Below are 57,024 nucleotides of genomic sequence, written 5' to 3' on the forward strand. Positions count from 1 at the left end.
TGTCCTGCGTGACCGAAGGCCTTGCAACCGATCCCGGTGCCATCCGCGACTTCATGAGCGGCAACATCTGTCGCTGCGGCGCCTATGTCGGGATTCTGGCCGCGATCGAGCAGGCCGCCGGCGTCATGAGGGGCTGAGACATGCATGGCTTGAGCTATACCGTCGCCGACACCGCAGAGGCGGCCGTTGCGCGATTTGCCGAGGCCGGCGGCGCCGCCCGATACATCGCCGGCGGCACGACGCTATACGACCTCATGAAGCTCGGCATCGAGCGCCCGGTTCATCTGATCGATGTCAGCCGCATCGACGGCCTGGACACGATCAGCACCGATGGCGAGGTCCTGCGCTTCGGCAGCCGCGCCTTGATGGCCGACGTCGCTCGCTCGCCGGTCATTCGCAACGACTATCCCGTTCTCTCGGAAAGCCTGCTGAAGGCCGCCTCGCAGCAATTGCGCAATATGGCGACCGTCGGCGGCAATCTGCTGCAACGGACCCGCTGCCTGTATTTCCGCAACGGTGCCGGCTCATCCTCGATGGTGGGGGTCTATCCCTGCAACAAGCGGGATCCCGGCGCCGGTTGTGCGGCGGCAGGCGGGCTGGATCGTACACAGGCCGTTCTCGGCGTCAGCCAGGCCTGCAATGCGGTGGCGCCCGGCGACTGGCCGGTGGCCCTGACGGCAATGGATGCCAGCATCGAAGTGGTGGGACCGGATGGCGCCCGCAGCCTGCCGATCGACAGGTTCTACCGGCTGCCCGGCGAGACACCGCACCTGGAATTCAACATCGATCCCGGCGAGCTGGTGACGGCCATCACCGTGCCGAAAACCCCGGCCGGCCGCAGCTCGACCTATCACAAGATCCGTGACCGGGAGAGCTATGCCTTTGCGCTGGCATCCGCGGCGGTCGCCGTCGAGATGGACGGGTCCACCGTTCGCGCCGCCCGGATCGCCCTGGGCGGCGTCGCCACCACGCCGTGGCGCGCCCGCGCCGCCGAGGCTGTGATCGCGGGCTCATCCCTGACACCCGACCGCGCCCTCGACGCCGGCCGGGCCGCGTTCGCCGATGCCCGTCCCGGACGACACAATGGATTCAAGATCGAACTCGGCGCCCGGGTCATCGCGGATGCCCTGATGATCGCGGCGGAAAGGACAGCGTGATGCCCATAGACGTGTTCTCCGATATCGCCCGCGTCGATGCGCGCGACAAGGTTCGCGGCCACACCCGGTATGCGGCGGATGTCCGGCTGCCGGGCATGCTCTATGCGATGCTGGTGCCGGCGCGCATCGCCAAGGGGGTGTTGCGCATCCTCGACGTCACCCCCGCGCGGCAGACCGCCGGCGTGGTCGGCGTGCTGACCCCGGACGATGTCGCGTCGCTGACCACGACCATATCGTTCCGCGGCCAGCCCGTTGCCATGGTGATCGCCGAGTCGATCGAGGCTGCGGTGGACGGTGCCGAGGCGGTGACGGCCACCTATGACACGGTGCCCTTCATCCCGCTGATGGACAGCCCGGGGGCCACGCGGGTTCCTGCCAGCGGCCTGGATGTGGGCGACGCCGAAGCAGCGCTTCTGGATGCGGCGACGGTGGTCGAGGGCAGGTTCGAGACACCCACCCAGCACCACAATCCGATGGAATTGTTCGGGACGGTCGCCGAATGGACGGAGGGACGGCTGATCATTCACGAGGGCTGCCAGAACACCGAAGCCGTCAAGGCGGCACTCGCCCAGGCGTTCGACCTTCCGCCCGACCGGGTCGCGGTCAAATCGGGCTCGGTCGGTGGCGGGTTCGGGCAGAAATCGCCGCCCAAGCTTCAGACGGCACTGGTCGCCTATGCGGCCAGAATGACCGGGCGCCCCGTCAAGCTCGTCACCCCGCGTGGACAGATCTTCCACATCGCCCCCTACAGGCCCCGCAGCGTTCATCATATCCGGCTCGGGGCCGACGCGGCCGGGCGGATGACCGCGATATCCTATGATGTCGTGCAGGAGAATATTCCAGGGGGCGCGTTCCGCTCGTCGGGCTATCACGAAGACATCGCGCGCCTGTATGCCATCGGGAATTTCCGGGCCACCGCGGGCGATATTCATATCGATCGTCAGACGCCACGCCATACCCGGGGCACGCACCCGTTTCCGGCCGGCTTCGCGCTGGAAAGCGCGATCGACGACCTGGCCTATGCGCTCGGCAAGGATCCCGTGCAGATACGCCTCGATCACGCCGCCACCACCGACATCATCGCCGGCCAGCCGCTCGCGCCGCATTTCCTCAGCGAGTGTCTGACGGAAGGCGCCCGGCGCTTCGACTGGAGCCGGCGCAGCGCCGAACCGGGCTCGATGCGCCTGCCGGACGGCACCATGGTCGGACTTGGCGTCGCCTGCGGGATCTTCGGCGCGTCGGGCGCCGCCGCCGAAACGACGCTCCGGGTCCGGGCGGACGGCATCACCACGGTGATCGCCTCCGGGCACGAAATGGGCCAGGGCATCCAGACCGCCATCGCCAACACGATCCTTCAGGGGCTCGACATCAACCCGGACCGGCTGGACATCCAGATGGGCGACACCACGCTCGGTCCGCAGATGATGACGGTCGGCGAGCGCGGAACGGCAAGCATCATTCCGGTCGTGGCCAAGGCTGTTCGGGCATTGCGGGCCAAATTTGCGGAGCTTGCCGGATCGGCGCCTCCGGCCGGCAATCTGCACACGCAACTGGCGCGCCTGAAGCGTCCCTCTATCGAGGTCAGCGTCTCGGAACTGGCACCCGGACAAGATGCGTCGGCGCTCGATGGCTTTCGACATGGCGCCCGCAGCGGCGCCGGCCCCGAATATCCCGGCTTCACCTCCATGAGCTATATCGCGCAGTTCGTGGAGATCCATATCGAGCCGGGGACGCGCCGGATCCGCATGCCGCGCGCGGTCAGCATCGCCGATATCGGCCGGGTCGTCAGCCCCAGAACCGCACGCGGCCAGATGTATGGCGGCATGGTCTGGGGCTTCAGCACCGCGCTTCGGGAAGAGACCGAGATCGATCCGCGCTTCGCCGGTTATCTCAATGATGATCTGGCCGATTACGTGATGGCGGTGCATGCCGATATCGGCAATGTCGAGGTCGGACTGATCGACAAGCCGGACCCGATGATCAACGCGGTCGGCGTCAAGGGCATGGGCGAACTGGTCATGCTGGGCACCGCGCCGGCAATCGCCAATGCGATCTACCATGCGACAGGAAAACGCATCCGCAAACTGCCCATCCGCATCGAGGACGTGCTCTGAAACATCCGGCGCGGCGCGGTGGGGAGAAGCACTCCGCCCAGGATCGGGGCCAGGATCGGGGCCAGGATCGGGGCCAGGATCGGGGCCAGGATCGGGATCAGGATCGCGGCGGGGGCGGTGCGGCCGCCTCCGTCGCCCGCATGATCCGCGAGACGCGGACCGCCGTCTCCAGCCCCCGACCGCGCGATGTCCGCACCGGCGCCGCGTCCATGATGCCATCTCTCGGCAGCGAGATGACCGCCTGCATCCCGGCTTTGCCATTGGTGAACGCTATGTCGCCGCCATGCTGCCGGGCGACCGCGCGCGCGATCGACAGGCCGAGGCCGATACCGCCGGTCTGCCGGTTTCGCGACGTCTCCAGCCGGACGAAGGGCGCGAAAACCCGCTCGATCATGTCGTCCGGGATGCCCGGGCCGCGATCTTCCACGACGATATCGACCGTCGATGCGGTGTGCCGAAGCGATACCCGCGCCTCTCCGCCATAACGGACCGCGTTCTCGATGAGATTCCTGATCGCACGGCGCAGGCCGTCGGGCCGGCAGACATATTTCAGCGTCGCGCCCTGGATATGCGTGACCGGATGCCCCAGATCGGACTGATCGTCACAGATGGCCCCGACCAGCGCCTCCAGATCGATGACCCGGGTGTCCTCTCGGATCGATTCTCCACGGGCAAACGAAATCGCCGCTTCCGTCATCGACTGGAGTTCGTCGATGGTCGACAGCATCTTGCGCTGGACGTCTTCATCGGTGACGAATTCCGCGCGCAGCCGAAGCGAGGTCAGCGGCGTGCGCAGATCATGGCCGATCGCCGCCAGCATCTTCGTCCGGTCTTCGACGAAACGCTGCAGGCGGCTTTGCATCGTGTTGAAGGATTGCGCCGTCCGCCTGATCTCCTCGGGGCCGTCTTCCGACAGCGGCGGCAGGTTCTGCCCACGACCGAGGGCTTCGGCGGATGTCGCGAGATCCTGAAGCGGCCGCGCGATGCGGCGCGCGATGAAAACACCGATCAAGGCGAGCGTCAGCGCCGTCAGCCCAAGCGAGGTCAGCGACCTGGATGTCCACGAGCGCCCCTTGTCGTGCTGATAGAAGGCCGCGTTCAGCCAGCGTCCGTCGTCGAGCTGCGTCCGGAACCCATATCCCAGGCTCCCCGAAAAACGCAGAACCTTGGCCGGCTGCGGCAACATCCAGACATAGGAGACGGGTGTCACCCAGGGGTCGTCGGCGTTTGCGGCGGCCACCGCGGCGGCGTCGGGCAATTGCGGATGCGGCGACCCGGCCCAGCCGAGGGTTCCGCCCGGATCGACCGAGCTGTCCAGCGGCCGGGACAGGTGGTCGAGGGCCTGCAGCCTCCAGGCATTTGCCGCCACCGGCGCGCTTTCCTGGCCAGTCAGCCAATAGCGCAGATAGCTTCCCTCGCTCGCCCGCAGCGCCTGCTCCCGCGATTGAGGCGGAAGCGATCCCATCAGGCGGGTTACCGATGCCGCCCGGCTGATGAAATCGCCTTTCACCGCGGCGTCGAATTTCTTGGTGTATTCATCCCAAGAAATCAGGACGGTGAGCGCCTGCGAGACGATCAGCGCCGCGAGCGTCAGCCCGATGAACTGGGCGGCCAGGCTTCTTCGCCAAAGACGGGTCATTCGAACGCGACCTCCGCGCACAGGCTGTAGCCGCCGCCCCAATGAGTCCGGATGATCGACGGACTCTTCGGGTTCTCCTCAAGCTTCTTGCGAAGACGGCTGATCTGGTTGTCGATGCTGCGGTCAAAGATGTCGGCCGTCCGCCCGACCGTCAGATCAAGGAGCTGTTCCCGGCTGAGGATCAATCCGGGCCGCTCGATGAAGACTTTCAGAAGGCGGAACTCCGCCGTGCTGAGCGGAATGCCGGCGCCATCGTCGCCGAAGATTTCCTGACGACCCAGATCGACCTTCCAATGGCCGATACGGACGATCCTGCGGTCGAAAATGCTTCGTGCCGGCGCCGAACCTGTGGTGCGCCGGAGCACGGCTCTGATCCGGGCCAGAAGCTCACGCGGGTTGAACGGCTTCACCAGGTAATCGTCGGCGCCCAGTTCCAGCCCGACGATCCGATCGGTGTCTTCCGCCATCGCCGTCAGGAAGATGATGGGAACATCGCCCGACGCCCGAACCTGCCGGCACAGCGAGATGCCGTCCTCGCCGGGCATCATGACGTCGAGGATGATCAGATCGACCGACTGCCGCTCAAGAACCCGTCGCAGCGCCGGGCCACCCTCCGCGACGCTGACCTTGTAGCCTTGCCGTTCGAGATACTGTCGGACCAGATCCCGGATGTCGTTGTGATCGTCGACAACGACGACATGCGTGGCATCCTGCATTGCCCAAAACCTCTTTTGGGCATTCTACACCGGCGCCGGATTGTCTCCACCGAAACAATGCTCTCTGGGCTGGATATGCCCGACGTTCGCGCTCGTGCGTGCTCCGGCAGAAATGTCATCTGCCGGTGAAGACGGGTGTCCGTTTTTCCCTGAAGGCCGCTCTGAATTCAAGATGGTCGCTGGACATGATCGTCAGGCCCTCATGGGCCAGCGATGTCTCGAATATGGCCCGCCCGATGGCGTCCATATGGGCATTGATCGCCCTCTTGGTCCATTTGAGGGCGAGAGGCGCGTTGGCCCGCAGCATCGAGACGATGCGCGCGGTTTCGCGGTCGAGATCGTCTTTGGGGACGAGACGGGGGATCAGCCCCAGGCGTTCTGCCTCCGTGGCCTGCATCATGTCGCCGGTCAGCAGATAGTATTTCTGCCTTCATGACCCCGCAGATCAAAGGCCAGATCAACGCGCCGCCATCACCGGCGACCAGCCCTGCCCGGACATGTGGATCGGCCAGCCGGGCATCCTCAGCGGCGACCACGACATCGGACAGAAGGGCGATGGTGGCGCCCAGGCCGATGGCGTCGCCGTTCATCCGGCAGACGATCGGCCGGTCGCAATCCAGCATGCCAAACACGATCCGGCGGGCATCTTCGGCTTCGGCGGCGAAGTCCTCCGCATCCGGAGGAGCCGCCGACATGTCGCCGCCGGCGCTGAAGGCCCGGCCGGCGCCGGTGAGAACGATCACGCGGACACCGGCCGCGATGGCCGCATGATTGATCGCCTCACCCAGTTCGCGGTGCATGACCCGGTCGAACGCATTCAACCGGTCCGGACGGTTCAGGGTCGGGGTGAGGATCTCGTCGCGCAGATCGGCCTGAATGGTGGTCCAGGTTGGGGTGATCATGGTCGCTCTCCCGGCAGGCTGGTCCCGGTATCAGGCAGGGCCGTTCAATAGGATTTCGGCAGGTCCAGCACCTTCTCGGCGATGAACGACAGGATCAGTTGCTCGGTCACCGGCGCGATGCGCGGCAGGATCGATTCGCGGAACAGCCGCTCGACCTGATATTCCCGGGCATAGCCCATCCCGCCATGCGTGAGCACCGCCCGGGTCGAGGCGTCGAACGCGGCCCGCCCGCCCAGGAACTTGGCGGCATTGGCCTCGGCGCCGCAGGGCTTGCCGGCATCGTAGAGCGATGCCGCCCGCATGCAGGTCCACCACGCGGATTCAAGCTGGATCCAGCATTCGGCCAGCGGATGCTGGATGCCCTGGTTCTGTCCGATCGGCCGGCCGAAGACCACCCGCTCGCGCGCATAGCGGGCCGCCCGCGCCAGGGCATCGCGGCCAAGGCCGATGGATTCCGCCGCGACCAGGATGCGCTCGGGATTGAGACTGTCGAGCAGGTAGTGGAAGCCGCGCCCTTCCTCGCCGATCCGGTCTTCTTCCCGCACGAACAGGTCGTCGATGAAGACCGCGTTCGAATCGACCGCGTTCCGTCCCAGCTTGTGGATGCGCCGGACCTCGATCCGGGAGCGGTCAAGATCGGTGAAGAACAGCGACAGCCCGTCGGTTGGCCGGCGGCACGCGTCCTTGGGCGTGGTGCGGGCCAGGATCAGGATCTTCGAGGCGACCTGCGCGGTCGAGGTCCAGATCTTGCGGCCGGTGATGCGATAGCCACCGGGGGCCCGTTTCGCGAAGGTCGTGATGCTGGTCGTGTCGAGGCCGGCATCCGGTTCGGTGACGCCGAAACAGGCCTTTTCCTCGCCCCGGATCAGCGGCGTCAGAAAGCGCTGCTTCTGCTCGGGCGTGCCGTGGACGACGATGGCATGAGGTCCGAACAGGTTGATGTGGATGGCGGAGGCCGCCGAATATCCGCCGCCGCTCGACGATGCCGCCTGCATCATGATCGCCGCCTCGGTCACCCCAAGCCCGGCGCCGCCCAGCTCTTCAGGCATGGTGATGCCAAGGAATCCCGCCCCGGCCATCGCCCGATAATATTCCTCAGGGAAGCGGAGATCGGTTTCGCAAGCTGTCCAGTATTCGTCGCTGAAACTGCCACAGATCTTGCGCACGGCGGCATCGATCGCGGCCTGTTCTTCTGTCAGGGCCATGTCCATTGATATCCTCCCGAAGTTTTCGCAGATAGTCCGGCCGCCTCAATCTCCGGCCGTCTCAATCGCTGGCCGGCGCCGGCCAGCGGCCCATGAGGTCATCCAGATCGATCGGCCGGCCCACTGACGGACGAGCCGCCGGAGAGGCCGGGAACCGTGGCGCCGGGGCGGGATACAGCGCGCCGTCGTTCTGATAGAACGCCGCCCGCGCCTTGTTGTGCGGATGGTCCGGGGCCTCGTCGAGTTCCAGCACCGGCGCGAAACAGGCATCGCTGCCCTCAAGCGTCGCGCACCACGCGTCCCGGTCACGGGTGGCGAACACGCGGGCGAACTCCGCCCGCAGTTCAGGCCACCATGCCGGATCGTTCCGATGAGCGAAGCGGACATCATCGATCCCGAGCCGCCGCAGCAACTCGGCATGGAACTGGGGTTCAAGCGGGCCGATCGCGACATAGCGCCCGTCGGCGCACCGATAGGTATCGTAGAACGGCGCGCCACCATCGAGCAGGTTGGTGCCCGGCCGCCCGGGCCAGCGTCCCTCTGCGCGGAGCATGTGGAACAGGCCCGCGAACAGATTGACGCCGTCGACGATCGCGGCATCCACCACCTGGCCACGCCCGGTTCGGGCGCGATCGAACAGCGCCGCCAGGATGCCGGTCACCAGGAACATGGCCCCTCCACCCAGATCGCCGATCAGGTTCAGCGGCACCGCGGGCTTGCGCCCCTCGGCCCCCAGCGCATCGAGCATGCCGGTCAGGGCGATGTAGTTGATGTCATGGCCCGCCGCCATGGCAAGCGGCCCGTCCTGGCCCCAGCCGGTCATCCGGCCATAGACCAGTCCGGGCGCCATCGCGCACAGATCGCCGGGGCCAAGCCCCAACCGCTCCATCACGCCCGGCCGAAGCCCCTCGATCAGCACGTCGGCTCTCAACGCCACCGCCCGGGCCCGCGCGCAGTCGGCCGTATCCTTGAGGTCGAGCACCACCAGTCCCTTGCCCCGTGACATCAGGTCATGAGGCCGCGCCTGCTCTCCGGGCCGGCCGATCCTCACGACATCGGCCCCCATATCGGCGAGCAACATCGCCGCAAACGGCGCCGGGCCGATGCCGGCGAATTCCACCACACGCAGACCGCTGAGCGGTCCACTCACAGCCGTGTTCCGGTCCGGGTTCACCCCGTGTTTCCTTTCGTTCATGCAGCCGCCCTGGCCGGGGAGCGGTCGCCGCCCACCCGGCTCGTTCGTGATTTATGGTGGCAGCCCTCCTATAAAAATGCTAGCTAATAGTTCGCTAGTGTACTTACTTTGAACGGACCGGAACGGCCGGCCGGCACGACGGGCATCACGCCCGCACATATCCCGGGAGGAAAGATGACCTTCGGCATCACCGCGTTCGGGGCCTATGTCCCACGCCTCAGGCTGTCGCGGCAGGCGATCGCCACGGCTCACCGGTGGATGACCGGTGGGGCCCCCAGGGGAAAAGGATACCGGGCATTCTGCAACTGGGACGAGGACAGCGTCACCATGGCCGTCGAGGCCGCCAGGGATGCGCTCGGCACCGCCGACCGCCACAAGGCGGTCTCATCGCTGACCCTCGCCTCCACCACCCTGCCCTATGCGGATTTCTCGAATGCCGGGCTGGTCGCCGCGGCGCTGGATCTGGCGCCGTCGATCCGCGTCGACGACCGCACCGGCTCTCAACGGGCGGCCACCACCGCGCTGATCGACGCGTTCACCAGGGAACAGGACGGCGCGATGATCGTCGCCGCCGACCGTCCCCGCACGCAGCCGGCAAGCCCGCTGGAACGGGTCTGCGGCGCCGGCGCCGCCTCGGTGGTCTTCGGCCGCGACGACGTGATCGCCCGCCTTCTGGGAGCGGCGAGCGTCAATGCCACCTTCGCCGATCACTTCCGCCCCTCGGACCAGCCATATGACTATGCCTGGGAGGAACGCTGGGTCCGCGATGAGGGTCTGGGAACGATCGTGCCGCGGGCCGTCACCGCCGCCCTCGCCTCGGCGGGGCTCACCATCGGGGACATCCGGTATTTCGTTATGCCATCGACAATCCGTGGCGCGGCGGCATCGGTCGCGCGGACGCTCGGGTTCAAGGGAGATATCGCCGATCCGCTCGACGAGGATTGCGGCCATGCCGGCACCGCCCACGCGCTGCTGATGCTGGGCGCGGTGCTTGAGGTGGCGTCGGCAGGAGACCGGATCCTGCTGGCAGGCTTTGGTCAGGGCGCCGATGCCCTGGTTCTGGAAGCGAGCGGCCGCACGCCTGCGATGGCCGGCGCCCGTGGCGTCAGCGCCGTTCTGGCGGACCGGCTGGCAACCGACGACTATCTGCGCATGCTGTCATTCCATGGCGAGATCCGCCTGGACTGGGGCATGCGCGGCGAGAAGAACGACAAGCCGGCGCTGACCGAGGCCTATCGCGCATCCCACCAGCTCGCGGCCTTCAAGGCCGGCCGCTGCCCGGCCTGCGGGGCCGTGCAGTTCCCGCAGCTCGCCTATTGCGTGACACCCGGCTGCGGCACCCCTGCCCAGGATTTCGGCCAGATGTCGCTTGCCGACGTGCCCGCGGACCTCATGACCTTCACCGCCGACTGGCTATCCTACCATCCGGCGCCGCCGCTCCATGTGGGCTTCGTCCAGTTCAACAACGGGGCGCGGCTGATGATGGAGATCGCGGACGTGCCCGTGGGCGCGCTGGAGGTGGGCATGCCGCTGCGCATGGTCTGCCGGATCAAGCAGACCGACACCGCCCGGGGATTCCGGCGCTATTTCTGGAAGGCGACGCCGGTCGCCCTTCCAGCTTGAGATCACCGGACAGGTTTCGAAAGGGGAAGACATGGCCACCGGCATCAAGGACAAGGTCGCCATCATCGGGATGGGCTGTTCGCAGTTCGGCGAGCGATGGGACGTCGGCACCGACGGCCTTCTCGCCGAGGCGTTCGACGAGGCCCTCGCCGATGCGGGTATCGAGAAGGACCGCATCGAGGCGGCGTGGTTCGGCTCGTGCATCGATCAGGTGAACGTCGGCAATTCCGCCATTCCGGCCTCCATGGCACTGCGCCTGGACGGCATCCCGGTCTCACGCGTGGAGAACATGTGCGCGACCGGCACCGAGGCGCTGCGGGGGGCCGCCTATGCGGTCGCCTCGGGCGCCGTCGACATCGCGCTCGCCGTCGGCGCTGAAAAGCTCAAGGATACCGGCTATGGCGGCCTGCCGCCGCCGTACAAGGGCACCTTCAACGACCTCTGGCTGCCGATGGGATCGGCCCCGGCCGGCTTCGCCCAGCTCGCCGCCGGCTATCGCGCGCGCCACGGCATCTCGAAAGAGGATCTGAAGCGCGGCATCGCCCATGTGTCGTGGAAGAGCCATCAGAACGGCGTGCTCAGCCCCAAGGCGCATCTGCGCAAGGCCGTGACGATGGAGGCCATCCTTCAGGCACCCATGATCGCCGAGCCCCTGGGTCTGTTCGATTGCTGCGGTGTCAGCGACGGGGCCGCCGCGGCGATCGTCACCACGCCCGAGATCGCGCGCGCGCTCGGCCGCCGCGACATGGTCACCATCAAGGCGATCCAGCTCGCGATCAGCTCGGGTGTCGAGACGGCGACCAGCGGCTGGGACGGCAGCCATGTCCGCAACACGCGCGTCGCCGCCCGCCGGGCCTATGAGGAGGCCGGCATCACCGATCCGCGCCGGCAGATCGGCCTGATGGAAGTGCATGACTGCTTCTCGATCACTGAGTTGGTGACGATGGAGGATCTTTTCATCTCCGAGGACGGCCGCGCGGTCCACGACGTGCTCGACGGTTTCTACGACCGCGAGGGCGGCGGCGTGCCCTGCCAGGTGGATGGCGGGCTGAAATGCTTCGGCCATCCGATCGGCGCCTCGGGTCTGCGCATGGCTTACGAGAACTACAATCAGCTCCTCGGCCGCGCCGGCCCCCGGCAATTGTCCGCCCCGGTATTCGGACTGTCCCACAATCTTGGCGGTGTGCCCTATCAGGGGATCGCCGCCATCTCGATCCTGGGGCTCCACGCATGACCGCCGCGCGAAACCTGTTCTCTCCGGATCATGACCAGTTCCGGGCCTCGGTGCGGCGGTTCGTCGAAACGGAACTCGTGCCGCATCATGCCGCATGGGAAGCCGCCAAGATCGTCCCGCGCGCGGTCTGGCGGCGCGCCGGCGAGATGGGCATGCTCTGCTGCAACCTTCCCGAGGCCTATGGCGGCGCCGGCGCCGACTGGCTCTATAACGTCGTTGTCATCGAGGAACTGGCCCGCGCCGGCCTGTCCGGCCCGGGCTTCATGGTCCATTCCGAAATGGTGGCGCCCTATATCCTCACCTGGGGCAGCGAGGAGGTGAAACGCCACTGGCTGCCCCGCATGGCGCGGGGCGAGGCGATCGGCGCCATCGGCATAACGGAACCCGGCGCGGGCAGCGATGCCAAGAACATCCGCCTCAGGGCGCGGCGCGACGGCGACCATTATGTGCTCGACGGCCAGAAGGTGTACATATCCAACGGCCAGAACGCCGATCTGGTCGTGACCGCCTGCAGGACCGATCCCGAGGCCGGGGCGAAAGGCGTCAGCCTGATCGTGGTGCCGACCGACACAGCCGGTTTCCAGCGCGGCCGCAATCTCGACAAGATCGGCCTGAAGGCACAGGACACCTCGGAACTGTTCTATGCCGATGTGCGGGTGCCGGTCGCCAACCGGCTCGGCGACGAGAACCGCGGCTTCGCGATGATGATGACCAAGCTCGCCCAGGAACGCCTGACCCAGGCGATCCGCAGCATCGTCGTCGCCGAGCGCGCGATCCGCTGGACGGTTGACTACACGCGGGAACGGAAGGCCTTCGGCGGCACCATCGCCGACTTCCAGAACACGCAGTTCGTGCTGGCGGCGCTCGACGCCGAGGTGACCGGCGTCCGGGTTTTCGTCGACTGGTGCATCGCCCGCTTCGTCGCCGGCGATCTGAACCCGGTCGATGCCGCCAAGGTGAAGCTGCTGGCGACCGATCTGCACTGCAAGACCGTCGACCAGTGCCTCCAGTTTTTTGGCGGCTATGGCTATATGGAGGAATATCCGATCGCCCGCGCCTATGTCGATGCGCGCATCACCCGGATCGCCGGCGGCGCCGCCGAGGTGATGAAGCAGATCATCGGACGCGACCTGTTCACGCGGGAGGACCGGTCGTGACGGATGTGACGGACGGGCCGCCCGACGCTGCCCCGGACCGGATTCCGCCCTGGAGCCTGCCCACCGCCAACCGCCGGGTCATCCTGACCCGGCGGTTGGCGGGTATCCCGCGCGCCTCCGATTTCCACCTGGACACGGTGCCGGTCCCGACCCCCGGCGCTGGCAGCTTCCTGGTGCGCAACATCTATCTCTCGGTCGACCCGGCCCAGCGCGGCTAGGCCTCTGACGGCACGAACTATGCCGCCCCCGCGATGCCCGGCCAGACGATGCGCGCCCTGGCCGTGGGCGTGGTGATCGCCTCACGCGATCCCGCGATGCCCGAGGGCCGCTATCTTTATGGCTGGTTCGGCTGGCAGGATTATGCCGTCGCCACCACCGCCGACGTGGTGTGCCAGGCGCGCCATGGCGTCGCGCTCGAACACATGGCGGGCCTTCTGGGTATCAATGGCCTCACGGCGCTTCTGGTATTCGACAGGCTGGGCCGGCCTGGACCCCGGCGCCCACGGGCCCGCGCAATGAACGCGAGGTTCTGACCCGCCGGCTCACCTGGAGCGGGTTCGTGATCTTCGATCATCCCCGGCTTTACGAGGCCACCGCCGACCGGCTCGCCGCATGGCACAGCGAGGGTCGGCTGGTCATCGACTATGACATCCTGCCCGGCATTGAGGCCGCCCCCGGAGCGTTGACCCTGCTCTATGGCGGGCACAATCGCGGCAAGGTGCTGATCCAGCTCTCCTGAGACATCGACTTTCCGCCATGGCCACCCGGCGCCTCCCCCGGAATGGCACGCGGATGAACGCCCCGCAGGACGAACCTGCGGGGCGTCTTTTTTGTCGGCACGTCGCGTTACGGCACCGTCGACCGCCGGCCGGTGTCAGAGCGCCTGACCCAGCCAGAGCGACAGCACCGGGAAGGCAAGCAGCAACCCCAGCACGACGATGTCCATCAGGAAGAACGGCATCACACCGGCAAAGACCTTGTCGATCGCGATCTTGGGTTGCGTGACGCTGGCAAGCACGAAGACGTTCAGGCCCACCGGTGGCGTGATCAGCCCCATCTCCAGCAGCTTGACCAGGATCACGCCGAACCAGATCAGATCGAAGCCGTTCTGCTCGATCAGCGGCAGGACGAAGGGCAGGGTCAGCAGCAGGATACCCAGCGGATCCAGGAACATGCCGAGCACCAGATAGACCGCGGCCACCCCCAGCAGCAGCAGGACCGGCCCGGGATCCGCGACCTGAACCAGATCGACCATCACATGGGCAATGCCGGTCAGGGACACGAAGGACACGAAGATCTTCGCCGCCCCGGCGATCAGAAAGATCGCCGCCGTCTGGCTGGCGGTCTCGGCGAGCGCCGCGACGAAACCGGCCATGGTGATGCGGCGGGTGGCGAAGGCGATCACGGTTCCGGTCACGAAGCTGACGGCGGCCGCCTCGGTGGCGGTGAAGACGCCGCCATAGATGCCGCCGATGATGATCACGAAAATGGTGACGGCCGGCCAGGCGTGCAGCATGGCCCGGCCAAGCGCCGACAGATCGAACCGCTCGGTCGCCGCCGGCGCATGACCGGGCCGGAGCCTGGTCCAGATGCCGATCACCACCCAATAGCCGACCAGCGAGATGATGCCCGGCACGACCCCCGCCATGAACAGCCTGGCGACCGACTGCTCGGCGAAGAGGCCATAGAGGATGAACAGGATACCCGGCGGGATCAGCGATCCCAGTGTGCCCGCCGCCGCGACCGAGCCCGTGGCGAGCCGCTGGTCATAGCCATAGCGGAGCATTTCGGGAACCGCGACCCGCCCCATCGTGGCGGCGCAGGCGAGGCTGGACCCCGAGATCGCGGCGAAACCGCCGCATCCCAGAACCGACGCCATCGCGAGACCGCCCGGAACCCGGGCAAGCCAGACCCGGGCGGCGAAATAGATATCGCTGGTGATCCCCGCGCGAAAGCAGACATGACCAAGCGCCACGAACATCGGAATCGCCGTCAGCTCATAACTGTGGAAGAGTTGGAACAGCGTTCCCGAGGCCAGCGTCATCGCCGGCGTGACCGCCATCGCGAAGCGCGGCGCGCCGCCACCCGCCAGGGCGAAGAACAGGAAGATGCAGACCAGGGCGACGGCGCCCAGCGCGAAGGCGATCGGCACCCTGAGAGCGATGAGCACCAGCGAGATACCGAGGCCGACGAGACCGAGGAGGTACGGATCCATGAGCGATCACCCCTCGTGTCCGGCATCGCCCGGCACGGGATCGTCCGCTCCGGCGAGCAGGCCGGCGAGTTGCAGGCACAACCGGGCCGCAAGCGCCAGAAGCCCGAGCAGGAACGCGGTCCGCACCGGCCATTCCGGCAGCTTGAGCTCGCCGAAATAGAAGCTGTTCGAGGCATAGAGCGTGGCAACGTCCTCAGTGACCCAGATCACCAGCGGCACCGCCATGACCAGCCCGGCCGCCAGGGCAAGGCAGTGACAGACGCGCTGCCATCGCGGCGCCATGTGCCGGTAGAGAAGGTCGATCGCGATATGGCCGTTGCGACCGGTGACCCAGCCAAGGCCGCAGGCGATCGACACGACCATGAGCTGGGGGACGATGATGACATTGTCCGGAATCCGGAGGATCGGCAGCCAACGCCCGACGATCTCGATCAGGATCAGCGCCGCGATCATGACGAGAGCCGTCGACGCGACGACGAGCAGACAACGTTCGAGACCGCCGAGCACACGGTGCCCGGCGGTGATGACAGTCTGGAGCATGGGAAAAGGGTCTTTCCGGGCCACGGTCGGATGTGCGCCACCGACTGGCGTGACGTCCGCTCGCCCCGGCTCGCGGACATCGCACGACGATATTGATCCAGAGACGATGTTTGCCCGATCAGATGATGTCACCTGATCGGGACCGGTCCTAGGGCCGGACAGTTTCGAGATGGGCCGCGAGCGCCGCGCGATAGTCCGCGAGCAGGGCAGCGCCATCGATGTCGCGCGCGGCGGCATCCTTCACGAACGCGTCGAAGAAGGGCTGGCTGACCTCGTCGATCCTGGCCAGATCCGCTTCGTCGAAGCGATGAACAGCGAGGACATGGCCGTCGATTCCGGTCTCAAGCCGGGCGATGACATCCTGGTTGCGCGCGCGGGTCGCCGCCGCGACCTCCTCCGTCAGTTCGCGCCCGAGCCGGCGGATCATCTCCTGATCACGCGGGTCGAGGGCCTGGAACTCACGCTTGTTGAAGACCATGCCATTGGCCTGAATCGTCCCGCCATCGATCACCGTGAAGCTGGTGGCGACCTCGTAGAGCTTGTACGACTCGGTCGTGTAGCCATAGGCCTGCGAGCAGTCGATCATTCCGGAGCCGAGCGCCTGATAAGTCTCCGACAACGTCACCTGCGCCTGGATCGCGCCGAGGGCGGCATAGATCTGGCTCCATGTTCCAACGGCGCGCGTCTTCTTGCCGGCGAAATCATCGACCGACGTAAGCTCTGCCTTGTTGCACACCATCTGGATGGGGCCGACGCTGTAATTCGCGATATAGACGACCCCGAGACGGTCGAATTCCGCCTGCAGAACCGGATTGGTCGTCGCGAGATCGTAGAGGGCGAGCGCCCCCGCCACCTCATGTGGATTGCGCACCGGCAGATCGCCGACACGATAGGCGAACAGGTCGTTCGGCGTGTAATCGGCGGTCACGGTTCCGATCGAGGCCACGCCGTTGCGCACACCTTCCAGAATCTTGGTTCCGGAAAGCAGGGCTTGTGCCCAATAGCGCTCGATCTTGATGCGACCGTCCGATTCCGTTTCGATCTGCGTCAGGAAATCCTCGACCATCTCGGCGCGGATACCGCGGTTCGGGCTGTAATCTGCATATCTGAGCGTGGTTTGCGCGGCGACCGGCGCGATGCCTGCCACCATCGTGACGGTCATCGCCGCGACGCCTGCCGTCAGAATGGCCCTGACGTCAAAGGAACGGGTCATGAGGATAGTCCTCCCTGGGTGCATTTTTCGGTGTGGGCCTGGCCGGTCGGTTTGACAGACGCCCGCTGAGCCGTTCTTCGACGGCCCCTCCCTTGGTTGCGCATCTTGTCATCGATCGTCAGGCAATGCGTGCCGGATGGCGACGCAGGCGTCCGACCATGGCATTTAGTATGCTAGCATATCATATTACAGACTATCATGTGCGTGACGGGGCGCAAGGCGTTTGTCTCGCCGCCGGCTCACTAGTAACCTTGCATACTGTATGTTATAAATCGATCAGCGGCACAGAGACCGTATCGGGATGGAACCGTGCAAAAAGGGCAGCATGAGATGCAGTACGGATTGAGGGACTGGGCGCATCGCGACCCGGATCGGCCGGCCGTCGAGTTCGACGAGGGGCGGGTCTCCTATGGAGACCTCGAAGCGCTCACAAACCGATATGCCCGGCTCTTCCGCCATCACGGCCTGGCCCGGGGCGATCACATCGCCACCATTCTGGGCAACACCGCCGATCCCATCGCCATCGCCTGGGCGGCATACCGCTGCGGGCTCTACCACACCCCGGTCGCCAATACCTTCTCGGCCCGGGAAATCGCCTATGTCGTCGACAATTGCGATGCGCGCATGGTTCTGGCGGATGCCCGTTATGCCGACACCACGGCGCCGCTGGCGACGATGCCCGACCAGGGCCGGCAACCCTCCCACGACCGGCAACACTATGCCATCGGGGACATCCCGGGCTTCGACCCCCTCGGGCCGGCCCTGGCCGCGATGCGGACGACGCCGGTGCCGGACGAAACCCCGGGCGCGCTGATGATGTATTCTTCGGGCACGACCGGCGCCCCAAAGGGAATCTGGCGGCCGCTGTGGACGCATGAGGATGCCGGCGACGGGCCGCCGGTTTTCGCGCGGGACCTGATCCAGATCTTCGGCCTGTCATCCGATCTGCGTTATCTCTCGCCCGCGCCGCTCCATCATGCCGCCCCGCTCCGCTGGTCGCTGGCCGTGATCGCGGCTGGTGGCACCGCCGTCATCATGCGTAAATTCGATGCGGAACACGCGCTCCACCTGATCGAAACGCGCGGCATCACCATGTCGCAATGGGTGCCGACCATGTTCCGGCGCCTGCTGGATCTTCCCGCCGAGCGTCGGGTGGCCTTTCACGCCCCCTGGCATCGCACCGCGATCCATGCCGCCGCACCCTGCTCGCCCGAACTCAAGCGCGCGATGATCGACTGGTGGGGGCCGATCCTCACCGAATACTATTCCGGCACCGAAAGTGTCGGCCTGACCTGCCTCGACAGCGCCGAATGGCAGCGCAAGCCCGGATCGGTCGGGCGCGCGGTGAAGGGCGTGCTCCACATCCTCGACGATGACGATCAGGAACTGCCGCCGGGCCGGACCGGCCGGGTGTTCTTCAGCGGGATCAGCGCCTTCCAGTATTACAAGGATCCGGCGAAGACCGCGGGCCAGACCAGCCGCCAGGGCTTCCAGACGCTGGGCGAGATCGGTCGGATCGATGATGACGGCTATCTGTTCCTCGCCGATCGCCAGGGCGACCTGATCCTGTCGGGCGGGGTGAACATCTACCCGCAGGAAATCGAATACGCGATCGAGGAACTGCCCCTGGTCGCGGAATGCGCGGTGGCGGCCAAGCCTCATGCCGATTACGGCGAGACACCGATCGCCTTCATCGTGCCATCGCAGGAGGTGGTCGACGAGGCAGCCTTCGTCGACGCGGTCGCGGGCTTCTGCCGGACCAGGCTTGGCCGGACCAAGCAGCCACGCGAGATCCGCGTCGTCGATCGTCTGCCGCGTTCCGACGTTGGAAAACTGCTGCGCCGCGTGCTGCGCGACCAGCTCCGCGCCGAGCCCGACCACGGATCGTGACCCTCTCCATCCTCTCATGGGTGCCCGGATGTTTCTGCCGAACCAGACGGAAGACCATCGCCTGATGATCGCCACGCTGGAACGCGTGATGGCGGCGGCGGGCGACGTGGTGACCAGACGAGCCGGGGTGTCGGCCGACACCCCCAGCCGCCTGACGGCGTGGCCGGCGCTGCTGGAGGCGGGAGCGCCCGCCATGGCCTTTGGCGAGGCCCAGGGCGGTTGCGGCGGCGGCCCGGCCGACATCGCCGCCATGCAGATGGCGCTGGCACGATTTCTGCCGGTCGAACCGCTGCTCACCGCCGCCGTCTCCTGCGGCCGCATCCTCGCGGCCGCGGGCGCGGCCGGCGCGATCGAGGCGATGCTCGACGGAGCGATGATCCCGGCTCTTGCCCATACCGAGGGCTTCGATCCCTGGCAGCCGCCGCGACTGGCCGCCACGGCCACGGCCACGGGCTGGCGGCTGACCGGCCGCAAACCGGCCGTCCGCCATGGGGATGTGGCAAGCCATGTCCTCGTCACCGGCCGGGATGCCCTGGCCGGCACGGTTATCCTGCTCTGCCCGTTGACCGCGCCGGGGATCGAGCGGACAGCGCTGCGGCTGATCGACGGCGCCGGCGCGGCCGATCTCGTGTTCATCGACACGGCCCTGCCCGCATCGGCGGCCCTGCTTCAAGGCGCCGCCGCCGATGCCGCCATCCACGACGCCCTCGACTGGACCCTGGCGGGGCTGGCCGTCGAGGCGGCGGCACTGGCCCGGGCCGCCACCGACGCGACCATCGCCTATCTGGGGATCCGGGAACAGTTCGGGCGGCCGCTTGCCACCTTCCAGGCCCTTCAACATCGGGCCGCCGACATGGAAATCGCCGCCACCGAGGCGGCGGCCATGGCTGCCGCCGCAATCACCGCGCTCGACCTGCCTCCGAAGCCTGATCGGGAGCAGACGATCCTCGCGGCCAGCCTCGCCACCGACACCGCCGCCCGGCACTGCGCGCATGAGGCCGTTCAACTGCATGGCGGCATGGGGGTGAGCGACGAACTCGTCGTCAGCCACTATCTCCGCCGTGTCGCCGCCATCCGTGGTCAGGCCGGTACCCATGATGCCCGCGCCGCGCGGCTGCTCGAACTGGAGGCCCGGACATGACAGCCGACAACATCCCGGCCTTCCGTGCCGAGGTCCGCGCCTTTGTTCACAATGCATTGCCGGACGATATCGCGGCCACGGTCGCCCGGGGCCGCGCGCCGGGCAAATCCGATCATGTCCGCTGGCAGAAGATCCTGAATGACCGGGGATGGCTGACCGGCGCGTGGCCCGAGGCCTGGGGCGGCGCCGGCTGGGAGCCGGCCCGCCAGCTTGCCTTCCTGCAGGAAAGCGCGCTGGCCGGCGCCCCGATGATCATTCCCTATGGCGTCAACATGGTCGGGCCGGTGATCCAGGTCTTCGGGTCGCCCGCCCAGAAGGCGCGGCACATTCCGGGCATCGTCACCTCCGACGTCTGGTGGTGCCAGGGCTATTCCGAGCCCGGCGCCGGATCGGATCTGGCGGCACTCAGAACGCGTGCCGTGCGCGAGGGCGATGTCTATCGGATCAATGGCACCAAGATGTGGACGACCGAGGCCCATTGGGCGGACTGGATGCACTGTCTGGTGCGGACATCCGACGGTGGCCGACGGCAGGACGGGATCAGCTTTCTGCTGATCGACATGACCACGCCCGGCATCACGATCCGCCCGATCATCACCATCGATGGCCAGCACCACACCAATCAGGTGTTCTTCGACGACGTGATCGTGCCGGCGGACAATCTGGTCGGGGAAGAGGGCCGGGGCTGGGCGATCGCCAAGTTCCTTCTTGGCCACGAGCGCATGTCGATCGCGGATACCGGGCCCAAACTGCGGCTGATGCGGCACATCCGCGCCATGAACGCGGCCGTCCAGGCCGACCCGGCGGTTCCGGCCGGCCTGCGGGCACGGCTCGCCGACCGTGTCGCCGGCCTCTCTGTCCGCCTGCGAACCCTGGTCGCGCTTGAGGCATGGCTGGTCGCGGCCTGGGCTGATAGCCGGCCGGTCGGCGCCGACGGCTCGATGCTGAAGATCCGTGGCACGGAGGTTCTCCAGGCCATGACCGAGGTCGCCCTCGACCTGTCGGGTCCGTATGGGGCCGTGCACGATCCGGCGCTCGTGCACGACGCGCCCAACCTGCCGCAGACCGCCGCGCATGAGGCATCGGCCATGGCGCATCACTATCTCTATGGCCGTTGCTGGTCCATCTTCGGCGGCACCAACGAAATTCAGCGCAACATCATCGCCAAAACCGTCCTCTGACATCCCCCGACGGTTCCGGCCCGGCTGGCGCCTCGTCCGGCACCCCCTTATCCGGCCGAGGGCCCCACCGCCCCATCCTCGCCATGCCGGCGGAGATGGGGCGGCGGCATCTGATGCCGGTGTCGGCGTGGCCGATATCCTCACGGCGCGTCGCGCGGGGCCTTCAGCATATCGCGGACCGCCGCCCGCTGGATCTTGCCCGATGCCGTGCGGGGCAGCGCGTCGACCACCACCAGGGCGCGTGGACATTTATAGCCCGCCAGCCGGTGCCGGGCGAAGTCTCGAAGCTGGTCGAGATCCGGGCCGGCCCCGTCGCCGGCGGCCTCCACCACCGCCGTCACCCGCTCCCCCCAGACCGGATCCGGCACACCGACGACGGCAACCGCCGCGACCGCTGGATGATCGATGATCACGTCCTCCACCTCGATCGGATAGACGTTCTCGCCGCCGGTGATGATCATGTCCTTCAGCCGGTCGGTCAGATACAGATAGCCCTCCGCGTCGACATAGCCACCATCGCCGGTCCGGAACCAGCCATCCACGATCGCCTCGGCCGTGTCCTCGGGCCGGTTGGCATAGCCGGCCATCAGCATGTCGCTGCGGATCCAGATCTCACCATGCTCGCCCGGCGGGCAGACGGCGCCATCCGGCCGCCGGATCTCGCAGGCGACACCGGCGAGCGGACGACCGACCGAGCGCATCAGATGCGGCCGCGCGGGATCGTGTTCGGCCGGGCCCAGAACATGGGTCGAGCAGGCCTCGGTCATGCCGTAGAACTGGGTGAAGCCGCAGCCGAAGGCGGCGATCCCCTCGTTCAGCAGGGTGGAGCCGACGGGCGAGGCACCGTAATAGAGCCCGGCAAGCCTTGGGGCCGGCGCGCCGGTCCGACGAATGTCGTCGAGCACCATCCGGATCACGGTCGGCACCATGAAGATCCGTGTCACGGCGTGGCGGTTGCACAGGGCGATCAGGCTGGCCGGCGACGGATCGGCCGTGTGGATCATCGTGGCGCCGACCGCGAGGCCCATCATCATGAAGCCGATGCCGGCCATGTGGAAATTGGGCATGGCCGACAGGCCTGTATCGTCGCGCCGCCAGTCATCCCATTGCGGCGAGGCGTCATAGGCCGACTGAAAGGCGCTGACCGCGCCATGCTTGAACAGAACCCCCTTGGGGCGCCCGGTCGTGCCACTGGTATAGATGATCGTCATGGCGCCGGGGCGCCTGTCCCGCCGGACCATGCAGCGCCGCCGCCAGCCTTGGCCCGGCCTCAGCCGTGGTCGGCAGCAGGGCCGGCCGCGATGCCTCGCCGTCGAGCGCCTCCGCCACCAGATCAGCGAAATCCGGATCATCGATCAGAAGCGCGGGCCGCGCGTCGTTGAGCACATAGGCAAGCTCGGCCACCGCATAGCGCCAGTTGAGGCTCGCCAGCACATAACCGCCACGCGCGCAGGCGAACAGGGCCTGATAGAACAGGTCGCTGTTCCGGCCGAAACAAGCGATGACGGCCCCCGCCTCCAACCCCTCCACCTGCCATCGGGCGGCCAGCCGCCGGCTGCCGTCTTCAAGCGCGCGAAAGCTGGTCTCGCGGCCATCGAAGACGATGGCCGGCTTGTCCGGCGTCTCGGCGGCGAAGCGCGCCGGCAGATCGGCGATCCACGCCACCGCTGCCCGATCGATCGGTGGGCCACTCACACGCATGAAGGTCCCCCCTTGGATGGTGGTTGTTTCGTCCGTCTATTGTTATCGTATTTTAGATATGCAAGCTTACTATAATCTATAGTAGCAAGCACCCGGGAGGACGCCGGATGCACACACAGGGGCGGAGGCATATGCAGGGACGACAGGTGCTGATTACCGGCGCAGCGTCGGCGATGGGCCGCGCCGGCGCGCTGGTCTTCGCCCGCGAAGGCGCCCGGCTCGCCCTGGTCGATATCGACGGCCCCGGCGTCGAGGCCCTCAGCCGCGAGATACGCGATCAGGGCGGCCACGCCGTGGCCATCCAGCGCGATCTGTCCGATCCGGCGGGGGTTCGTGGCCTGGTGGCCGAGGCCGCCGGATCGCTCGGCGGGCTGAACGTGCTGTGGAATCACGCCGGCATCAACGGTCCCGCCCTCGAATCCCTCGATCTTGCCAGTTATGACACGATGATGGCCATCAATCTGACCGCCACGGTCCTGACCTGCGGCGAGGCGCTGCCGCGGATACGGGCGGCCGGCGGCGGCGCCATTCTGCTCACCTCCTCGGTCGCGGGTCTGGTGGGATCGATCCAGAACCCGCTTTATTCGGCCACCAGATCCGCCCTGGTCGGCCTCGCGAAATCCCTCGCCATCCGCTATGCGCCCGACGGCATCCGCGTGAACGCCATCTGCCCGGGACCGGTCTCATCGCCCATGCTCCGCGCGCTGATCGATGGTGAGCACGGCCGGGAGATCGGCGCCCGGCTGCTCGCCTCCATTCCCATGGGCCGGCTGGGGCGGCCTGAGGAAATCGCCGAGGCCGCCCTGTGGCTCGCCTCGGACGCGGCATCCTTCGTGACCGGCGTGGCCCTGCCCGTCGATGGCGGCGTCACCGCCCGCTGACCTTGCCGCCACCGGAGAATTTCCATGGTCGAAGACACGATTGCAACCGATCTGTCCGATGGCGTCATGACCGTCACCATCCGTCGCCCGGCAAAGCACAACGCCATCGATCTCGCGGTCGCCGACGGCCTGTCCCGTGCTGTCGAGACCTTCGCGGCCGACCCGGCATCGCGGGTCATGGCGATCAGATCCGAGGGCCGCTTCTTCTCCGCCGGGGCCGATCTCAACAGCCCGCTCTTTCCAGATCCCGATTTCGCCGGCCCGGCCGCGTTCCGGCGCTGGTATCGGGGCGGCCGCGGCAGCCTGCATCCCCTGTTCGACATGATCGAGGCGGTGGAAAAGCCGGTCGTCGTGATCCATCGAGGCCCCTGCCTGGGCGGCGGGCTTGAATTGTCGCTTGCCTGCGACTTCCGGATCGCCGGCCGCAGCGCACGCTATGGCCTGCCCGAGATTGCACTCGGCGGCCTGCCGGGATCAGGCGGCATCAGTCGCCTCACCCGCATCGTCGGTCCGCACTGGGCACGCTGGCTGGTGATCACCAACATGCGCATGGATGCCGATCAGGCGCTCGCCGCCGGCCTCGTCCATGACGTCCATGACGACGACCGGCTGGACGAGGCGGCGATGCGCTTCTGCCGGCATCTCGCCACCCTTCCCGCCGAGGCGGTCGCCGCCGGCAAGCTCGCGATCGAACTCGCCACGGATCTCGATCGCGCGCAGGGCCGCAATGTCGAGCGACTGGCCGTCAGCAGCCTGGTCATGGGTCCGGAATACCGCGAGAGCATCGCCGCCGTCCGGGCACGGCTGGCATCCCGCCGCCCCTGAACCCGCCACCCATTGCCGGACGCGCCCGCTCATTGCCGGACACGCCCTTCCTTTCCGTCAACAGGATCTCCCCATGACGCCTTCACACCGGAAATCCGTGCTCGTCGCCGGCGGCATCGGCCGTGCCGTCTGCACAGCCCTTGCGGCCGACGGCTTCGACGTGGCCTTTACCTATGGCCGCAACCACGACGGCGCCGAAACGCTTGCCGCCGAACTGGCCGCCGCCGGCGCGCGCGTGCCCAAGGCCGACATCCTGTCGGCGGCACCGAAATCCGCGATCGAAACGCTGTTCCGGGGCATCGCCAAGGAAGAGGGCCGCAACGGCATCCGGGCCAATTGTGTCGGCCCGGGCTGGATCGACGGCGGCATGGGGCGCCGCGTGGTGGCGGAGCAGTTCACGCCCGCCAAGCACGACCGTCTTCTGGCCGGCACGCGCTGGGCCGCATGGGCACGCCCCGCGACGTCGCGGCGGCGGCGGCCTTCCTGCTCTCGGACGCGGCCGGCTATATCACGGGGCAGAGCCTGGCGGTGGATGGCGGGCTTCAGCTCTGACGTCATGCCTCGTTGTCCGGTGATCGCCACATCCCGCCGGCGGGATGTGGCGATCACCGCTGATGTGGTAAGCTTGTGATCGATATGCATGGCCTCGGACACTCCCCGGTGACAATGGGCACAGCGCGGGGCGTGGCCTTGTCTTCCTCCCGGAGCAACGAATGAAGCGTAAGCAGGCACAGCCGCAGGCCCCGTCCGAAACCATCGCCCCGCCACCCCCCGGTCTGGTGGGGCCGCAGGAATTCAGGATCGGTTTCTATGTCCACGACGTCTCGCGGATGCGACGGACCCTGTTCGACGCGGAAATGAAGCCGCTCGGCATCACCCGCTCGCAATGGTGGGTGATGGCCCAGCTCTCGCGCAGTCTCTCGCATGGCCAGGACGGCATGCTGCAGACCGATCTTGCACGGATCCTGGATGTCGGCAAAGTCACCGTCGGCGGCCTGATCGATCGGCTGGAAGCGGGCGGCTTCGTGAAGCGCCTGCCCGACGGCCGGGATCGCCGCGCCAAGCGCGTGATCATCACGGAACGCGGCTATGAGATCCTTGAGGCCATGACCTCGATCGGCCGACAGCTCAACATCAGCATCCTGAAGGGCATCTCCCCCGACGACATCGCCGTCGCCGAGGCGGTGCTGGCACGGATGAAAGACAATCTGCGCCGGTTGATCGACCCTGAGGCCGGCGGGCTCGATTGAGCGCCGCCGGCCGCCGCATCCACCGCGACGCTGTCGACGATCGCCTCGCGTTCCCGGGCAAGCTGCACGGCGAGCGTCGCATCCATCGCGGCATCCAGGGTGCGGGCGATGGCGCCACGCGGCGCGCGGGCGAAGCCGGCTGCCGCGGCCGTCACCTCGACATCGAAGGCGGCACCCGGCACGATCCGGTCGACGAGACCAAGGGCCAGCGCCTCGGATGCCTCCACCGTCGCGGCGGTCACTGTCAGGCGCCTGGCGACCCGCCAGCCCACCACACGCGGCAGCAGCCAGGTCACACCGCCATCAGGGGTCAGGCCGATGGTGCGATGGGCGAAGATCAACATCGCCGTCTCGTCGGCGACGACCAGATCGGCCGCCAGCACGAAGGCCAGCCCCGCACCGGCCACAGGGCCGCGCAGGGCGGCCACGACCGGACGGTCGACCTGGAGCAGCGCCTCCACCATCGCCGCCGCGTCATCCAGCCGGGCACGGAACCCGGCCTGCCGCTCGGCCACCGGCTCGGCAAGCGCGCGGCGGAAGCCCGCCACATCGCCGCCGGCCGAAAACACCCCACCCGTCCCGCCGAAGACGATGCAGCGCACCCGATCATCCACGCGCGCGGCGGTCAGGATCCGGGTGAGCGGCACCGTCATCTCGCGGGAGATCGCGCTACGGGCACCCGGACGATCGAAGGTGATACGGAGCACGCCGTCGTCCAGCGACGATGACAAGCCCGGGGCTTCGGTGATCGGGCTCGTGGGCTCGGGCCCCTTTCCTCAGATCGGATCCCAGCGGAACACGTCGGGCGAGGTGTCGACAGACACCATGCTGCCCCGCAGCGCCGGCAGCGCCGTGGCGATCGTCGTCTCGGGCGTCCAGCCTTCGGCCATCTGAACCGTGCGGATCGGGCGCGGCTGGCTGAACAGCATCAGCTCGTTGTTGCGCGCGCCGAGGATCTGGCCATTGATATCGGCCGACGCATCCGACATGAGCGCCACGGCCAGCGGCGCGATCTTATCGGGGGTCATCCGGCGAATCACCTCCAGCCGCTTGCGATTGCGTTCGTCGTTCTGCGGAATGGTCCCCACCATGCGGGTGAAGGCAAAGGGCGCGATGCAGTTGGACCGCACGTTGAAGCGCCGCATGTCGAGGGCAATGATCTTCGACAGGCCGGCGACGCCCAGCTTGGCGGCGCCATAATTCGCCTGGCCGATATTGCCGATCAGACCGCTGGTCGAGGTCATGTGGATATAACAGCCGCTCTGCTGGTCCTTGAAGAAGGATGCGGCGGCCCGCGAGACATAGAAATAGCCGTCGAGATCCACCCGGGCGACGATGTCCCAGTCGTCCTTGGTCATCTTGTGGAAGATGCGGTCGCGCAGAATGCCGGCATTGTTCACCACCACGTCGATCCGGCCGAAGCTGTCGACCGCCCGCTGCACCATGGCCTGCGCGTCATCCCAGTCGGCGATGTTGCCGGTGTCGGCGACGGCCTCGCCGCCGGCCGCATTGATCTCGCCCGCCACGATACGCGCCGGCCCGGTATCGTTGCCGTCGCCGCTGGGGGAGCCGCCCAGATCGTTCACGACCACCTTGGCGCCGCGGCTGGCCGCGAGTTTGGCGATGTATGATCCGATGCCGCCGCCGGCACCGGTCACGAGCACGACCTTGCCCGCGAGAAGCGTGTTGTCGGTCATTCTGTGATGTCCTTGATAGGAAGAAGGCCGCCGTGGCGACTTTCGAGGGGGTGGAAGAAGGGAGGCGAGGGGCGCGTCAGCCCGTGATCACGGCGCGGCCGCGATCCAGGACGACGACGTCGCGTTCCTTCGACCGGCAGCGGAAGCGCACCCCGCCGTCGTCCTGGTCGAAGATTTCGGTGATGATGGTCTCGCCGGGGAAGACCGGCTTGCTGAAGCGGACGAACATCGAGGTCAGACGGGCGGGATCATTGCCGGCCCGCGCCCGCAGCAGCGCCCGCGTGGCAATGCCCATGGTGCACAACCCATGCAGGATCGGGCGGTCGAAGCCGGCGGCGCGCGCCGGCGCCGGATCGGCATGGATGGGATTGTAGTCGCCGCTCAACCGATAGATCAGCGCCTGTTGCGGCAGGGTCGAAAGGTCGACCACGACGTCGGGCGTGCCGCCGGGCAGGAGCGCCGGCGCATCGGGCGGCGTGCCAAAGCTGCCCGATCCGCCATCGCCGCGCAGGAACAGCGCGCTGCGCACGGTGGCGACCAGATCACCGGCTTCGTCGCGCAGATGCTTGACCTGGTGGAGAAGGGCGCCCTTGCCCGCCCCCTTGTCCTCGACCGCCTCGATCTCGTAGTCGCCATGCACGACGCCCGCGACGGGGATCGGCTTGTGGATCTCGAAGCTCTGCTCACCATGCAGAATGCGCACCCAGTCGATCCCGAATTCCGGCCGTTTCGCCCAGAAGCCGGGGTGGGCCAGGATGACGCAGATCGAGGGAACCGCCTTCAGCCCATCCTCGTAGACGAAGGGCAGTTCCGTCGGATCGACCGGGTCGGCGCCAAAGCCCAGGCCCAGGGCATAGAGGATCGTGTCCCGGAAATCGAACCGATGTTCGACCGGCGCGAAGCGATGATCCCTCACCTTCGCCAGATGCATATGACACTCCTGTCAGACGGACCGCCAGGATAGCGGCACATTTGTATATGATATGTAAGTTTACTATATAGCCGCGCCATCGCTCAGACAACCAGCCCGGCGCCCTCCGGCCAATAGCGGCGGCGCAAGTCGGCGCGAAGGATCTTCCCCGCCTCGCTGCGCGGCAGCTCAGCCACGAAGTCGATCATGCGCGGGCATTTGACGGGATTGAGCCGGGCGCGACAGAAGGCCATCAACTCACGTGCCAGGTCGTCGCCGGAGACGGCCGGTAAACGGCACACGACCACCGCCCTGACCGCCTCGCCGAAATCCGGATCGGGCACGCCCAGCACGGCGACATCCGCCACCGCCGGATGATCGGCCAGCACCATCTCCACCTCGCGCGGATAGATGTTGACCCCGCCGGAGATGATCAGGTTCGACTGCCGGTCGGTGAGATAGAGATAGCCATCGTCATCGACATAGCCGACATCGCCAAGGGTGTACCACCCCATGGCATGACGGCTGGCAGCGGTCTTAACGGCCTCGCCGTGATATTCGAAGGTCTTGCCGCTCGACATGTAGATCAGTCCCGGCACGCCAACCGGGCATTCCTCGCCCTGCTCGTCGACGATGTGCAGCTCCGTCCCGGCCGATGGCCGACCCACTGACCCCGGATGTGCAAGCCATTCGGACGACGTGATGACGGTGGTTCCGACCGATTCCGTCCCGCCATACATCTCGTGGAGGACCGGCCCGAACCAATCGATCATCCGCCGCTTGGTCGGGATGGAAATCGGTGCGGCTATATGGATCACCACACGCAGGCTGCCCAGCTCTGCCACTGTCTTCACCGCGTCGGGCAAGGCCAGCATGCGGACGAACATGGTCGGAACAAACAGACCATGGGTGACCTGATGGCGGCTGATCGCCCGGAGCACGGCCTCGGCGTCGAACTTGCGGAACACGATGACGGTGCCGCCGGCGCGCTGCGCATGCATCATGAACCTGAGCGGGCCGGTATGGTAAAGCGGCCCCGGATTGAGAAGCACCATGCCCTCGCCAAAGCCGTAGGTCTCGACCATCTGCCGATGGCGCGGCGGCGCGACATGGGGCGACACCGGCTGGAGCGGATGCCGAATGCCTTTCGGCCGTCCGGTCGTGCCCGAGGAATAGAGCATCGACGCCCCGCGCGACCGATCCTCGACCGGCTGGTCGTCCTGCCCCGCCACGGCGGCCTCGTATGAGGCGAAACCCGGTGCCTCACCGTCGATCATGAAGGCCATCAGCCCGGGAAGATCCCGGCTGGCGGCAACCGCCGTGTCCGCGACCGCGGCCGAGGCGATGAACACACGGGCGCCGCAATTGGTCAGCACATAGCGCAGGTCGTCGACGCCCGACTGCCGCGCGATGCAGACATAGTAAAGGCCGGCGGCCTTGGCCGCCCAGACCAGCTCGCCATAGCGGATGTGGTTCTCAAGGCAGAAGGCCACGCAATCGCCCGGACGCAACCCCAGCCCCACGAACAGATTGGCGAGCCGGTTGGCGCCGCGGATCATGTCGCCATAGCTCAGCGTCTCGCCGGTATCCGCCACGATCACCGCCGGCCGGTCCGGCTGCGCCAGAGCGTGATGCCAGGGGCTGGCGACAATGCCCGGGGGTGCCGGCGGTCGGGGTGATGTGAGTGATCGAGGTGGGGGCGATTGCGCCATCATATCCTCCCTGGCTGTGGCCGGCCTCGCCGCTTTCCGGCTTTTGTCCATGGATAATTATAGAGCATATCATATGCAAGCAAATAAATTTGGCTACGACCGGCGCACCGTACTTATGCATGTCATATGATGAGAAATGACAAGCTCGCGCATTGAACACGGCGAAGACCGTGACCGCAGGCAGCGATCGGGAGGAAAAGACAGATGAAGAAAACGTTGGCACCACTGGCGGCCATGGCCGTCTTGTCGTCCATCGGGTCCGCGTCGGCCGCGTCCTACAGCCCCGGGGCAAACGACGACGAGATCCTGATCGGCATGACAGTGCCCCTCAGCGGGCCCGCCTCGGCCTATGGGATCGCCTGCGCCGCCAGCCAGGCCTTCTTCACGAAGGTGAACCAGGATGGTGGCATCAACCAACCGGCCGCAAACTGACCCTGCTGTGCGAGGATGACGGCTTCTCGCCGCCAAGGACGATCGAGCAGGCCCGCAAGCTGGTGGAGCAGGATAATGTCCGGTTCCTCTACAATGCCCTCGGCACCTCGGCGAACACAGCCGTCCGCCCCTATCTGGCGGCCAGGAAGGTGCCGCAGGTGCTGATCAATTCCGGCGCATCGAAATGGCTGGCGCCGGCCGAGAACCCCTGGGTCACCACCGGCCTGCCGCAGAACCGGACCGAGGCGGTGATCTTCGCCCGCCACATCCTTGAGACCATGCCCGACACCAAGGTCGGCCTTAGGCCGATGATTTCGGCAAGGATTACGTCGCGGGTCTGCGCGACGGCTTCGGCGACAAGGCAGACGACCACATCGTCGCGATCGAGACTTTCGACCTCGCCTATCCGACGGTCGACACCCAGATCCTGAACCTGAAGGCGCGTGGGGTCGACGTGGTGATCGTCGCGGCCCTGGCCAGACATGCGGCACAGGCCATCCGCAAGATCGGCGACCTTCAATGGCACCCGACGGTGTATCTCGGCTAGGCGTCGACGAGCATCGACTATGTGCTGAAGCCGGCCGGCCTCGACAACGCGCGGGGCGTGATCAGCACGGCGATCGCCAAACACCCCGACGATCCGCGCTGGAAGGATGACGCGGGCATGGCGCGCTATCTCGACTTCATGAAGACCTGGTTCCCATCGGGGGAGGTCGCGAGCCTGTCAAATGTGCTCGCCTATGTGACCAACGAGGTTCTGGTCGAGATTCTGCGGCGTGCCGGCGACGACCTGACCCGCACGAACATCCGGGACATCGCCCGCGACATCGACGTCCAGCCCGGCATGTACATCAATGGCGTGCGCTATACGGTGACGCCACAGGATCTGGACCCCATCAAGACCTTCCAGATGATCTGCTTCGACGGCGAACGCTGGCAGAGCTTCGGCGCGCCGATCTCCTCGACGGCGCGCTGACGCCACGGTGCCCGCGCGCGCCGCGCCGCCGGCGCTCGGCGTATGGACATCAGCGCCGTCGGCGCATGACGCATGGAGGACCGGCCTTGCCGCATGCCCCCGCCACACACCCCGCCCCCGCCGCCACCCCCACGGTCATTCTCGATATCCGCGATCTGGTCGTCAGGTTCGGCGGCATCCTCGCCCTGGATTCCGTCGGCTTCACCGCCGAGGCCGGCCGGATCCTGGGGCTGATCGGCCCGAACGGCGCCGGCAAGACCACAGTGTTCAACTGCCTGAGCCGGCTGTGCCGGCCCAATGCCGGCGATATCCTGTTCCGTGGGAAACCGCTATCGGGCCTGCGGCGTCACCGCATCGCCGGGGCCGGCATCGGCCGCACCTTCCAGAACGTGTCGCTGTTCGATCATCTGGGCGTGCGCGACAACATCCTGGTCGGCGGCCATGTACTGGGCCGCGCGGGCTTTCTTGCACACACGCTGCGCCTTGGCCGGGTGGCGCGGGAAGAAGCGGACCTCCATGACCGGGCCACCGAGATGATCGCGTTCATGGGGCTCGCCGGCCTCGACAATCGCCGGGTGGCGGACCTGCCCTTCCCGGTCCGCAAACGGGTGGAACTCGCCCGCGCGCTCATGTCCAGGCCGCATCTGCTGCTGCTGGACGAACCGGCGGCCGGCCTCAACCACGAGGAGGTCGAGGTGCTGAAGGAGCAGATCCGCGCCATCCGCGACCGGCTGGGGACGGCCATCCTGCTGGTCGAGCATCACATGAACCTGGTCATGTCGGTATCCGACAAGGTGGTCGCGATGAATTTCGGCCGCAAGGTCGCCGAGGGTCTGCCCGGCGAGATCGCACAGAACCCCGAGGTGATCCGCACCTATCTGGGGATGGGCGGCTGATGACCATCCTTCTCGACGTCAAGGGCCTCCAAGCCTTCTATGGCGGCACCCAGGCGCTGTTCGGCATCGACCTTGCCGTCATGGCCGGTGGCATCACCACGATCATCGGCGCCAACGGCGCCGGCAAGACCACCACATTGCGGGCGATCTGCGGGACGATCCGGACCACGGGAGACATTGTTCTGAGCGGGGCAAGGGTCGACCGGCTCGCGACCGAGGACCGGGTCCGTCGCGGGATCGGCCATGTTCCGGACGGTCGCGGCACCTTCATCGACCTCATTGCTCGGCCTCGCCATGCGGGCCGCCGCCCGCAATCCCGCATCGGCCCGGCTGATCGGCATCACGGTGGAGCGCATGCCCGCCCTCGGCTGGGGGTTCGCCGGCGTCCTTGGCACCGTCGCGGGGCTGCTCATCGCTCCGGTCACCTATCTTGAACCGGGCATGATGATGAGCGTGCTGCTCTATGCCTTCGCGGCGGCCATGCTCGGCGGGCTGAACAGCCCCGCCGGCGCGGTCGCGGGCGGCCTGCTGTTCGGCGTGCTCTAAAATCTGGCCGGTACCTATGTGATCGGCAACGACCTGAAGCTGAGCTTCGCCCTGGCGGTCGTCGTCACCGTGCTGGTCATCCGTCCGAACGGGCTGTTCGGACGGCCGGGCGTCAAACGGGCCTGACGCCCGGCCGGTCTCAACGCCCCCGCGTCACCTGTCACCGCGTCACGTCTTTCGGGCCGCCCTCCCTGGCCGCATCATTCCTTGGGAAAATCATCACGATGCCCGCATCCACCGCCTCGTTCCGCCTGCTCGCCGCCGCCTTGACCTTCCTGGCGGGTCTGGCCCTGGGCCTGCCGGCCCTGCGCCTGGAGGGTCACTATCTGGCGCTCGCCACCTTCGCCCTTGTCATAGCCATCCCCCAATTGCTGAAGCATGACGCGCTGGAAGACTGGACGGGCGGGGTGGCCGGCCTCTATGTCACCCGCCCTGAGGTGCCGGGCTGGCTGCCGCTGGATGCCGACCGGTGGATCTACCACATCGCCCTCGCCGTCGCCGTGATCGCGTTCGTGGCCACCCACAACCTGCTCTCCGGCCGGATCGGCCGGGCCCTGGCCGCCATCCGCGACAACCCGCTGGCCGCCGAGGCGATGGGGATCGATCTGCATGTCTACAAATGCCTCACCTTCGGGATCAGCGCCCTGCTGACCGGGCTTGCCGGCGGTGTCAGCGCGCTTGCCATCGAATTCGTGGCGCCTGAGAGTTTCCCGGTCTACCTGTCGGTCTTCCTGCTGGTCGGACTGGTCGTCGGCGGCGTCGGAACGGTGCCCGGCGCGGTATTGGGGGCCGCATTCATCGTTCTCGCCCCCAATCTGGCAACCCAGGTGTCGACCGCCGCGACCGGCGTGGTCTTCGGCGTCTTCGTGGTGGTGTTCATGTATGCGCTGCCCGCCGGCTCCTGGGGGCTGATCACCCGGGGCTGGCGCTCTCTCGGGCGATGGGCCGGGCGTGGCGACGCCAATCCTCCCACCCTGTTGCCAGTGCCGGCCGGAAAGCCGGCGCGGCGGCGGCGATCAGGGCTTCGGCGCGGCGATCATGGGTAAGGCCGCGCAGATCCGCGATGCCGTGATCCGTCACCACCACGTCGATGTCGAAGCGGCTGAGTGAGACCGGCCCCTGCCCGGCCCCCGGCGGCACGACCCGGCTGATGCCGCCGCCGGCCGCCGTCGCCGGCAGCACGACCACGCGCAATCCGCCGCCGGCCCGGGCACCCTGGGCGAAATCCACCGCCCCGCCCGGCCCCGAGATGAAGCCGCCCACACGCATCTCGGCATATCCCTGCCCGAACAGATCGACCTCGTTGACGGCGTTGACGGTCACCAGCCCTTCGATCCCGGCCAGCACACCGGGCGCATGGGTGTATGAGACCGGCCGGAACCGGATGGCGGGATCGCCCGTCAGGTCATAGAGCCGGCGCGTGCCGATCGCCACGCCGGCGGTGACCGACACGCCCGGCCGCAGGGCGCCCGCCTCCAGCAGATCGACCACCGCGTCGCCGATCAGGCCCGAATGGATGGCGAGCCCGCGATGGCCGCGAAGCCCGGCGAGCGCCCCTTCGGGCGTGCGGCCAAGGCCCACCTGAAGGGTGGCGCCATCGGGCACCAGACCGGCCAGCCGGCGGGCGATCGCGCGGGTGGCGCCGTCGCCGCCGGGGCGGGCGACAGGAAGCTCCTGATCGTCCTCGATCACCAGCGTGAGGTCTGAAAGCGGAATGCCGGCGGTGCCATGGCTGCGCGGCAGGCGGGGGTTGATCACCCCGATCCGGACCGGAATCCGCGCCCAGAGATCCGGCAGGAAATCGCAGACCGGCCCGAAACTGCAGATGCCGTGATCATCGGGCGGTGCGACCATGAAGCAGGCGGCATCGATCGTCAGCCGCCGCAGATGATCCGACACCGCGCCATAGCAGAGCGGCAGAAACGTGGCCGCCGGGCCTGCGGCCTCAAGGTCCGGCGTGGTGAAGAAGCCGTGCAGCCGCCGCCCGCCGCCGAGCAGGCGGCCGGCGGGGTTGAGGCCGGGGACGAAGATGCCGGTGAAGGTGGTGCCGGCAAGCCGGTCGCCGGCCGAGGCGATCGCCGCCTCCACCGCCTGCGACCAGGCCGAACATCCCTGCACCCAGACCATCCCGCCCCGCGGCAGATGGTCGGGCAATCCGCCGGGGGTGAGCATCCTTGGCATGTCGGGGCCTCCCGGTTCAGAAGGCGACGCCGCCGGCGCCCTTGGTCCGCAGCATCGCCCGGGCCTCGTCGGGGGTCGCCACCTCCAGCGACAGCTCGTCGAGGATGCGACGGATCTTCGCCACCTGCTCGGCATTCGACCGGGCGAGCTGGCCCTTCGCGATATAGAGGCTGTCCTCCAGCCCGACCCGGACATTCGCGCCCAGGATCGCGCCCATCGTGACGAACGGCATCTGATGGCGGCCGGCGGCCAGCACCGACAGGCGGTAATCGGCGCCGAACAGGCGATCGGCGGTGGATTTCATGTGCATCAGATTGGCATGATCGGCGCCGATGCCGCCCAGAATGCCGAAGATCGCCTGAACGAAGAATGGCGGCTTCACCAGGCCCCGATCGACGAAATGCGCCAGGTTGTAGAGATGGCCGACGTCATAACACTCATATTCGAACCGGGTGCCGAGCGCGCCCAGATCGCGCAGGCCGCGTTCGATCTGGGCGAAGGTGTTCGACAGGATGAAGTCGCGGGTCATCTCCAGATAGGGCCGCTCCCAGCCGTGGCGGAAGGCCGGGACACGCGCGGCGGCGCCCGAGATGTCGAAATTCAGCGACCCCATGTTGAGCGAGGCGATTTCCGGTGCCGCCCATTTCGCCGGCGCCAGCCGCTCATCCAGGCTCATGCCCAGCCCGCCACCGGTGGTGATGTTGATGATGGCATCGCAGCGGTCGCGGATGGCGGGCAGAAAGGCCGCGAACAGCGCCGGATCCTGTGACGGCCGGCCGTCGGCGGGGTTGCGGGCATGCAGGTGCAGCACCGCCGCGCCGGCCTCGGCGGCCGCCACCGCCTGATCGGCGATCTCGTCCGCCGTCACCGGCAGGTGGGGCGACATGCTGGGGGTGTGGATCGAGCCGGTGACCGCGCAGCTGATGATGATCTTGTCCATGAATGCCGTCCTCACCTGGAACCGCGGCCGGAATACTGGTCGCCGGCGCGGCGGATCGTGGCCTCGTGTCGCGCCAGCACCCGTTCGGCCTGACGCAGATGCGGAATGTCGAGCATGCGGCCATCCAGCCCGACCGTGCCCAGACCGGGAGAGGCGGCGAAGGCCTCGACAACACGACGGGCATGGTCGACGGCGTCATCCGTGGGCGCGAACCCGGCATTGATCACCGGCACCTGGGATGGATGGATGGCGATGCGGCCGTCGAAGCCTTCCGCCGCCGCCGCGCGGCAACTGGCGAGCAGACCGTCCGGGTCGCGGAAATCGGTGTAGAGGGTCTCGATCGCCATCACCCCCGCTGCCCGCGCGGCCAGAAGCGTGGCACTGCGCGCCATGCGATAGGTGAAGGCCCAGCCGCCGGCGGGGTCGAGATTGGTCGAGGCACCGAGCGCCGTGCTCAGATCCTCGGCCCCCCAGGTCAGACCGGCGAGCCGGGGAAGCGGCTGGCGGGCATAGTCACCGAGCGCGAAGGGCGCCGCCGGCGTCTCGGTCGCGACCGGCAGGATCGATGTCGACCCGGCTGGCAGCCCGGCGGCCGCCTCGAAGGCATCCAGCCAGTGTGAGAGCCGGACAACGTCTGCCGGACCATTGACCTTGGGGACGACGACCCCGTCTGGCGCGCCCGGCATGATCGCGCACAGATCGGCGAGGGCGGTGTCATCGAGGGGGTTGATCCGGGCCCAGAGCTGACAGCGGCGCCCGGCGGGCGGCCGCGCCGTCAGGAAATCCCGCAGCAGCGCCCGGGCATCGGCCTTGCGGGCGGGCGCCACGGCATCTTCCAGATCCAGGATCAATGCGTCGGCAGCGCTGTCGTCGGATCTGGCGAGCTTGCGTTCACTGTCGGCGGGCACGAACAACCACGAGCGGAGGGTCATGATGCCGCCCGCCCGTTTCCTTTATCCGCATCAGGTCGTTTGAGCTGAAGCCCCGATCGCTTGCAGCTCGCCACCAGATCTCCGTGCTGGTTATAGGCGCGATGCAGGAAGGTCACGATACCGGCATCCGGTCGCGAACGGCTTTCGCGGAGCCCGATGATCTCTGTCTCGACCCGAAGCGTATCTCCGTGGAACACGGGCTTGGGAAAGCGCACCTCATCCCAGCCAAGATTGGCAATGGCGGTACCAAGCGTGGTGTCCCCCACTGAAATACCCACCATGAGACCAAGGGTGAATGCCGAGTTCACCAGCCGCGCGCCAAACTCGGTCTGGGTTCTGCAATAATCTTCATCCAGATGAAGACGGGCCGGATTGTGCGTGAGCGCCGAGAAGAACACGTTATCCGCTTCTGTCACGGTTCGTCTTATGTCGTGATGGAACGTCGAACCCAGTTCCATCTCGTCGTAATATAGCCCCGGCATTGGCCCCTCTTTCCCGCATCTGGCGCAGGCTTTATGTATGTCAGCATATAATAAGCTAGCATTCTAAAATTTCAAGAGCCTGAAGCCTCCATGGCGCGAGAGGCAGGCGCCGGTGGCGTCGCCGCCATCCCCTGGCTGGTCGTGCGGTGTCTGCACCCGGCGGCGGCATCACCGCCCGGCATCATCCTCTGGCGGGACCGGGCGGGGGCTGGTGCGGCGGTTGCCCTGGTCGGTCATGGTGGGGAAATCGCCCTGGTTTTCCACCGCCTCCAGCGGTTCGACCGGATTGTTGCGGATGCGGTCGGTCTCCGATCCGGGCCGGATGGTGGCGAGCGACTGGTTCTCCGCGATCGCGACCAGCTCGGCGGCACGGCCGCGATAGTCGTCTTCCCGGCCGGGGATGGCGCCCTCGTCGCGCCACAATTGCCGCATGTGATCACGGATGCGGCGCTCGCGTTCGGCATCGGTGAAGCCGCCGCGGGGATGGGAGGGGCTTGGCATGGTGGCACTCCGTGTGGCGTTAAGGCGCTGGCGTCGGTGTGCGGTCAATCGCCAGGCAGCGCCACGGGTTCCATGGCCGGCAGCGCCACGGGTTCCATGGCCGGCAGCGCCACGGGTTCCACGGCCGGCAGCGCCACGGGTTCCACGGCCGGCAGCGCCACGGGTTCCACGGCCGGCAGCGCCACGGGTTCCACGGCCGGCAGCGCCACGGGTTCCGCGGCCGGCAGCGCCTGGGCCAGAACCGCCACCACCCGGTCGATATCCGACGCGGTCACGATCAGCGGCAGCGACAGCGACAACCGCCCGGCGCGGTCGACGGTGAGGTTCAGCCCCAGCGCATAGCAGCGGCGTTCCACCGCCAGCGGATCCTGATCGGGCCGCAGCCACAGCGCCGCCAGCAGCCCCGCCACCCGCGCACCGCGCAAAGCGCCCCCCGCCGCCGTCAGCCGGTCGAGCCCGGCCGCCAGCCGCGCGCCCAGTTCCGCCGCCCGCGCCACCAGATCGCCATCGGCCAGCACGTCGAGCGTGGCCAGACCGGCTGTGGCCAGCATCGGGTTCTTCTCGTGCGTCACATGGCCGATCGCCAGATGGCCGGCGCGGTCCAGATCAGCGCGCGCGATCAACGCCGCCAGCGGCATCACCGCCCCGCCCAGCGCCTTGCCAAGCACGGTGATATCGGGCGTCACATCGAAATGCTGCGACGCGAACCAGCGGCCGGTCTTGCCGAGACCTGTTGGGATTTCATCGAAGATCAGCAGGCTGCCATGGTCGCGCGCCAGCCGCGCCACCGCCGGCCAGAACCAGGGCGGCGGCAGGCCGGGCGCCGAATGCACCGGTTCGGCCAGCAGCGCCGCCGGCGGCGGTCCGTTGCCGAAGGCCGCGACCAGCGCCTGATACGACACCCGCGCCGCCGCATCGGCATCACCCAGCCCGTCGGTGGGCCAATAGGCCGGCACATGGCGGCATCCGGACAGGCGCGGCATCGGCGCCGCCTCGGCGAAACGGCCGCCGACCGACAGCGCCCCCAGCCCGGCGCCGTGCCAGGCACCGGTGAAGGCGATGCTGCCCTGGCGGCCGGTGGCGACATAGGCAAGCTTCAGCGCGATTTCGATCGCGTCGCTGCCGCTGGGCGCGAACAGCACCCGCGCCGGCCCGTATGGCCACAAACCCGCCAGCCGTTCGGCCAGCGCCACCGCCGGCGCATTGGTGAAGCGGCGCGGCGCGAAGGGCAGCGTGGCGAGCTGGCGGGTCAGCGCATCGACCAGCCGGGGATGGCGATAGCCGATATGGTGACAGCCATTGCCATGGCCATCCAGCACCCGGTGGCCATCGCCATCGGTCAGCCACGACCCCTCGGCCGCCACCACGGCGCGCGCCACCGGCGTCGAGCCGCGCTGATGCAGGAAGGCTGCCGCATCGCGCGCGACCAGCATGGCCGGCCCCGCCCCGGTCATACCGCACCCATGGCCGCACCCATGGCGGCGGCGGGGTTCGTGCCGGCAGCCCTGGCGGGCAGGCGGCCGCGCTCCACCAGCCGGATCGCGGCCATGACGGTGAAAACGATGATCAGAATGGCGACACTCATCGCACAGGCGGCTCCGTAATAGGTGCCCTCGGCGGCATTGAGGATGGCGACCGCCGCCAGATCGATGTCCGGCCCTTGCAGAAAGACCACGGCCGAGACGGTCGACAACCCGTCGACGAAGACATAGAGCGCCCCCAGGATCGCCGCATGGCGCATCACCGGCAGCACGACATGGCGGATGCGCTGCACCGGGGTGGCGCCAAGGGCGGCCGCCGCCTCGTCGATCGACCGGTCGATGCGCCTGAGCAGGGCGCGGCCCGCCAGCACGCCCACGAACATGTTGCCGAACAGGATGTTGAGCACCAGCACCGCGTGGGTGCCGTTCAACGACAGCGCCCTGATCCCGAACGGCGCGTTGAAGGCGGTGAGATAGCCGATGCCAAACACCACCCCCGGCAGGATCGCCGGCAGCAGGATGATCAGCGCCATGCATTCGGTAAGCGCGGAGCGGTGGCGTTCGGCCAGATAGGCCGCGATCACCGCCAGCAGGCCGCCCAGCGGCGCCGCGATGCCGGCGACCACAAGGCTGGTCCAGACCGGCGTGATCCCCACCACCGACGACACGAAACCGGGCACCGCCTCCATTGCCGTGAAATGATGCGGTGTCAGCCCCCAGTCGCGCCCCCAGACCTTCACGAAGGCGCCGGCGATGATGGTGGCATAGATCACGCCGGTGGCGGCGATGACCGACCAGACCAGCAGGCTGAACCCGCGCCGCAAGGCCGGTGGCGGCGCCATCGCGGCCCCGGCCTGCCGGTTGCGGCCGCCATCATCGCCGCCGCCGAAGCCCGATGTGAAGCGCCGGCGGCCGCCGATCCGGTTCAGGGCAAGCGCGATCGCCAGCGCCGGCACGATCAGCCAGACCGCGATCGCCGCGGCGAAGGCGGTGTTGTGGAAGCCGATCATCTCGTCGTAGAGCACGCCCGCCAGCACCGGCAGGTCGCGGCCGATCACCATCGGGTTGCCGAAATCGGTCATCGACAGAATGAAGACCAGGGTCGCCGCCCGCACGATGCCCGGCTGCGCCATCGGCAGGGTGACATGGCGGAAGCGCTTCCAGGGCGACGCCCCGGCGCTGGCCGCCGCCTCGTCCAGCCGCCCGTCGGGGCGGGTGAACAGGTTGTCGAACACGATGAACGCGGCCGGCAGGAAGCTGAGCACCTGGGCGACCAGCACCCCGCCCAGGCCATAGAGATTGTCATGCGCGGCATCGGTCCAGCCGAGCGCGCGGTCGAGCAGGTCGTGGGTGATCACGCCATTGCGGCCGAACAGCAGCACCGCCGCGGTCGCCACCACCACCGGCGGCGACACCAGCGGCACCAGCAGGCCGAACCGGGCGAGGCCGGCGCCGGCCACCAGCCCGCGGCTGATGCCGAAGGCCGCCAGGAAGGCGAGCATGGTGGTGATGACGGTCGTGGTGGTGGCCAGCAGCAACGAGTTCAGCCCGGCGGCCCGCAGCCGGTGTTCCCGCGCGACCCGGCTGTAATGATCGATGCCGATGGTGATGGTCTGGCCGCTGCGCAGGGCCTCACGCGTCGCGGGCGCCAGGGCGTCGCCCGCCAGATGCACCAGCACCGCGCGCTTGTGCAGCATCGCCACCGCCAGCGGCAGATCCTCGGTCACCCGCGCCCGCAGATCCGGGGCCAGCCCGGCCAGCGCCTGCTCCGCCGCCGGGATCTGGCGGTCGAAGGCGGCCGCCCGGTCCCAGGGCACGTCCAGGCCGTTCAACGCGAAGGCGGCGGCGATCGCCTCCATCCGCGGGCGCGGCGCGGCCTCTGCCGCCCAGCGCGCCGGCAGGGCGGTGCCGCGATCACCGGGCAGCACCGCCAGCGCCGCGCGGGTCATGTCGGCCAGCCGGGCCGTCGACAGCGGCACCGGCACCTGAACGCTGCGGATCAGCATGCTGCCGATCGGCCAGGCAATGAACAGCGCCACCAGGGCCAGCATTGCAACCAGAAGGATGCGGTCGGACACGGATTTATGCATCGGCGAGCATCCGGCCGGTGATGCCGCCGGCCGCGACCGGATGGGGCAGCGCCTCCGGCGGCGGTGGCGGCGCGTCTTCGGCGGGCAGCACGCGCGCGAAGGCCGGGTCGATGCCGATCCGGAACCGGGCGCCGCGCGCGGCCATGGTTCCACCCGCGACAGACCACGTGCGGGTCGCGATATCGGCGGTGACCGTGCCGCCGCCGTCGAGCCGCAGGGTCAGCCGCACCACCGGCCCCAGAAAGGCGCTGGCCTCGACCGTGCCGGCAAGGCCCTCGCCCGGCATGGCATGCGCCGCCGGCGTCAGCGTGGTGTGTTCCGGCCGCCAGACCAGCAGGCCGGCACCGCCATGGGCCGCCGTTATGTCATCCACCGCGACTGTCATGCGCCCGACGCGGACAGCCGGGCCGGCGGTATCGATCGTGCAGGGCAGCAGATTGGCGGTACCGACGAAGCCGGCGACGAAGCTGTGCGCCGGGCGCAGATAGACCGCCTGGGGCGTGCCCGATTGCAGGATGCGGCCGTGGCGCATCACCACCATGGTGTCGGAAATTGCCAGCGCCTCTTCCTGATCATGGGTGACATAGACCGTGGTGATGCCCAGGCTGTCGACAATGCGGCGGATTTCGGCGCGCAGATGCACCCGGATGCCGGCATCCAGCGCCGATAGCGGTTCATCCAGCAACAGCACCGGCGGTTCCGGCGCCAGCGCCCGTGCCAGCGCCACCCGCTGCTGCTGGCCGCCCGACAATTCATGCGGAAACCGGTCTTCCAGGCCGGTCAGCCGGACCATCGCCGCCAGATCGGCGACCCGCCGGCCGATGGCGCGGCGGCTGTCGCCGCGCAGCATCAGCGCGAAGCCGATGTTCTGGGCCACGGTCTTGGTCGGAAACAGCGCATAGCTCTGGAACACGAAGCCCAACCCGCGACGATGCGGCGGCAGGCCGGCGATGTCGCGACCATCCAGCAGCACCTGCCCCCGATCGGCGGCGGCGAAACCGGCGGCGATGCGCAGCAGCGTGGTCTTGCCGCAGCCGCTGGGGCCGATCAGGGAACAGAAGCCGCCCGATGGCACGCTGAGGTCCACACCATCCAGCGCCATGGTGGCGCCGAAGCGGCGGGTGATGCCACGAAGATCGAGCACGGCCATCAGGGGGCTCCGTCCGGTTCGGGTGATGCGGAAGACCGGTGATGCAGACGCCCGATCAGTTTTCGTAGCGTTTGGCCCAGGCCTGCTTGAACCCGTCCTGGTCGATCGGCCGGCGGGTCTTCCACAGATGCACCTGATCCAGCGGCACATTGCCGAAGCCCGGCGCCGCGCCGATGCCGACATGGGGGGCCAGCGCGGTCATGCCACCTTTGCCGAACAGCCAGTCCATGAACACCTGGCCGTCCTGCGGGTTGGGGCCGCCCGCGACCAGACCGGCGCCTTCGATGATGTTCGGCGACATCCGGCCGATGACCAGCTTCACATCCGGATTGGCCTGCACCTGCTGAAGAATGGCGGTGTCATAGCTGAGACCGATGGCGTTCTCACCCGCGCTGACCTGCCGTGCGGCGGCGCTGCCGCTGGAATTGTACTGGACGACGTTCTGATGCAGGTTGTCGATGAAGTTCCAGCCGAACATGTCGTCCATGGCCGTGAAGATGGTGAAGCCGGTGCCGGATTTGGTCGGGGCTGCCACGGTCACCTGACCCTTATAGTCGGGGCGGATCAGATCGACCCAGTCGGTCGGCTCGGGCAGGCCCTTCTCCTTCAGCACGCGGGTGTTGACCGCCATCGCCATGATCGTGGCGTTGTGGCCGTACCAGAAGCCGTCAGTGTCCCTGAAGGCATCGTCGATGATCATGCCGCGCGGGGTATAGGGGGCCAGCACGCCGTCCTGCTTCAGCTTCGCCAGAGCGAAATCATTGACCATCCAGATCACGTCGGCCTGTGGATTGCCCTTTTCGGCGATCGCCTTCTCGGTGATCGGGCCGGTCGACATGTTGACCGCCTTGACCGTGATGTCCGGATGGGCCGCCTGGAACGCCGCCATCACATCCTTCTCGATTTCCGGGTTCGAGGCGGTATAGAGCACCAGTTCCCCCGCCGCCGCCGGCCCGGTGGTGGCGGAGGCAAGCGCCAGAACGGCGGTCGCGGTGGCAAGAAAGGCCCTGATCGTCATGCGCTGCATCACTGTTCTCCCCGAGACGGTGGCCGGCCCGCTGGATCTGCATCGCGGCCGCTGACGCCTTGATACCCCGCGATCGATGATGGCTTGTTGACAGAGTGGGCGGAATTCGTGCCCATTTTCCTCAGATCGAAGGGCCCATTCCGGGCCGGCGCGGAAAGGGCGATGGTATGACGCGGCATTCCGGCGGGCCGGTGCTCGATTTCCTCGACATCGACCGCGACAGCCCGACACCGCTGTATCACCAGATCTATACCGAATTGCGCCGCGGCATCCTGTCGGGGCGGTTGGCCGCGGGCACGCGCCTGCCATCCACCCGCTCGATCGCGGCCGAGCTTGGCGTCTCGCGCCGCCCGTTGCGCGAAGCCTTCGACCATCTGACCGCCGAGGGCCTGCTGGATGCCCGCCAGGGCGCCGGAACCGTGGTGCGGGCGCGCGCCGACGGCCGGCTGCCGGCGGCAGCGGCGTCGGCGATTGCGGATGATCAGGCGATGATCACCCGCCTGCCGGCACGCGGCCGGGCGCTGATCGAGACCACCGGCTTCGACACCCGGTCGACCGGTGCCTTTTCCCCCACCCTGCCCGCGGCCGACCAGTTCCCGCGCGCGGTGTTCGCCCGGCTGGCGGCACGGCACTGGCGGATGGCCGCGCCCGATGATTTCCGCAAGGCGCCGCCTGCCGGCCATGCCGGCCTGCGGGCGGCGCTGGCGGACTATCTGCGCACCGCCCGCGGCCTGGTCTGCACCGCCGATCAGGTGCTGATCACCGCCGGCGGCACCCATGCCATCGGCCTGCTGGCCCGGCTGCTGGCGGCCCCCGGCAGCCGCGCCTGGACCGAGAATCCCGGCTGGCCCACCGGCCGCCAGACGCTCGCGGCCCATCAGGTGCAGCCGGTGCCCTTGCCGGTCGACGGCGAGGGGCTGGTGGTCGAGGCCGGCCGCCGCATGGCGCCGGACGCCGCTTTGGCGCTGGTCACGCCGTCGCGGCACTATCCGCTGGGCATGCCGATGTCGCTGGGCCGGCGGCTGGAACTGCTGGACTGGGCCCATGACCAGCGGTCGTGGATCGTGGAAGACGATTATGACAGCGAATTCCAGTACACCACCCGGGTGCTGCCGCCCTTGCAGAGCCTGGATCGCCACGGATCGGTGATCTATATGGGCTCGCTCAGCAAGGTGCTGACCCAGGCGCTGCGCATCGGCTATCTGGTGGTGCCACAGGCGCTGGCCGGGCCGCTGGGGCGGGCGCTGGCCCACGAGAAGGTGGTGCCGACAGCCACCCAGGCGATGCTGGCCCGGCTGATCGAGACCGGCGAATTCGCTCGCCATGTCCGGCGGATGCGCCATCTGTACCGGCGCCGGCAACAGGCGCTGGTCGACGGTCTGCGCGGGCGCATTGGCGACCGCCTGCGGATCGCCACCACGGATTCGGGCTTTCATCTGCTGGCAACCCTGCCCGCCGACCCGGCCGGCTGGCCCGGCGGCATGGCCCTGGACGAGGACGAGACCAGCCGGCGGCTGGCGGAGCTGGACATCGCCGCCCCCACCCTTGGCAGCTATCTGCACCCGGGCGCCGACCCGCGTGCCTGCCGACGGGTGCTGGTTCTGGGCTTCGCCACCCTGACCGACGACGAACTGGCGCGCGGGCTGGATGGCCTGGCCGCGGTCATCGGTGGCGCGGGCTGAAAGCCCGGCGCCACGGAACCCAACCGATCTTGCCGCGTTGACCAACAGTGCCCGGCACCTGTTGAGGAGATCGTTCCGCATGGCCAGACCCGATTCTCAGCGCGTTTCTTCGTCCCGCGATCCTGCTGCCGGCCGGCCCCGCGAGGTGACGGCCGATGAGGCCCCGCTGATCGGCAGCGCCGAAGGCCGCGACCCGGATGCCCGCGACACGCGCGGCCCCGATGGCGAGCCATTCCCGGGGGTCGCGCGCGACGAAGCGCCCGAGGCGCCCGACGATACCGACTATGACCCGGTCACCGGCGAAACCGACGGACTGGATGCGACAGAAGAGGGCATCCGCCACAACGCCGAGGATGTCTTCGACGAGATCACCGACAGCGGCGACCCGGACGACCCCGGATCGGATCTGGCGGACGTCGAGGACGAGGACGAGCACGAAGACCGCTTTCCCGAAGGCTGGCCGCCCGACCGGCGCGATCGCGAGTGACAGCCCCGGGCGGGCCCGCCCGCCGCCGCGAAGCAACCGCGCACAGACGCCCTGAGCCGCCGCCACAGGAGCCCTGCCGATGGACGCCCGAACACCCGCGACGCATGCCCCCCGCACGATATCCATGACCCTGGCCGTGAATGGCAAGGACTGGCAACTGACCGTCGACCCGCGCACCAGCCTGCTGGATGCGCTGCGCGACCATCTGGGGCTGACTGGCGCCAAGAAGGGTTGCGATCACGGACAGTGCGGCGCCTGCACGCTGCTGGTCGACGGCAGGCGGGTGCTTGGCTGCCTGACCCTGGTGGCTCGTATGAACGGCCGGTCGGTCACCAGCATCGAGGGGCTGGCCGATGACGACGCGCCGCTGCACCCGATGCAACAGGCCTTCATCGATCACGACGCCTTCCAGTGCGGCTATTGCACGCCCGGCCAGATCCTGTCGGCGATCGCCTGTGTCGAGGAAGGCCATGCCGATCGCGGCGACGACGCCATCCGCGACCATATGAGCGGCAATCTGTGCCGCTGCGCCGCCTATCCCAACATCGTCGCCGCCGTGCGCGCAGGGGGTGCCGCGATGCGGGCCGCTGGCGCCGGGCGCGATATTGCCGCCGACGACACGGTGGATGGCGCCGCCCCGCAGCCGGTGGAGGTGGATGATGCAGCCGTTCCAGCTTGAACCCGCGACAACCGGGCGCGGCCCGGATGCAAGGCCGCCCGCGGCGCCGACCGGGGCCGACCGAGGCCAGTTCATCGCCGGCGGCACCAATCTGGTCGATCTGATGCATCTGGGCGTGGCGACACCCGGCCGGCTGCTGGATCTGGACGCGGCGGAGGATGCGGCCGACGATCCCGCACATGCCCGGCGCGGCATCACCCGGCCCCGGCCCGACATGCTGCGGCTGGGGGCGCTGACCCGCATGGCCGAGGCCGCCGCCGATCCGCTGCTGCGCCGACGCCTGCCGATGCTGGCTCAGACCCTGGAACTGGCCGCCAGCCCGCAGATCCGCAACATGGCAAGCCTGGGCGGCAATATCCTGCAACGCACCCGCTGCATGTATTTCCGCGACACCTCGTGGCCGTGCAACAAGCGCGCGCCCGGCAGCGGCTGTGCCGCGATCGATGGCTGCAGCCGGCAATTGGCGATATTGGGCACCAGCCGCCATTGTATCGCCAGCTATCCCGGCGATTTCGCCCAAGGGCTGATGGCGATGGATGCGGTGCTCGACATCGTGGGAAGCGACGGCCGCAGACGGCCATTGCCGATCGCCGATCTGCACCTGTTGCCGGGCGACCGGCCCGATGTCGAGACCACGCTGGCGCCCGGCGAGATGATCACCGCCATCGAGATACCGGCGCCGGCCTGGGCGGCACGGTCGGTGTTCGTGAAACTGCGCGACCGGGCATCCTTTGCCTTCGCGCTGGTGTCGGTGGCCTGTGCGCTGGACCTGGACGCCACCGGCCATGTCCGCGAGGTGCGGCTGGCCCTGGGCGGGGTCGCGACCGTGCCCTGGCGGCTGCCGGCATCGGAGGCGCTGCTGAAGGGCGAGGTGCTGACCGAGGACGCCGCCAATGCCGCCGCCGTCGCGGCCTTCACCGGCGCGGCGCTGCGCCCCGACAACGCCTTCAAACGCGATCTGGGCATCGCCGCCATCACCCGCGCCCTGCTGGCGGCCCGCGATTTGCCGCCCCCCTCCGATGTGCCGCACCCCTCGGGCCGGCCTGCCACCAGCGATGAGGCACGATCATGAGCCCGCGCGACCCCACCGACACCCCCGACCCGGCAGCCGGCGGCCAGCCCCGCCCGGCGGCGCCCCGTTCGATCGGCACCCCGGCGCCGCGCGTGGATGGGCGCGCCAAGGTGACCGGCAGCGCCACCTATCCCGCCGACACGCCGATTGCCGGGCTGGCCCATGCGGTGCTGGTGACCGCAGACATCGCCCGTGGCCGGCTGCTGCGGCTGGACACCACCGCCGCGACCGCGCTTGACGGCGTGATCGGCGTGCTGAACCATGAAGACGTGGCTGGCCGGATGGAGACACCGCGCTTCGGGGTCGCCGCATCGTCGATGGCGCCGCTGCATGATCGGATGATCCGGCATGACGGCCAGATCATCGCGGTGGTGGTGGCCGAGACGCCCGAGATCGCCGACGAGGCGGCGGCATTGCTGCGGCCTGACTATGAGACCGAGGAACCCTCAACCGGCTTCGACAGCCCCGGCGCCGAAACCGTGGCCGCCAAAGATGCCGCCGGCCGCCGCGATCCGGCGATGGGCGATGTCGATGCCGCTTTCGCCACGGCGGCGCGGGTGCTGGAGGCCGATTACGAAACCCCCACCCAGCACCACAATGCGATCGAGCTGTTCTCGACCACCGCGGTCTGGGATGGCGATCATCTGACGGTCCATGATCCGTCGCAGAACGTGAACGGCTGGCGCCACGAACTGGCCCGGCAATTGCGCATCGATCCGGGCCGCGTGCGGGTGGTGTCGGCCTATGTCGGCGGCGCCTTCGGCGGCAAGGGGCCGATGACCGGCCGCACGGCGCTGATTGCCTTTGCCGCCCGTCATGTCGGCCGGCCGCTGCGCTGCGTGGCGACCCGCGCCCAGGGCTTCACCACCACCACCTATCGCGCGGAAACCCGCCAGACGATCCGCATGGCGGTGGATGGCGACGCGCGGATCACCGGCTTTGTCCATAACGGCGCCGAGGTGACCTCACGCGCCGATCCGTATCTGGTCGGCGGCAATTCGGTGACCAGCCGCCTGTATGGCTATGGCAGCGTCGCCACCCGGCTGGATCTGGTGCGGGCCGACCGGGCCACGCCCGGCTATATGCGATCGCCGCCCGAGACGCCCTATCTGTTCGCGCTGGAAAGCGCCATGGACGAGATGGCCGAGGCGTTGTCGATGGACCCGATCGATTTCCGGCGCCGCAACGACACCCTGATCGATCCGCTGACCAACCGGGCCTATAGCAGCCGCATGCTGATGCCCTGCTATGATGCCGCGTCGCTGGCTTTCGGCTGGGCCGATCGCGACCCGCGCCCCGGATCGATGCAGGATGGCGACTGGCTGGTGGGCATGGGCTGCGCCAGTGCGGTGTATCCGGCCAACATCGCCGCCGCCACCGCGCGCGTGCGGCTGCTGTCATCGGGCGCGGTGCTGGTGGATACCGCCAGCCACGAGATCGGCACCGGCCTGCGCACGGTGGCCAGCCAGATGGCGGCGGAATGTCTGGGCGCGCCGCTGGATGCCGTGACCATCCAGGTCGGGGACAGCGACCTGCCGCCGGCGCCGGTTTCAGGCGGATCCAATTCCACCGCCAGTGTGTGTTCGGCCATCTCGAAAGCCTGCGACGCGGTGCGCGCCGATCTGTTCGCCCGGCTGACCGCCCCCGGCGCCGGCCCCTTCGCCGGCATGGATGCGACATCGCTGGACCTGAAGGACGGCCGCGTCACCGCCCATGGCCCGTCGATGAGCCTGCACGACGCCATGGCCGCGGCCGGCATCGCCGCCATCGACCATCTGGGCGAATTCGTGCCCGACGGCATGAAACCCGACGCCGTCGATAAACTGCGCCACGGCGGCACGCCGATGCGCGGCGGCGGTTCGGGCGACCTGGCCCGCCATGCCATGGGTGCCGTGTTCGCGGAAATCCGCATCCACCGCCGCACCCTGGATATCCGGGTGCCACGGATGGTGGGCGCCTTCGCCGCCGGCCGGATCATGAACCCGCTGAGCGCCCGCAGCCAACTGTCGGGCGGGATGATCTGGGGCCTGTCGGCCGCGCTGATGGAGGAAACGGTTCTGGACCACCGGGCGGCGCGGGTCGTGAACCATGATCTTGAAAATTATCTGATGCCGGTCAACGCCGATATCGGCGCGGTCGACGTCATCCTGATGCCCGAGCACGACACCGCCGGCAACCCGTCGGGCATCAAAGGTCTGGGCGAGCTTGGCAATGTCGGCATGACCGCCGCGATCGCCAATGCCGTTCATCATGCGACCGGGCGACGCCAGCGCCGGCTGCCGATCCGGCCGGACCGGCTGTTCGTCGCCACCGCGCCCGCCCGCCCGGACGCCACCACCTGACACACCGACAGACCGAGGATATCCCATCATGAAAGCCGTTGTGTTCCACGATATCGGCGACATCCGGCTGGACGAGGTCGCCGAGCCGTCTTTGCGCAGCCCGACCGACGCGATCGTGCGCATCACCACCAGCGCGATCTGCGGCACCGATCTGCATATGGTGCGCGGCACCATGCCGGGCATGAAGCCCGGCACGATCCTGGGCCATGAGGGGATCGGTATCGTCGAGGAACTGGGCGCCGACGTCCGCAACCTGAAGGTCGGCGACCGGGTGGTGATCCCGTCGACCATCGGCTGCGGCTGGTGCGCTTATTGCCGGTCGGGCTATCTGGCGCAATGCGACACAGCCAATCCCAATGGGCCGCAGGCCGGCACCGCCTTCTTCGGCGGACCGGAACAGACCGGGCCGTTCGACGGGTTGCAGGCCGACTATGCCCGCGTGCCCCATGCCAATGTCGGGCTGATGCGGCTGCCCGACGGGATCAGCGACGATCAGGCGATCATGCTGTCCGACATCTTCCCCACCGGCTATTTCGGCGCCGACATCGCCGAGATCACCGAGGGCGACACCGTGGCGGTGTTCGGCTGCGGGCCGGTCGGCCAGTTCGCGATCATCTCGGCCCGTCTGCTTGGGGCTGAACGGGTGATCGCGGTCGACCGCCTGCCCGACCGGCTGGAGGCGGCGCGCGCCCAGGGTGCCGAGATCGTGAATTTCGAAGAGGAAGACCCGGTCGAGGCGATCCGCGCCCTGACCGGCGGCATCGGCGCCGACCGGGTGATCGACGCGGTGGGCGTGGATGCCGCAGCGCCCGGCAGTCCGCCCGGCGCCGACAGCACCCAGGTGCTGGACTGGGCGATCCCCGCCATGGCCAAGGCCGGCACGCTGGCGATCATCGGCGTCTACCCGCCACAGATCCGCACCTTCCCCATCGGCCAGGCGATGAACCGCAATGTCACCATCAACATGGGCAACTGCAACCATCGCCGCTATCTGCCACGGCTGATCGATCTGGTGCAGAGCGGCGCGGTCGACCCGGCGAAGGTGCTGACCCGCCACCGGCCGATCCTGTCGGCGATCGATGCCTACAAGGCCTTCGACAGCCAGGGCGATGGCTGGTTGAAGGTCGCGCTGACCCCCGGCACCGGGGCGGCATCCGGCGGTGACGGCAGTCCGGGTCGATGAACGGTGGACCGCCTGCAGACCCCTGAATGGCTGGCGGCGCTGGCGGCATCGATGCCGGCCGGCACCGGTGCCCTGATGTTGCTGGTGGTGGCGATCGGGCTGGCCCTGATCGCCCACCGGCTGTTCTTCCGCGTTCTGCGGCTGGTGATCCCGCATACCGGCATCGGCCTGCGCACCGAGATGATCCGGCGCTTGAAGGGGCCTGTGCGGCTGGCGCTGATCCTGCTGGCGCTGCGCGCCGTGGCGCCCGAGGTGGCGCCCGAGGAAAGCCAGAGCGTGATCATCGCCCGGGTGCTGCAACTGGGCGTGATCGGGCTGATCGGCTGGATCGCGATCACCATCGTGCAGACCGTGGTCGACATCAACAAGCGCCGCTATCGGATCGATGTCGCCGACAACCTGCTGGCCCGCAAGCACCGCACCCAGTTGATGCTGCTGCAACGGGTGGTCATCGGCCTGGTCGTGGTGCTGACCGTCGCCGCCATGCTGATGACCTTTCCGTCGGTGCGTCAGTTCGGTGTCAGCCTGTTCGCATCGGCCGGTGTCGCCGGCATCATCTTCGGTCTTGCCGCACAGCCGATCCTGTCGAACCTGATCGCCGGCATCCAGATCGCCATCACCCAGCCGATCCGGCTGGAAGACGCGGTGGTGGTGGAGAATGAATGGGGCTGGGTCGAGGAGATCACCTCGACCTATGTGGTGATCCGGCTGTGGGACTGGCGACGACTGGTGCTGCCGCTGTCGTATTTCATTCAGCAACCGTTCCAGAACTGGACCCGCCATAACGCCGCGATCATCGGATCGGTGGTCTGGCAGGTGGATTACAGCATGTCGTTCGAGCGCATGCGCCTGAAGCTGAACGCGTTTCTGGACGAGAGCAAATTATGGGACGGCAATGTCCGGGTGTTGCAGGTGATCGACACCACCGAGCGCACGGTGACCATCCGCGCGCTGATGAGTGCCAGCAATTCGCCCACCGCCTGGGATCTGCGCTGCGAGATCCGCGAGAAGATGCTGGTCTGGATGCAGCAGGAATGCCCGGACGCAATGCCGCGCCTGCGCAGCGACCTGTTCCCGCGCGGCCATGCCAATGGCGAGGACAAGGGCCGCGCCGCGCCCGTGGAGGGCCAGGAACCACTGACGGACGCGGCCATGGAAAGGTTGGGCCGACGACAGTGATGCAGCACCGGACACGCCCCGTCCCGCCATGACCACAGGGAGTCCCCGCCCCTTATGCCCGATATCCCGCACCGTTTGACCCCGCGGCCCGCCGACATCTCGCGCCGCTCGTTCCTGAAGGCCGCCGCCGCCGCCGGTGTCACCGCGGCCGTCATCCCGCTGCACCGCGCGCTTGGCGCCATGGCCGATGCCAGGGTCGCCCAGCCGCCGCACTGGCTGGACGAGGCCGGCCGCATCCGGTTCCGTCGTGACGGCATCACCAAGGTCATCGGCGACAAGGTGTTCGCCATCGACATCCGCGCCCGCGACATGCCGGGCTGGCCGGACGAACAGGCCCACGGCTTCCTGATCCGCGCGACCCGCGCCGACCGGGTTTTCGAGGATATCGACCTGTCGATGCTGCCCGACGATCTGGCGCCCGACCGGATCGTGCGCGACGCCGATCTGAAGGCCGATGGCGTCACCATGCCGGAGCGCGACTTCTATGGCGATCTGCTGCTGGCGCGCGGCGAGACGCCGGTGTTTCTGGGCCATCCGGTGGCGCTGCTGATCTATCACGACTATGCCCGCTTCCGGGCGGCGAAGCGGCTGGTGCAGTTCGACCACCGCGCCGTGCGCTATGGCCGCGAAACCGGCATCCAGCAGCGCGACCCTTATGGCCGCGCGCGCTATGTCCGGGTCGGCGGCGCCACGCCCTATGATCCGGACCGGTTCTCGGCCCTGAAGAACACCCTGCTGATGCCATCGGTGCAGAACCGCGGCGAGGCGTGGCCCGACCGGAACCAGAGCGGCGGCCCGCCCGAACAGGCGATGTACTGGGCGGGCGAGATCGCCCGCGACATCGACACGCCACAGGATGGACATCTGGTCATCCGGCGGCGGTTTTCCTCGCAATATGTCGATCCGGCGGCGATGGAAACCGATAACGGCAACGCCTGGTACGATCCGGCGAGCGGCCGGCTGCATGTGGTGACCGGCACCCAGTCGCCCTATACCAATGCCGATCACATCATGACCATGGTCAGGGGCAGCCGGTTCGCGCTGAACGGGCTGATGTTCCATCCCGGCTATACGGTGGGCTATGGCCAGAAGGAACATCATTCCTTCCCCTATTACGTCGCCATGGCGGCGCTTTATGGCGACGGCCGGCCGGTGCGGATGGCGCTGGATCGATGGGAGCACTTCCAGAGCGCGATCAAGCGCCATCCCTTCGCCATCGACACCACGCTGGCGGTCGACCGCGAGACCGGCCGGTTTCTGGCCCTGCGCAGCGCCTTGACCGGCGATGGCGGCGGGCGGGCCAATTTCAGCGCATCGGTGGGCCAGGTGGCGGCGTCGGCGCTGCAATCGATCTATTATCTGCCCAAAAGCGATCTGGCGGTGCGGATGGAGGCATCGCGCGCCCCCACCGCCGGGTCGATGCGCGGCTATGGCACCCTGCAATCGATGGCCACGACCGAGATGCTGGTCGACGAGGTGGCGGACGAGCTGGGGATCGATGCGATCGAGCTGCGCCGGCGCAACGTGCTGCGCGCCGGCATGAAGAACACGCAGGGCGCCATTCCGGCCGGATCGATCCGCGCGCATGAACTGCTGGACCGCGCGGCCGCCCACCCGCTGTGGACGGGCCGCGCCGATCGCAAGCGCCAGTATGAGGCCGATCGTCCCGGCTATCACTATGGTGTCGGCTTTGCCTGTGTGCACAAGGATTACGGCACCGGCGCCGAGGCCGCGATCGCCCAGGTGGAGGTCAGCCCCGAGGGCCGGATCCTGTTGCGTCATGTCTGCACCGAAATCGGCAACGGCTCCACCTCGTCGCAGATGCTGGTGGTGGCCGACTGGCTGGGGCGCCCGGCCGATGACGCCGATTTCGCGGTGATCGACTGGCCGAACCTGCCGCTGACCTCGAATGACGAACCCTATAGCATGACCCAGGAGGATCAGGACCAGCGGGCGCGCGATCCCCACTGGGTGCCCCGGATCACCTCGCCGCGCAGCGCCTCGAATTCGGCCTATTATCTGTCGCACGCAACGCGTGAGGCGGCACGGGTGCTGTTCGAACGCGGGCTGTGGCCGGCGGCGCTGTCGATCTGGCGCGAGGGCATCGGCGGCGGTCAGGCGGCGCCGCTGGCGGTGGATCGCCGCCACGCGGTCTGGCAGGGCGGGATGCTGCGGGCGCTGTCGCTGGAGCCGCTGTCGCTCGACCGGCTGGCCGCGCGCGCCCATGCCATGGGGCTGGTGACCGGCACGGTGGTACATACCTTCAACCGCTGGGCCTGGACCGAGGCCGAATTCGACCTGGATGGCGAGGTGGTACGCTGGCCGATCGATGCCCTGGCGCTGCGCTGGGGCGAGGGCGCGCCGGCCGGCCGCCGCGCGCGGATGAGCGACGCCGGCTATGCCTTTCAGCCGCGCCGGCGGGTGTTCTATCCGCCGGTTCAGCGCAACAACGCCGCCGTGGTCTATTACGCGCCGGTGGCGACCCTGGTGGAACTGGCCGTCAACGGCGGGTCGGGCGAGGTGACCCTGCTGTCGCATCATTCCTGGATGGAATGCGGCAACATGATCGTGCCCGAGCTGGTCTCGGGCCAGTTGCAGGGCGGCATCGCCATGGGCATCGGCCATGCGCTGTACGAAGACCTGCCGCTCTATGAGGACGGCCCCGGCAACGGCACCTGGAATTTCAACCGCTATCGCCTGCCGCGCGCGGCCGATGTCGCGGTGTGGCGCCAGACCGGCGAGGTGATCCCGCCGCTGTCGCCGTCCGATCCGCCGAAAGGCATCGCCGAGGTAACCATGATCCCGGTGGTGGCCGCGATCGCCAACGGCGTCGCGCATGCCATCGGCCACCGGTTCCGCGACCTGCCGGTCACCGCCGATAAGATCCGCGAGGTGCTGTCATGACCATCGCCACCACAGCCGTCAGCCTGACCGTGAATGGCCGCCCGGTGGGGCCGGTGGAGGTGCCACAGGATCTGATGATGCTGGAATTCCTGCAGGAATATCTGAACCTGACCGGCACCCGCTATGGCTGCGGCCAGGGCGTGTGCCGGGCCTGCACGATCATCATCGATCATCCCGACGGCCGCTCGGAGGCGGTGGCAAGCTGCATCACCGGCGCCGCCTATCTGAACGGCGCCCGCATCCGCACCATCGAGGGCCACGCCACCCGCGACGATGCCGGCACGGTGACGGCGCTGTCGGCCATTCAACAGGCCTATCTTGAGCATTTCTCGTTCCAGTGCAGCTATTGCACGCCCGGTTTCGTGAACGGCGCCACGGTGCTGATCGAGCGGCTGGCCCGCGAACCGGTGAATCGGGCAGATGTGGAACAGGTGGTGCTGGACGGCATGAACCGGCATATCTGCCGCTGCACCGGCTATGTCCGCTATCTGACGGCGGTGAAGGACGTGATCCTGTCGACGCCGGGCCTGACGGTGGATGGCCCCGCCCGGCCGGGTGGCCGTGAGGGAGATGCGCCATGAAACGCTGGCTTGGCATCACCCTGATCGCCGGTGCCGTGGTGGTGGTGGCGGGCGCGGGTGCGGTCTTCGCGCTGTCGGGCGCCGGCCCGATCCCCGAGGCGACTGTCGATTTCGACCAGCTGGACGATGACGGCCGCGCCGAGCTGGTGGCGCGCGGCCGCTATGTCGCCCGCGCCGCCGACTGTGCCGCCTGCCACACATCCGAGGATGATCTGGCCTATGCCGGCGGGCTGGCGATGGAAACCCCGTTCGGAACCATCTATGGCAGCAACATCACGCCATCGGCCGATCACGGCATCGGCGGCTGGTCGGCCGACGACCTGTATCGCAGCCTTGCCTATGGCATCATGCCCGACGGCACCCGGCTGTACCCGGCCATGCCCTATACCTCATACCATGCCATGACCCGCGCCGATGTCGACGCGCTGTGGCTGTATCTGATGAGCCGGCCGCCGGTGGAGAAACCCGACCGACCGGCCGAGATGATGGTCCCGTTCAACATCCGCCCGGCGATCGCGCTGTGGAACATGGTGTTCCGGCCCGACGACGAGGACGACGTCGCCCCGGGGGCCGGTCATGCGGAGGGCGCCTCCCAGGACTGGCGGCGCGGCCGCTATCTGGTCGAGGTGCTGGGCCATTGCGGCGAGTGCCACACCCCCCGCAACCTCGCCTATGCGAGGGACGACGACCGACCTCTGAAGGGCGAGGTGATCGAGGGCGCACTCGCCCCCGATATCAGCGCCGACGGCCTGGCCGCGCGCGGCTGGACCCGGCCGGATCTGGAAGCCTTCCTGTCAACCGGGCTGGCCCCGCAGGGCACCATGACCTTCCGGATGTATCCGGTGCTGAACCATTCCACCCGCTTCCTGACCGATGCCGACATCGCCGCCATGGCCGGCTATCTGATCGACGGCGACGCGGCCGGCGGCGGCAGGCCGGCAGCCCCGACGCCGGATGGCGTGCCACCACCTGGGCCACCACCTGGGCCACCACCGGGCGATGACGACGGCCACCGGCTGTATACCGGCCTCTGCGCCGGCTGCCACGGCACCGATGGCGAGGGCCATCCCCATGCCTCGGTGCCGCTTGCCACCAACACCACCGCGATGCTCGACGACCCGATCAATCTGGTGAAGATCATCCGCGACGGCGTGCCGGCCCGCCGACTGGCCAATCAGGAACG

The 57,024-nt window shown here is 68.1% G+C and carries 48 protein-coding genes and 9 pseudogenes (2 of these 57 running past the window's edge); 33 read left to right on the forward strand and 24 right to left on the reverse strand.

Translation table 11 applies throughout. The features are described from left to right. The 3 genes in view from IEW15_RS03060 to IEW15_RS03070 are tightly spaced (at most 3 nt apart) and all read left to right on the forward strand, a layout consistent with a single transcriptional unit that may run on beyond the window. Positions 1 to 137: the end of a (2Fe-2S)-binding protein gene (locus IEW15_RS03060; protein WP_188574787.1), read on the forward strand. The gene continues 484 nt to the left of window position 1, outside the view; 137 of the gene's 621 nt are visible here — the last part of the coding sequence; the start codon falls outside the window, past its left edge; its stop codon occupies positions 135 to 137. 3 nt (positions 138 to 140) lie between these two features. Then, the gene (locus IEW15_RS03065) at positions 141 to 1,157 is read left to right on the forward strand and encodes an FAD binding domain-containing protein (protein WP_188574789.1); all 1,017 of its coding nucleotides are present in this window, start codon (positions 141 to 143) and stop codon (positions 1,155 to 1,157) included. Continuing rightward, positions 1,157 to 3,271, forward strand: coding sequence for a xanthine dehydrogenase family protein molybdopterin-binding subunit (locus tag IEW15_RS03070; RefSeq protein ID WP_188574791.1), 2,115 nt, complete (start codon positions 1,157 to 1,159; stop codon positions 3,269 to 3,271). Before IEW15_RS03065 ends, IEW15_RS03070 begins: the two co-directional genes overlap by 1 nt. Positions 3,272 to 3,368: 97 nt before the next feature. On the opposite strand, the gene IEW15_RS03075 is transcribed toward IEW15_RS03070, so the two are convergent. The 6 genes and pseudogenes from IEW15_RS03075 to IEW15_RS03095 form a co-directional block, all read right to left on the reverse strand. Next, on the reverse strand, positions 3,369 to 4,910 hold the full coding sequence (locus IEW15_RS03075; protein WP_188574793.1) for an ATP-binding protein: 1,542 nt from the start codon (positions 4,908 to 4,910) through the stop codon (positions 3,369 to 3,371). After that, on the reverse strand, positions 4,907 to 5,626 hold the full coding sequence (locus tag IEW15_RS03080) for a response regulator (RefSeq protein ID WP_188574795.1): 720 nt from the start codon (positions 5,624 to 5,626) through the stop codon (positions 4,907 to 4,909). The genes IEW15_RS03075 and IEW15_RS03080 overlap by 4 nt, the downstream gene beginning before the upstream one ends. Positions 5,627 to 5,741: 115 nt before the next feature. Continuing rightward, a complete protein-coding gene (locus IEW15_RS26525; RefSeq protein ID WP_322111479.1) occupies positions 5,742 to 6,026 on the reverse strand; it encodes an enoyl-CoA hydratase-related protein in 285 nt (94 codons plus the stop codon). An 82-nt stretch (positions 6,027 to 6,108) separates the two neighbouring features. After that, a pseudogene (locus IEW15_RS26530) lies at positions 6,109 to 6,528 on the reverse strand (enoyl-CoA hydratase/isomerase family protein); the annotation flags it as partial. 44 nt (positions 6,529 to 6,572) lie between these two features. Further along, positions 6,573 to 7,739 carry an acyl-CoA dehydrogenase family protein gene (locus tag IEW15_RS03090; protein ID WP_188574797.1) on the reverse strand — a complete coding sequence of 389 codons (1,167 nt, stop codon included), beginning with the start codon at positions 7,737 to 7,739 and terminating at the stop codon, positions 6,573 to 6,575. Between the two features lie 55 nt (positions 7,740 to 7,794). After that, positions 7,795 to 8,883 (reverse strand): CaiB/BaiF CoA transferase family protein, encoded by a 1,089-nt coding sequence (locus IEW15_RS03095; protein ID WP_188574799.1) that lies wholly within the window; start codon positions 8,881 to 8,883, stop codon positions 7,795 to 7,797. 219 nt (positions 8,884 to 9,102) lie between these two features. Here IEW15_RS03095 and IEW15_RS03100 point away from each other — a divergent pair, with 219 nt between their 5' ends. The 5 genes and pseudogenes from IEW15_RS03100 to IEW15_RS03125 all read left to right on the forward strand — a co-directional run bounded on the left by IEW15_RS03100 (position 9,103) and on the right by IEW15_RS03125 (position 13,681). After that, on the forward strand, positions 9,103 to 10,551 hold the full coding sequence (locus tag IEW15_RS03100; RefSeq protein ID WP_188574801.1) for a 3-oxoacyl-[acyl-carrier-protein] synthase III C-terminal domain-containing protein: 1,449 nt from the start codon (positions 9,103 to 9,105) through the stop codon (positions 10,549 to 10,551). A gap of 31 nt (positions 10,552 to 10,582) precedes the next feature. Next, positions 10,583 to 11,785: an acetyl-CoA acetyltransferase gene (locus tag IEW15_RS03105; protein ID WP_188574803.1), complete on the forward strand. Its 1,203-nt coding sequence runs from the start codon at positions 10,583 to 10,585 to the stop codon at positions 11,783 to 11,785. Beyond that, positions 11,782 to 12,942: an acyl-CoA dehydrogenase family protein gene (locus IEW15_RS03110; RefSeq protein WP_188574805.1), complete on the forward strand. Its 1,161-nt coding sequence runs from the start codon at positions 11,782 to 11,784 to the stop codon at positions 12,940 to 12,942. The genes IEW15_RS03105 and IEW15_RS03110 overlap by 4 nt, the downstream gene beginning before the upstream one ends. Before the next feature lie 5 nt (positions 12,943 to 12,947). Further along, a pseudogene (locus IEW15_RS25740) lies at positions 12,948 to 13,475 on the forward strand (hypothetical protein). A 26-nt stretch (positions 13,476 to 13,501) separates the two neighbouring features. Next, a complete protein-coding gene (locus tag IEW15_RS03125) occupies positions 13,502 to 13,681 on the forward strand; it encodes a hypothetical protein (protein WP_188574810.1) in 180 nt (59 codons plus the stop codon). Positions 13,682 to 13,816: 135 nt separating this feature from the next. Here the strand turns inward: IEW15_RS03125 and IEW15_RS03130 are convergent, their stop codons facing one another. The 3 genes from IEW15_RS03130 to dctP all read right to left on the reverse strand — a co-directional run bounded on the left by IEW15_RS03130 (position 13,817) and on the right by dctP (position 16,910). Beyond that, positions 13,817 to 15,157 carry a TRAP transporter large permease gene (locus IEW15_RS03130; RefSeq protein ID WP_188574812.1) on the reverse strand — a complete coding sequence of 447 codons (1,341 nt, stop codon included), beginning with the start codon at positions 15,155 to 15,157 and terminating at the stop codon, positions 13,817 to 13,819. A gap of 6 nt (positions 15,158 to 15,163) precedes the next feature. Then, a complete protein-coding gene (locus IEW15_RS03135) occupies positions 15,164 to 15,697 on the reverse strand; it encodes a TRAP transporter small permease (RefSeq protein ID WP_188574814.1) in 534 nt (177 codons plus the stop codon). 148 nt (positions 15,698 to 15,845) lie between these two features. Then, positions 15,846 to 16,910 (reverse strand): TRAP transporter substrate-binding protein DctP, encoded by a 1,065-nt coding sequence (gene dctP, locus IEW15_RS03140; RefSeq protein WP_188574816.1) that lies wholly within the window; start codon positions 16,908 to 16,910, stop codon positions 15,846 to 15,848. A gap of 330 nt (positions 16,911 to 17,240) precedes the next feature. On the opposite strand from dctP, the gene IEW15_RS03145 reads away from it, so the two are divergent. Genes IEW15_RS03145 through IEW15_RS03155 form a run of 3 tightly spaced genes read left to right on the forward strand, consistent with a single transcriptional unit; the run spans position 17,241 to position 21,122 of the window. After that, positions 17,241 to 18,800, forward strand: coding sequence for an AMP-binding protein (locus IEW15_RS03145; RefSeq protein WP_188574818.1), 1,560 nt, complete (start codon positions 17,241 to 17,243; stop codon positions 18,798 to 18,800). 28 nt (positions 18,801 to 18,828) lie between these two features. Next, entirely contained in the window at positions 18,829 to 19,941 is a 1,113-nt protein-coding gene (locus tag IEW15_RS03150) for an acyl-CoA dehydrogenase family protein (protein WP_188574820.1), read from the forward strand. After that, positions 19,938 to 21,122: an acyl-CoA dehydrogenase family protein gene (locus IEW15_RS03155; protein WP_188574821.1), complete on the forward strand. Its 1,185-nt coding sequence runs from the start codon at positions 19,938 to 19,940 to the stop codon at positions 21,120 to 21,122. The genes IEW15_RS03150 and IEW15_RS03155 overlap by 4 nt, the downstream gene beginning before the upstream one ends. A gap of 140 nt (positions 21,123 to 21,262) precedes the next feature. On the opposite strand, the gene IEW15_RS26285 is transcribed toward IEW15_RS03155, so the two are convergent. Next, positions 21,263 to 22,333 carry a class I adenylate-forming enzyme family protein gene (locus tag IEW15_RS26285; RefSeq protein WP_188574824.1) on the reverse strand — a complete coding sequence of 357 codons (1,071 nt, stop codon included), beginning with the start codon at positions 22,331 to 22,333 and terminating at the stop codon, positions 21,263 to 21,265. Continuing rightward, positions 22,242 to 22,823 (reverse strand): AMP-binding protein, encoded by a 582-nt coding sequence (locus IEW15_RS26290; RefSeq protein ID WP_188574825.1) that lies wholly within the window; start codon positions 22,821 to 22,823, stop codon positions 22,242 to 22,244. Before IEW15_RS26290 ends, IEW15_RS26285 begins: the two co-directional genes overlap by 92 nt. A gap of 131 nt (positions 22,824 to 22,954) precedes the next feature. Between IEW15_RS26290 and IEW15_RS03170 the strand changes: the two genes are divergently transcribed. From IEW15_RS03170 to IEW15_RS03185, 5 genes and pseudogenes are all read left to right on the forward strand, one after another. Then, positions 22,955 to 23,704, forward strand: a complete 750-nt coding sequence (locus tag IEW15_RS03170; protein ID WP_188574827.1) for an SDR family NAD(P)-dependent oxidoreductase — start codon at positions 22,955 to 22,957, stop codon at positions 23,702 to 23,704. 24 nt (positions 23,705 to 23,728) lie between these two features. Then, on the forward strand, positions 23,729 to 24,529 hold the full coding sequence (locus IEW15_RS03175; protein WP_188574829.1) for an enoyl-CoA hydratase/isomerase family protein: 801 nt from the start codon (positions 23,729 to 23,731) through the stop codon (positions 24,527 to 24,529). Between the two features lie 73 nt (positions 24,530 to 24,602). Beyond that, a pseudogene (locus IEW15_RS26295) lies at positions 24,603 to 24,854 on the forward strand (SDR family NAD(P)-dependent oxidoreductase); the annotation flags it as partial. Between the two features lie 113 nt (positions 24,855 to 24,967). Beyond that, a pseudogene (locus IEW15_RS26300) lies at positions 24,968 to 25,081 on the forward strand (SDR family oxidoreductase); the annotation flags it as partial. A gap of 161 nt (positions 25,082 to 25,242) precedes the next feature. After that, a complete protein-coding gene (locus IEW15_RS03185) occupies positions 25,243 to 25,779 on the forward strand; it encodes a MarR family winged helix-turn-helix transcriptional regulator (protein ID WP_188574831.1) in 537 nt (178 codons plus the stop codon). Between the two features lie 47 nt (positions 25,780 to 25,826). On the opposite strand, the pseudogene IEW15_RS03190 reads toward IEW15_RS03185, so the two are convergent. The 4 genes and pseudogenes from IEW15_RS03190 to IEW15_RS03205 form a co-directional block, all read right to left on the reverse strand. After that, positions 25,827 to 26,486: pseudogene (locus IEW15_RS03190) on the reverse strand (enoyl-CoA hydratase/isomerase family protein); the annotation flags it as partial. 69 nt (positions 26,487 to 26,555) lie between these two features. Continuing rightward, entirely contained in the window at positions 26,556 to 27,476 is a 921-nt protein-coding gene (locus tag IEW15_RS03195; protein WP_188574833.1) for an SDR family NAD(P)-dependent oxidoreductase, read from the reverse strand. Between the two features lie 76 nt (positions 27,477 to 27,552). After that, positions 27,553 to 28,407: a MaoC/PaaZ C-terminal domain-containing protein gene (locus IEW15_RS03200; protein ID WP_188574834.1), complete on the reverse strand. Its 855-nt coding sequence runs from the start codon at positions 28,405 to 28,407 to the stop codon at positions 27,553 to 27,555. A gap of 83 nt (positions 28,408 to 28,490) precedes the next feature. Next, positions 28,491 to 30,101 carry an AMP-binding protein gene (locus IEW15_RS03205; RefSeq protein ID WP_306432572.1) on the reverse strand — a complete coding sequence of 537 codons (1,611 nt, stop codon included), beginning with the start codon at positions 30,099 to 30,101 and terminating at the stop codon, positions 28,491 to 28,493. 201 nt (positions 30,102 to 30,302) lie between these two features. Between IEW15_RS03205 and IEW15_RS25760 the strand changes: the two genes are divergently transcribed. The 7 genes and pseudogenes from IEW15_RS25760 to IEW15_RS03235 all read left to right on the forward strand — a co-directional run bounded on the left by IEW15_RS25760 (position 30,303) and on the right by IEW15_RS03235 (position 33,994). Next, the gene (locus IEW15_RS25760; RefSeq protein WP_229707780.1) at positions 30,303 to 30,530 is read left to right on the forward strand and encodes a hypothetical protein; all 228 of its coding nucleotides are present in this window, start codon (positions 30,303 to 30,305) and stop codon (positions 30,528 to 30,530) included. A gap of 41 nt (positions 30,531 to 30,571) precedes the next feature. Then, the gene (locus IEW15_RS26715) at positions 30,572 to 30,961 is read left to right on the forward strand and encodes a type 1 periplasmic-binding domain-containing protein (protein WP_372401938.1); all 390 of its coding nucleotides are present in this window, start codon (positions 30,572 to 30,574) and stop codon (positions 30,959 to 30,961) included. Positions 30,962 to 31,098: 137 nt separating this feature from the next. Beyond that, entirely contained in the window at positions 31,099 to 31,506 is a 408-nt protein-coding gene (locus tag IEW15_RS03215) for a type 1 periplasmic-binding domain-containing protein (RefSeq protein WP_188574840.1), read from the forward strand. Positions 31,507 to 31,592: 86 nt separating this feature from the next. Continuing rightward, the gene (locus IEW15_RS03220) at positions 31,593 to 32,402 is read left to right on the forward strand and encodes an ABC transporter ATP-binding protein (RefSeq protein ID WP_229707782.1); all 810 of its coding nucleotides are present in this window, start codon (positions 31,593 to 31,595) and stop codon (positions 32,400 to 32,402) included. Positions 32,403 to 32,482: 80 nt separating this feature from the next. Next, a pseudogene (locus IEW15_RS26535) lies at positions 32,483 to 32,617 on the forward strand (ATP-binding cassette domain-containing protein); the annotation flags it as partial. 67 nt (positions 32,618 to 32,684) lie between these two features. Continuing rightward, positions 32,685 to 33,074 (forward strand): annotated as a pseudogene (locus IEW15_RS26540) (ABC transporter permease subunit); the annotation flags it as partial. Between the two features lie 98 nt (positions 33,075 to 33,172). Beyond that, the gene (locus tag IEW15_RS03235; RefSeq protein ID WP_229707783.1) at positions 33,173 to 33,994 is read left to right on the forward strand and encodes a branched-chain amino acid ABC transporter permease; all 822 of its coding nucleotides are present in this window, start codon (positions 33,173 to 33,175) and stop codon (positions 33,992 to 33,994) included. On the opposite strand, the pseudogene IEW15_RS26460 reads toward IEW15_RS03235, so the two are convergent. The 9 genes and pseudogenes from IEW15_RS26460 to IEW15_RS03275 form a co-directional block, all read right to left on the reverse strand. After that, a pseudogene (locus IEW15_RS26460) lies at positions 33,987 to 35,264 on the reverse strand (acetyl-CoA hydrolase/transferase C-terminal domain-containing protein); the annotation flags it as partial. The gene IEW15_RS03235 and the pseudogene IEW15_RS26460 overlap by 8 nt on opposite strands. Continuing rightward, positions 35,146 to 36,069, reverse strand: coding sequence for a BKACE family enzyme (locus IEW15_RS03240; protein WP_188574844.1), 924 nt, complete (start codon positions 36,067 to 36,069; stop codon positions 35,146 to 35,148). The pseudogene IEW15_RS26460 and the gene IEW15_RS03240, both read right to left, overlap by 119 nt. An 11-nt stretch (positions 36,070 to 36,080) precedes the next feature. Then, positions 36,081 to 37,004, reverse strand: coding sequence for an HpcH/HpaI aldolase/citrate lyase family protein (locus IEW15_RS03245; protein WP_372401940.1), 924 nt, complete (start codon positions 37,002 to 37,004; stop codon positions 36,081 to 36,083). Further along, complete coding sequence (locus tag IEW15_RS03250; RefSeq protein WP_188574848.1) at positions 36,998 to 37,483, reverse strand: MaoC family dehydratase; 486 nt, start codon at positions 37,481 to 37,483, stop codon at positions 36,998 to 37,000. Before IEW15_RS03250 ends, IEW15_RS03245 begins: the two co-directional genes overlap by 7 nt. 168 nt (positions 37,484 to 37,651) lie before the next feature. Continuing rightward, positions 37,652 to 37,984, reverse strand: coding sequence for a DUF2934 domain-containing protein (locus tag IEW15_RS03255; protein ID WP_188574850.1), 333 nt, complete (start codon positions 37,982 to 37,984; stop codon positions 37,652 to 37,654). A gap of 44 nt (positions 37,985 to 38,028) precedes the next feature. Continuing rightward, on the reverse strand, positions 38,029 to 39,438 hold the full coding sequence (locus IEW15_RS03260; RefSeq protein ID WP_188574852.1) for an aminotransferase class III-fold pyridoxal phosphate-dependent enzyme: 1,410 nt from the start codon (positions 39,436 to 39,438) through the stop codon (positions 38,029 to 38,031). Further along, positions 39,435 to 41,555, reverse strand: a complete 2,121-nt coding sequence (locus IEW15_RS03265; protein ID WP_188574853.1) for an ABC transporter permease — start codon at positions 41,553 to 41,555, stop codon at positions 39,435 to 39,437. Before IEW15_RS03265 ends, IEW15_RS03260 begins: the two co-directional genes overlap by 4 nt. Further along, on the reverse strand, positions 41,548 to 42,705 hold the full coding sequence (locus tag IEW15_RS03270) for an ABC transporter ATP-binding protein (protein WP_188574856.1): 1,158 nt from the start codon (positions 42,703 to 42,705) through the stop codon (positions 41,548 to 41,550). Before IEW15_RS03270 ends, IEW15_RS03265 begins: the two co-directional genes overlap by 8 nt. A 55-nt stretch (positions 42,706 to 42,760) precedes the next feature. Next, positions 42,761 to 43,732, reverse strand: a complete 972-nt coding sequence (locus IEW15_RS03275; RefSeq protein WP_188574859.1) for an extracellular solute-binding protein — start codon at positions 43,730 to 43,732, stop codon at positions 42,761 to 42,763. 167 nt (positions 43,733 to 43,899) lie between these two features. On the opposite strand from IEW15_RS03275, the gene pdxR reads away from it, so the two are divergent. The 10 genes and pseudogenes from pdxR to IEW15_RS03325 form a co-directional block, all read left to right on the forward strand. Then, entirely contained in the window at positions 43,900 to 45,414 is a 1,515-nt protein-coding gene (gene pdxR, locus IEW15_RS03280; RefSeq protein ID WP_188574862.1) for a MocR-like pyridoxine biosynthesis transcription factor PdxR, read from the forward strand. Positions 45,415 to 45,493: 79 nt separating this feature from the next. Next, positions 45,494 to 45,901, forward strand: coding sequence for a hypothetical protein (locus tag IEW15_RS03285; RefSeq protein ID WP_188574864.1), 408 nt, complete (start codon positions 45,494 to 45,496; stop codon positions 45,899 to 45,901). A gap of 79 nt (positions 45,902 to 45,980) precedes the next feature. Further along, a pseudogene (locus tag IEW15_RS03290) lies at positions 45,981 to 46,463 on the forward strand ((2Fe-2S)-binding protein); the annotation flags it as partial. A gap of 97 nt (positions 46,464 to 46,560) precedes the next feature. After that, complete coding sequence (locus tag IEW15_RS03295; protein ID WP_188574959.1) at positions 46,561 to 47,652, forward strand: FAD binding domain-containing protein; 1,092 nt, start codon at positions 46,561 to 46,563, stop codon at positions 47,650 to 47,652. Continuing rightward, positions 47,649 to 49,994 carry a xanthine dehydrogenase family protein molybdopterin-binding subunit gene (locus tag IEW15_RS03300; protein ID WP_188574868.1) on the forward strand — a complete coding sequence of 782 codons (2,346 nt, stop codon included), beginning with the start codon at positions 47,649 to 47,651 and terminating at the stop codon, positions 49,992 to 49,994. Before IEW15_RS03295 ends, IEW15_RS03300 begins: the two co-directional genes overlap by 4 nt. A 28-nt stretch (positions 49,995 to 50,022) precedes the next feature. Further along, a complete protein-coding gene (locus IEW15_RS03305) occupies positions 50,023 to 51,177 on the forward strand; it encodes a zinc-dependent alcohol dehydrogenase (RefSeq protein WP_188574871.1) in 1,155 nt (384 codons plus the stop codon). A gap of 3 nt (positions 51,178 to 51,180) precedes the next feature. Continuing rightward, entirely contained in the window at positions 51,181 to 52,356 is a 1,176-nt protein-coding gene (locus IEW15_RS03310) for a mechanosensitive ion channel family protein (RefSeq protein WP_188574872.1), read from the forward strand. A 54-nt stretch (positions 52,357 to 52,410) separates the two neighbouring features. Next, complete coding sequence (locus tag IEW15_RS03315) at positions 52,411 to 55,260, forward strand: xanthine dehydrogenase family protein molybdopterin-binding subunit (RefSeq protein WP_188574873.1); 2,850 nt, start codon at positions 52,411 to 52,413, stop codon at positions 55,258 to 55,260. Continuing rightward, positions 55,257 to 55,841 (forward strand): (2Fe-2S)-binding protein, encoded by a 585-nt coding sequence (locus IEW15_RS03320; RefSeq protein ID WP_188574875.1) that lies wholly within the window; start codon positions 55,257 to 55,259, stop codon positions 55,839 to 55,841. The genes IEW15_RS03315 and IEW15_RS03320 overlap by 4 nt, the downstream gene beginning before the upstream one ends. Further along, on the forward strand, positions 55,838 to 57,024 hold the 5' portion of the coding sequence (locus IEW15_RS03325) for a cytochrome c (protein ID WP_188574877.1). Its footprint extends 139 nt past the window's final position; the window shows 1,187 of its 1,326 coding nt (coding positions 1-1,187); its start codon is at positions 55,838 to 55,840; the stop codon falls past the right edge of the window. The genes IEW15_RS03320 and IEW15_RS03325 overlap by 4 nt, the downstream gene beginning before the upstream one ends.

It is taken from the genome of Tistrella bauzanensis, from assembly GCF_014636235.1.
Taxonomy (GTDB): Bacteria; Pseudomonadota; Alphaproteobacteria; order Tistrellales; family Tistrellaceae; genus Tistrella; species Tistrella bauzanensis.

What these genes read in the sequence shown, in the direction of transcription:
- IEW15_RS03065 (WP_188574789.1), top strand. Translation starts at nt 141, where the DNA reads ATGCATGGCTTGAGCTATACCGTCGCCGACACCGCAGAGGCGGCCGTT.
- IEW15_RS03070 (WP_188574791.1), top strand. Translation starts at nt 1,157, where the DNA reads ATGCCCATAGACGTGTTCTCCGATATCGCCCGCGTCGATGCGCGCGAC.
- IEW15_RS03075 (WP_188574793.1), bottom strand. Translation starts at nt 4,910, where the DNA reads ATGACCCGTCTTTGGCGAAGAAGCCTGGCCGCCCAGTTCATCGGGCTG.
- IEW15_RS03080 (WP_188574795.1), bottom strand. Translation starts at nt 5,626, where the DNA reads ATGCAGGATGCCACGCATGTCGTCGTTGTCGACGATCACAACGACATC.
- IEW15_RS26525 (WP_322111479.1), bottom strand. Translation starts at nt 6,026, where the DNA reads ATGATGCAGGCCACGGAGGCAGAACGCCTGGGGCTGATCCCCCGTCTC.
- IEW15_RS03090 (WP_188574797.1), bottom strand. Translation starts at nt 7,739, where the DNA reads ATGGACATGGCCCTGACAGAAGAACAGGCCGCGATCGATGCCGCCGTG.
- IEW15_RS03100 (WP_188574801.1), top strand. Translation starts at nt 9,103, where the DNA reads ATGACCTTCGGCATCACCGCGTTCGGGGCCTATGTCCCACGCCTCAGG.
- IEW15_RS03105 (WP_188574803.1), top strand. Translation starts at nt 10,583, where the DNA reads ATGGCCACCGGCATCAAGGACAAGGTCGCCATCATCGGGATGGGCTGT.
- IEW15_RS03110 (WP_188574805.1), top strand. Translation starts at nt 11,782, where the DNA reads ATGACCGCCGCGCGAAACCTGTTCTCTCCGGATCATGACCAGTTCCGG.
- IEW15_RS03130 (WP_188574812.1), bottom strand. Translation starts at nt 15,157, where the DNA reads ATGGATCCGTACCTCCTCGGTCTCGTCGGCCTCGGTATCTCGCTGGTG.
- IEW15_RS03135 (WP_188574814.1), bottom strand. Translation starts at nt 15,697, where the DNA reads ATGCTCCAGACTGTCATCACCGCCGGGCACCGTGTGCTCGGCGGTCTC.
- dctP (WP_188574816.1), bottom strand. Translation starts at nt 16,910, where the DNA reads ATGACCCGTTCCTTTGACGTCAGGGCCATTCTGACGGCAGGCGTCGCG.
- IEW15_RS03145 (WP_188574818.1), top strand. Translation starts at nt 17,241, where the DNA reads ATGCAGTACGGATTGAGGGACTGGGCGCATCGCGACCCGGATCGGCCG.
- IEW15_RS03150 (WP_188574820.1), top strand. Translation starts at nt 18,829, where the DNA reads ATGTTTCTGCCGAACCAGACGGAAGACCATCGCCTGATGATCGCCACG.
- IEW15_RS03155 (WP_188574821.1), top strand. Translation starts at nt 19,938, where the DNA reads ATGACAGCCGACAACATCCCGGCCTTCCGTGCCGAGGTCCGCGCCTTT.
- IEW15_RS26285 (WP_188574824.1), bottom strand. Translation starts at nt 22,333, where the DNA reads ATGACGATCATCTATACCAGTGGCACGACCGGGCGCCCCAAGGGGGTT.
- IEW15_RS26290 (WP_188574825.1), bottom strand. Translation starts at nt 22,823, where the DNA reads ATGCGTGTGAGTGGCCCACCGATCGATCGGGCAGCGGTGGCGTGGATC.
- IEW15_RS03170 (WP_188574827.1), top strand. Translation starts at nt 22,955, where the DNA reads ATGCAGGGACGACAGGTGCTGATTACCGGCGCAGCGTCGGCGATGGGC.
- IEW15_RS03175 (WP_188574829.1), top strand. Translation starts at nt 23,729, where the DNA reads ATGGTCGAAGACACGATTGCAACCGATCTGTCCGATGGCGTCATGACC.
- IEW15_RS03185 (WP_188574831.1), top strand. Translation starts at nt 25,243, where the DNA reads ATGAAGCGTAAGCAGGCACAGCCGCAGGCCCCGTCCGAAACCATCGCC.
- IEW15_RS03195 (WP_188574833.1), bottom strand. Translation starts at nt 27,476, where the DNA reads ATGACCGACAACACGCTTCTCGCGGGCAAGGTCGTGCTCGTGACCGGT.
- IEW15_RS03200 (WP_188574834.1), bottom strand. Translation starts at nt 28,407, where the DNA reads ATGCATCTGGCGAAGGTGAGGGATCATCGCTTCGCGCCGGTCGAACAT.
- IEW15_RS03205 (WP_306432572.1), bottom strand. Translation starts at nt 30,101, where the DNA reads ATGATGGCGCAATCGCCCCCACCTCGATCACTCACATCACCCCGACCG.
- IEW15_RS25760 (WP_229707780.1), top strand. Translation starts at nt 30,303, where the DNA reads ATGAAGAAAACGTTGGCACCACTGGCGGCCATGGCCGTCTTGTCGTCC.
- IEW15_RS03235 (WP_229707783.1), top strand. Translation starts at nt 33,173, where the DNA reads ATGCCCGCATCCACCGCCTCGTTCCGCCTGCTCGCCGCCGCCTTGACC.
- IEW15_RS03240 (WP_188574844.1), bottom strand. Translation starts at nt 36,069, where the DNA reads ATGGACAAGATCATCATCAGCTGCGCGGTCACCGGCTCGATCCACACC.
- IEW15_RS03250 (WP_188574848.1), bottom strand. Translation starts at nt 37,483, where the DNA reads ATGCCGGGGCTATATTACGACGAGATGGAACTGGGTTCGACGTTCCAT.
- IEW15_RS03255 (WP_188574850.1), bottom strand. Translation starts at nt 37,984, where the DNA reads ATGCCAAGCCCCTCCCATCCCCGCGGCGGCTTCACCGATGCCGAACGC.
- IEW15_RS03260 (WP_188574852.1), bottom strand. Translation starts at nt 39,438, where the DNA reads ATGACCGGGGCGGGGCCGGCCATGCTGGTCGCGCGCGATGCGGCAGCC.
- IEW15_RS03265 (WP_188574853.1), bottom strand. Translation starts at nt 41,555, where the DNA reads ATGCATAAATCCGTGTCCGACCGCATCCTTCTGGTTGCAATGCTGGCC.
- IEW15_RS03270 (WP_188574856.1), bottom strand. Translation starts at nt 42,705, where the DNA reads ATGGCCGTGCTCGATCTTCGTGGCATCACCCGCCGCTTCGGCGCCACC.
- IEW15_RS03275 (WP_188574859.1), bottom strand. Translation starts at nt 43,732, where the DNA reads ATGCAGCGCATGACGATCAGGGCCTTTCTTGCCACCGCGACCGCCGTT.
- pdxR (WP_188574862.1), top strand. Translation starts at nt 43,900, where the DNA reads ATGACGCGGCATTCCGGCGGGCCGGTGCTCGATTTCCTCGACATCGAC.
- IEW15_RS03285 (WP_188574864.1), top strand. Translation starts at nt 45,494, where the DNA reads ATGGCCAGACCCGATTCTCAGCGCGTTTCTTCGTCCCGCGATCCTGCT.
- IEW15_RS03295 (WP_188574959.1), top strand. Translation starts at nt 46,561, where the DNA reads ATGCAGCCGTTCCAGCTTGAACCCGCGACAACCGGGCGCGGCCCGGAT.
- IEW15_RS03300 (WP_188574868.1), top strand. Translation starts at nt 47,649, where the DNA reads ATGAGCCCGCGCGACCCCACCGACACCCCCGACCCGGCAGCCGGCGGC.
- IEW15_RS03305 (WP_188574871.1), top strand. Translation starts at nt 50,023, where the DNA reads ATGAAAGCCGTTGTGTTCCACGATATCGGCGACATCCGGCTGGACGAG.
- IEW15_RS03315 (WP_188574873.1), top strand. Translation starts at nt 52,411, where the DNA reads ATGCCCGATATCCCGCACCGTTTGACCCCGCGGCCCGCCGACATCTCG.
- IEW15_RS03320 (WP_188574875.1), top strand. Translation starts at nt 55,257, where the DNA reads ATGACCATCGCCACCACAGCCGTCAGCCTGACCGTGAATGGCCGCCCG.